General features: G+C 59.5%; 41 protein-coding genes (1 of these 41 running past the window's edge). 26 read left to right on the top strand and 15 right to left on the bottom strand.

Features of this window, described 5'->3' with window-relative positions; all coding sequences use genetic code 11:
- A protein-coding gene (locus R3C19_24125; GenBank protein MEZ6063447.1) for a CehA/McbA family metallohydrolase crosses the window boundary here: on the bottom strand, positions 1-1,326 show its 5' portion. It extends 300 nt beyond the left edge of the window; 1,326 of the gene's 1,626 nt are visible here — the first part of the coding sequence; it begins with the start codon at positions 1,324-1,326; its stop codon lies off the left edge, out of view.
- A gap of 49 nt (positions 1,327-1,375) precedes the next feature.
- Between R3C19_24125 and R3C19_24120 the strand changes: the two genes are divergently transcribed.
- The 11 genes from R3C19_24120 (at position 1,376) to R3C19_24070 (ending at position 14,706) form a co-directional block, all read left to right on the top strand.
- The gene (locus R3C19_24120; GenBank protein MEZ6063446.1) at positions 1,376-2,644 is read left to right on the top strand and encodes a glycosyltransferase; all 1,269 of its coding nucleotides are present in this window, start codon (positions 1,376-1,378) and stop codon (positions 2,642-2,644) included.
- A 263-nt stretch (positions 2,645-2,907) separates the two neighbouring features.
- Entirely contained in the window at positions 2,908-5,364 is a 2,457-nt protein-coding gene (locus tag R3C19_24115) for a chemotaxis protein CheA (protein MEZ6063445.1), read from the top strand.
- Between the two features lie 46 nt (positions 5,365-5,410).
- Positions 5,411-5,839, top strand: a complete 429-nt coding sequence (locus R3C19_24110) for a chemotaxis protein CheW (protein ID MEZ6063444.1) — start codon at positions 5,411-5,413, stop codon at positions 5,837-5,839.
- Positions 5,840-5,959: 120 nt separating this feature from the next.
- Complete coding sequence (locus R3C19_24105) at positions 5,960-8,923, top strand: methyl-accepting chemotaxis protein (protein ID MEZ6063443.1); 2,964 nt, start codon at positions 5,960-5,962, stop codon at positions 8,921-8,923.
- A 96-nt stretch (positions 8,924-9,019) separates the two neighbouring features.
- Positions 9,020-9,406 (top strand): response regulator, encoded by a 387-nt coding sequence (locus R3C19_24100; protein ID MEZ6063442.1) that lies wholly within the window; start codon positions 9,020-9,022, stop codon positions 9,404-9,406.
- A gap of 456 nt (positions 9,407-9,862) precedes the next feature.
- Complete coding sequence (locus R3C19_24095) at positions 9,863-10,948, top strand: chemotaxis response regulator protein-glutamate methylesterase (protein MEZ6063441.1); 1,086 nt, start codon at positions 9,863-9,865, stop codon at positions 10,946-10,948.
- 62 nt (positions 10,949-11,010) lie between these two features.
- Positions 11,011-11,835, top strand: a complete 825-nt coding sequence (locus R3C19_24090; GenBank protein ID MEZ6063440.1) for a protein-glutamate O-methyltransferase CheR — start codon at positions 11,011-11,013, stop codon at positions 11,833-11,835.
- A gap of 11 nt (positions 11,836-11,846) precedes the next feature.
- A complete protein-coding gene (locus tag R3C19_24085) occupies positions 11,847-12,299 on the top strand; it encodes a chemotaxis protein CheX (protein ID MEZ6063439.1) in 453 nt (150 codons plus the stop codon).
- Between the two features lie 66 nt (positions 12,300-12,365).
- Entirely contained in the window at positions 12,366-12,728 is a 363-nt protein-coding gene (locus R3C19_24080) for a response regulator (protein MEZ6063438.1), read from the top strand.
- A 51-nt stretch (positions 12,729-12,779) separates the two neighbouring features.
- Positions 12,780-13,256 (top strand): hypothetical protein, encoded by a 477-nt coding sequence (locus R3C19_24075; GenBank protein ID MEZ6063437.1) that lies wholly within the window; start codon positions 12,780-12,782, stop codon positions 13,254-13,256.
- Between the two features lie 601 nt (positions 13,257-13,857).
- A complete protein-coding gene (locus R3C19_24070; protein ID MEZ6063436.1) occupies positions 13,858-14,706 on the top strand; it encodes an HDOD domain-containing protein in 849 nt (282 codons plus the stop codon).
- A gap of 157 nt (positions 14,707-14,863) precedes the next feature.
- Here the strand turns inward: R3C19_24070 and R3C19_24065 are convergent, their stop codons facing one another.
- On the bottom strand, positions 14,864-15,871 hold the full coding sequence (locus R3C19_24065; protein ID MEZ6063435.1) for a methyl-accepting chemotaxis protein: 1,008 nt from the start codon (positions 15,869-15,871) through the stop codon (positions 14,864-14,866).
- Positions 15,872-16,294: 423 nt separating this feature from the next.
- On the opposite strand from R3C19_24065, the gene R3C19_24060 reads away from it, so the two are divergent.
- Complete coding sequence (locus R3C19_24060) at positions 16,295-16,942, top strand: hypothetical protein (GenBank protein ID MEZ6063434.1); 648 nt, start codon at positions 16,295-16,297, stop codon at positions 16,940-16,942.
- A gap of 239 nt (positions 16,943-17,181) precedes the next feature.
- On the opposite strand, the gene R3C19_24055 is transcribed toward R3C19_24060, so the two are convergent.
- From R3C19_24055 to R3C19_24045, 3 genes are all read right to left on the bottom strand, one after another.
- Positions 17,182-18,558 carry a PhoH family protein gene (locus R3C19_24055; protein ID MEZ6063433.1) on the bottom strand — a complete coding sequence of 459 codons (1,377 nt, stop codon included), beginning with the start codon at positions 18,556-18,558 and terminating at the stop codon, positions 17,182-17,184.
- Positions 18,559-18,749: 191 nt separating this feature from the next.
- On the bottom strand, positions 18,750-20,543 hold the full coding sequence (locus R3C19_24050; GenBank protein ID MEZ6063432.1) for an SLC13 family permease: 1,794 nt from the start codon (positions 20,541-20,543) through the stop codon (positions 18,750-18,752).
- A gap of 12 nt (positions 20,544-20,555) precedes the next feature.
- Complete coding sequence (locus tag R3C19_24045) at positions 20,556-21,560, bottom strand: 3'(2'),5'-bisphosphate nucleotidase (GenBank protein MEZ6063431.1); 1,005 nt, start codon at positions 21,558-21,560, stop codon at positions 20,556-20,558.
- 406 nt (positions 21,561-21,966) lie between these two features.
- Between R3C19_24045 and R3C19_24040 the strand changes: the two genes are divergently transcribed.
- The gene (locus R3C19_24040) at positions 21,967-22,380 is read left to right on the top strand and encodes a hypothetical protein (protein MEZ6063430.1); all 414 of its coding nucleotides are present in this window, start codon (positions 21,967-21,969) and stop codon (positions 22,378-22,380) included.
- Positions 22,381-22,402: 22 nt separating this feature from the next.
- Here the strand turns inward: R3C19_24040 and R3C19_24035 are convergent, their stop codons facing one another.
- Positions 22,403-23,116 carry a Crp/Fnr family transcriptional regulator gene (locus tag R3C19_24035; protein ID MEZ6063429.1) on the bottom strand — a complete coding sequence of 238 codons (714 nt, stop codon included), beginning with the start codon at positions 23,114-23,116 and terminating at the stop codon, positions 22,403-22,405.
- Positions 23,117-23,583: 467 nt separating this feature from the next.
- Positions 23,584-24,156, bottom strand: a complete 573-nt coding sequence (msrA, locus tag R3C19_24030) for a peptide-methionine (S)-S-oxide reductase MsrA (GenBank protein MEZ6063428.1) — start codon at positions 24,154-24,156, stop codon at positions 23,584-23,586.
- 356 nt (positions 24,157-24,512) lie between these two features.
- Here msrA and R3C19_24025 point away from each other — a divergent pair, with 356 nt between their 5' ends.
- The 3 genes from R3C19_24025 to R3C19_24015 all read left to right on the top strand — a co-directional run bounded on the left by R3C19_24025 (position 24,513) and on the right by R3C19_24015 (position 29,027).
- The gene (locus tag R3C19_24025) at positions 24,513-26,582 is read left to right on the top strand and encodes a peptidylprolyl isomerase (GenBank protein MEZ6063427.1); all 2,070 of its coding nucleotides are present in this window, start codon (positions 24,513-24,515) and stop codon (positions 26,580-26,582) included.
- Between the two features lie 170 nt (positions 26,583-26,752).
- Positions 26,753-27,526, top strand: coding sequence for a hypothetical protein (locus R3C19_24020; GenBank protein MEZ6063426.1), 774 nt, complete (start codon positions 26,753-26,755; stop codon positions 27,524-27,526).
- Between the two features lie 451 nt (positions 27,527-27,977).
- On the top strand, positions 27,978-29,027 hold the full coding sequence (locus tag R3C19_24015) for a class I fructose-bisphosphate aldolase (GenBank protein ID MEZ6063425.1): 1,050 nt from the start codon (positions 27,978-27,980) through the stop codon (positions 29,025-29,027).
- Positions 29,028-29,193: 166 nt separating this feature from the next.
- Here R3C19_24015 and R3C19_24010 read toward each other — a convergent pair whose 3' ends face one another.
- Both R3C19_24010 and R3C19_24005 read right to left on the bottom strand, forming a co-directional pair.
- On the bottom strand, positions 29,194-29,592 hold the full coding sequence (locus R3C19_24010; GenBank protein ID MEZ6063424.1) for a metal-sulfur cluster assembly factor: 399 nt from the start codon (positions 29,590-29,592) through the stop codon (positions 29,194-29,196).
- Between the two features lie 169 nt (positions 29,593-29,761).
- Entirely contained in the window at positions 29,762-30,067 is a 306-nt protein-coding gene (locus R3C19_24005) for a non-heme iron oxygenase ferredoxin subunit (GenBank protein ID MEZ6063423.1), read from the bottom strand.
- A gap of 471 nt (positions 30,068-30,538) precedes the next feature.
- Between R3C19_24005 and R3C19_24000 the strand changes: the two genes are divergently transcribed.
- From R3C19_24000 to R3C19_23985, 4 genes are all read left to right on the top strand, one after another.
- Positions 30,539-31,732: an HRDC domain-containing protein gene (locus R3C19_24000; GenBank protein ID MEZ6063422.1), complete on the top strand. Its 1,194-nt coding sequence runs from the start codon at positions 30,539-30,541 to the stop codon at positions 31,730-31,732.
- 315 nt (positions 31,733-32,047) lie between these two features.
- On the top strand, positions 32,048-32,953 hold the full coding sequence (locus R3C19_23995) for an ATP-binding cassette domain-containing protein (protein ID MEZ6063421.1): 906 nt from the start codon (positions 32,048-32,050) through the stop codon (positions 32,951-32,953).
- Positions 32,950-34,359 (top strand): ABC transporter permease, encoded by a 1,410-nt coding sequence (locus R3C19_23990; protein ID MEZ6063420.1) that lies wholly within the window; start codon positions 32,950-32,952, stop codon positions 34,357-34,359. The genes R3C19_23995 and R3C19_23990 overlap by 4 nt, the downstream gene beginning before the upstream one ends.
- A 61-nt stretch (positions 34,360-34,420) precedes the next feature.
- Complete coding sequence (locus tag R3C19_23985; protein MEZ6063419.1) at positions 34,421-36,352, top strand: ATP-binding cassette domain-containing protein; 1,932 nt, start codon at positions 34,421-34,423, stop codon at positions 36,350-36,352.
- A 52-nt stretch (positions 36,353-36,404) separates the two neighbouring features.
- Here the strand turns inward: R3C19_23985 and R3C19_23980 are convergent, their stop codons facing one another.
- The 4 genes from R3C19_23980 to R3C19_23965 form a co-directional block, all read right to left on the bottom strand.
- Positions 36,405-37,628: a tetratricopeptide repeat protein gene (locus tag R3C19_23980; GenBank protein MEZ6063418.1), complete on the bottom strand. Its 1,224-nt coding sequence runs from the start codon at positions 37,626-37,628 to the stop codon at positions 36,405-36,407.
- Between the two features lie 61 nt (positions 37,629-37,689).
- Positions 37,690-39,333, bottom strand: a complete 1,644-nt coding sequence (locus tag R3C19_23975; GenBank protein ID MEZ6063417.1) for an HTTM domain-containing protein — start codon at positions 39,331-39,333, stop codon at positions 37,690-37,692.
- Positions 39,315-39,938, bottom strand: coding sequence for a hypothetical protein (locus tag R3C19_23970; GenBank protein MEZ6063416.1), 624 nt, complete (start codon positions 39,936-39,938; stop codon positions 39,315-39,317). The genes R3C19_23975 and R3C19_23970 overlap by 19 nt, the downstream gene beginning before the upstream one ends.
- Before the next feature lie 107 nt (positions 39,939-40,045).
- A complete protein-coding gene (locus R3C19_23965; protein ID MEZ6063415.1) occupies positions 40,046-41,077 on the bottom strand; it encodes a TIGR03000 domain-containing protein in 1,032 nt (343 codons plus the stop codon).
- 324 nt (positions 41,078-41,401) lie between these two features.
- On the opposite strand from R3C19_23965, the gene R3C19_23960 reads away from it, so the two are divergent.
- The 4 genes from R3C19_23960 to R3C19_23945 all read left to right on the top strand — a co-directional run bounded on the left by R3C19_23960 (position 41,402) and on the right by R3C19_23945 (position 46,057).
- Positions 41,402-42,355, top strand: coding sequence for a DUF4259 domain-containing protein (locus tag R3C19_23960; GenBank protein MEZ6063414.1), 954 nt, complete (start codon positions 41,402-41,404; stop codon positions 42,353-42,355).
- A 65-nt stretch (positions 42,356-42,420) separates the two neighbouring features.
- Positions 42,421-42,735, top strand: coding sequence for a hypothetical protein (locus R3C19_23955; protein MEZ6063413.1), 315 nt, complete (start codon positions 42,421-42,423; stop codon positions 42,733-42,735).
- Positions 42,736-42,753: 18 nt separating this feature from the next.
- Positions 42,754-44,505, top strand: a complete 1,752-nt coding sequence (locus tag R3C19_23950) for a solute:sodium symporter family transporter (GenBank protein ID MEZ6063412.1) — start codon at positions 42,754-42,756, stop codon at positions 44,503-44,505.
- A 403-nt stretch (positions 44,506-44,908) separates the two neighbouring features.
- The gene (locus R3C19_23945) at positions 44,909-46,057 is read left to right on the top strand and encodes a lactonase family protein (protein MEZ6063411.1); all 1,149 of its coding nucleotides are present in this window, start codon (positions 44,909-44,911) and stop codon (positions 46,055-46,057) included.
- Between the two features lie 164 nt (positions 46,058-46,221).
- On the opposite strand, the gene R3C19_23940 is transcribed toward R3C19_23945, so the two are convergent.
- A complete protein-coding gene (locus R3C19_23940) occupies positions 46,222-47,331 on the bottom strand; it encodes a rhomboid family intramembrane serine protease (protein ID MEZ6063410.1) in 1,110 nt (369 codons plus the stop codon).
- Between the two features lie 411 nt (positions 47,332-47,742).
- Here R3C19_23940 and R3C19_23935 point away from each other — a divergent pair, with 411 nt between their 5' ends.
- Complete coding sequence (locus tag R3C19_23935; protein MEZ6063409.1) at positions 47,743-53,097, top strand: dockerin type I domain-containing protein; 5,355 nt, start codon at positions 47,743-47,745, stop codon at positions 53,095-53,097.
- A 22-nt stretch (positions 53,098-53,119) separates the two neighbouring features.
- Positions 53,120-55,558: a tetratricopeptide repeat protein gene (locus R3C19_23930; protein MEZ6063408.1), complete on the top strand. Its 2,439-nt coding sequence runs from the start codon at positions 53,120-53,122 to the stop codon at positions 55,556-55,558.
- Here the strand turns inward: R3C19_23930 and R3C19_23925 are convergent.
- Positions 55,529-57,490 (bottom strand): hypothetical protein, encoded by a 1,962-nt coding sequence (locus R3C19_23925; protein MEZ6063407.1) that lies wholly within the window; start codon positions 57,488-57,490, stop codon positions 55,529-55,531. The two genes, R3C19_23930 and R3C19_23925, sit on opposite strands and share 30 nt — an antisense overlap.
- Positions 57,491-57,671: the final 181 nt, after the last annotated feature.

The following is a 57,671-nucleotide window of genomic DNA, read 5'->3' as shown; positions in this document are numbered from 1 at the left end:
CTGAAATTCCATCTCGTCAGCGATAACCGGATCGCCGGACTCCTGCCGAAGATCGCGGGTCTCGACGACAGTTCCGTCATGAATGATCTGCAGTGCTTCCAGTGATTCGATCGACCGGACGGTGGCCGCAACAGACACGAGTTGTTTCGTCGACGAATCAATCGCCAGCGTCGAACCGACGTCTTCGCCGTTTGCCGTCAGTGTCAGCATCGGGCCTGACGTGGCAAACGTCCGACCGTTCTTGACCGCGTCCCAGAATTTCTCCGGCGTCAGCGGTCCTTCGATTTTCGCGTAGACGCGGTTGTAGCCTGTCGGTACCGGCATGACTCCGATCGCCGAACCGCCGGAGACTCCCAGTCGAAACCCGCAGTTCAGCAGCCGGTAGTACAGGCTGTTGGTGCGGTGAAACAGGCCGTCGCCGAGATGCGAGTTCGACTCGCCGGCAGCCAGCGGGCCGATCATGCCGAAGCCGCCCGTGATCGTTGCCAGGCGGTGATAGTGATTATGGCAGACCTGAACGGTGTCGAGCTGTCCCAGAGCCGCGCCGATGACGGTTTCGGCCCATGATGGCTTGTCGCAGTCGAAGACCGAATCCGGTGAATCCATTCTTGCGATACGGCACAGATCGGCGTCGGTCGGGAAGTATTCGCCAAACCGTGCCACTGAGACCGGACGATTCAGGTTGTACAGAAACGTGGCTCCGACGGACGCACCGGGCTCGGCATTGAAGTGGATGCGTTCGATCTCGATGTTGTTGCGGGTCACGACGTGCCGGCTGTCAATTGAAATCGGCCGACGAAATTCGTCGGAAGGCCATTCGGCATGCCATGCGTCCTCGGTGCCGCGCAGCCAGTACGTGAACGACGGAGTCAGGTGGACGTCGTCAGCCAGAGCCAGTTGTTTCAGAACGCGCAGATCGTCGTAGCCCAGATGCACGTGAAGGTCCGCCGAGTACCAGCCTGCGTCCGGCATATCGACCCAGCGTTCCAGGTGAATTGTTTGTTCGACGGCAGATCCTTCGCTGACTTCGACCTCAACGTCGATCGGCAGAAACTCCTTTCCCTTTTCGACGTGGATCACAGCCTTTCCGGCCGGCACGTCCATGGTGAACGTTCCGTCGCAACTGAAGCTGCGGTCGCGCGCGTAGGGCGTTGTGGTTTCGGGAGCGGCCGGCTGAAACAGGCGCTCACCGCCTGCGTCCACCCAGGCTCGCGCGGGGGTCACGTTGCCGCTGCCGTCTTCTATGCGAACCGTGATTCGTCCGCCGGCGAGGCACGAAGGCGCGGCAAGCGTCAGCGCGAGAAGTGCGAATGTCGCTGTTTTCATTTCCGTAACCCGTTTGTGGTGACCCGGTCCAGGGCATAGAACCCGGGGAATGAAGATTCTGATTCTGACAATCGGCAGTCGCGGAGACGTTCAGCCTTATGTCGCGCTGGGAATGCGTCTTCAGCAGCATCAGCACGATGTCACAATCGGCACGTGCGCGGAGTTCGAAAGCTTTATATCAGATCACGGTCTGAACTATGCCTTCATCAACAATGAACAGCTGGAGTTCATGCGTTCCGATGACGGGCGCATCGCGATGGAACACACGGGCAATCTGTGGGAAGCGATTCAGACCGGACGCAGGCTGCTTCCCAAAGTCGGTCCGATGCTGCGGCGTCAGATCGACGATGCCTGGAAGGCGACTCAGGAAGTTCAGCCGGATCTGATTCTGTTTCATCCGAAGGCGCTTGGATCGGCCGACTTCGCGGAACGGCTGCAGATACCGTGCATGTTCGCGTTCTACCTGCCAATCTATGTGCCGACCGGTGACTTTCCGGCGATGGGATTTCCCGGACTGCCGCTCGGTCGCTGGTACAACCGCATGACGGTGAAGCTCATCAACCGCGTCACGTGGCTGGCAACTCGAAAGCACATCAACGCCTGGCGAGTGGCGAACGGGATGGCGCGCCGAAGCGGCCGCGACTTTCTGAAGCGCGGCGACGGCGAAGTCATTCCGGCGATTCACGCGTTCAGCCCCAGCGTCATTCCGCAGCCCGACGACTGGCCGGAAACTGCGACAGTAACCGGCTACTGGTTCCTCGATCGGGCTGCTGACTGGCAGCCTTCGGCGGAGCTGGAGTCGTTTCTGTCGGCGGGATCACCTCCGGTGTATTTCGGATTCGGCAGCATCTTTGGCCGCGACCCGTCGCGCGTGACGCGCATGATTGTGGAAGCGGTCAGAGCCGCCGGCGTGCGAGCGATCGTGGCTCGCGGCTGGGGAGGACTGGATCCGAGCGGGATGGAATTACCGGACTCCATGCTTGCGATCGACGCGGCTCCGCATGACTGGCTGTTCGAAAGGTGCGCCGCCGTCGTCCACCACGGCGGATGCGGGACCACTGCTGCGGCGCTTCGATCCGGTCGTCCGCAGTTCATCTGCTCGTTTTTCGGCGACCAGCCGTTCTGGGGGAAAACGATGCAGTCACTGGGGGTTGCTCCCGCCCCGATTCCGCAAAGGCGGCTGACACCAGGAAAGTTGATTGCCGCGATCCGGCAGATCACGACCGACGCTGCGATGACCGCCCGCGCTGTGCAGCTGGGGCAGCAGATTCGCAGCGAAGACGGTGTCGGCAACGCGGTTCGCTTCATCGAACGCTGAGACGCATCCTTCCGTTTGCTTAACCGCCGCGCGATTGCCTCTGCGCGAAGGTTTCGAACCGGTTCGTTCCGCGCAATCGCTGCAATCCGTCCTGTGCGTTGGTCGCCCGCAACTTCTGTTGCGTTTCGACAACCGCTGCGGCAAGCCGGCGTCCGCGCATTCGATCGTGTCGGTGAATCCAGAGAAACTGCGGAGAGGTAACCGGTCAGCGTGACCTCTCCGATTAACGGTGCCCGGACACTGCCGCTGTGGAGAGGTGAACTGTGGAAGGCTTTGACGAAGTCATCAAGGAATTTCTGGTCGAGAGTTACGAATCGCTCGATCAGCTCGACCGCGACCTGGTGGCGCTGGAAGACGCGCCGGACGATCGTGACCGGCTGGCGAGCATCTTTCGAACGGTGCACACCATCAAAGGCACCTCCGGATTTCTGGCACTGCCGAAGCTGGAACGCGTCGCCCATGTGGGTGAAAACCTGTTGGTTCCTCTGCGCGACGGCGAGCTGCGGCTGACTGCGGAAATCGCTGACGGACTTCTGGGGATGGTCGACGCCATCCGAGAGATCCTGAGCCATATCGAAGCGGAGGGAGCCGAAGGTGATACCGACTTTGCACCGCTGACGGCAAAGCTGGAATCGCTGCTGAAATCCGGGACCGCTGCCGAAGCCGAACCGCCGCAGACCGCGACGGCCACGCTGACGGAACCGGAAGCCGACGACACCGGTTCGCTGACTGACGCGGAAGTGCTGGATGTCGTCAACGAACTTGCCGCACCGAAATCCACGTCGAAAGCCGCTCCGAAAAAGCGAGCCTCCCGCAGGAAAGCAACCGCAAAGAAAACCAGCCCGGCAAAGAAATCGGCCGGCAACAAGTCGAAGGCTGCTGAAGCGACCGACGAACCAGAACTCGCCACGGCGACCGCTGCGGAATCTGCACCGGCGGAAGAAGCCACGCCCGCGGCCGCTCGGACACCTGCCAGGAAACCAGTTTCGGCCTCTGTCGAATCCGCGGCACCTTCGTCCGGTGAATCGAACGGCCGTCAGTCGTCCGTTGCCGATTCCACGATCCGCATCGATGTGGAGCTGCTCGACCGGCTGATGAACCTTGTCGGCGAACTGGTCCTGGCCCGCAACCAGATTCTGCAGTTCAGTCAGTTGACGGATGACCCCGCGCTTTCGTCGGCGTCGCAGCGAGTCAATCTGATCACCACGGAGCTGCAGGAAGGCGTGATGAAGACCCGCATGCAGCCGATCCGCAACGCGTGGAGCAAGCTGCCGCGTGTCGTCCGGGACCTGTCCCACGCCTGCGGCAAGAACGTTCAGGTCAAGATGGAAGGTGCGGACACGGAGCTTGACAAAACCATTCTGGAAGCGATCAAGGATCCGCTGACACACATTGTCCGCAATTCGGTCGACCACGGCATCGAATCACCGGCAGACCGCGCTGCGGCAGGCAAGCCGGAAGAAGGAACACTACTGCTGCGTGCCTACCACGAAGGCGGTCAGGTCAACATCGAGATCATCGATGACGGCGGCGGAATCAACGTCGATCGAGTCCGTGCGAAGGCTGTGGACAAGGGACTGATCTCCGAAGAGCAGGCCGAGGCGATGGGCGACCGCGAGGCCGTGCAGCTCATTCTGCTGCCGGGATTCTCAACAGCCGCAAAAGTCACCAACGTCTCAGGCCGCGGTGTCGGCATGGACGTGGTCAAAACCAACGTGGAGCAAATCGGCGGCAGTCTTGACATTCAGAGCAAGTCGGGCCACGGAACGACGCTGCGAATCAAGATTCCGCTCACACTGGCGATCGTGCCGGCGCTGATCGTCCGCACCGGCGGAGACCAGTACGCCATTCCTCAGGTCAGTCTGCTGGAACTGGTCCGGCTTGACGGAGCCCGCGCCGCGCAGGAAATCGAGTTCATTCATGACGTCCCGGTGTATCGGCTTCGCGGCGATCTGTTGCCGCTGGTTTATCTGGATGAGCAGCTTGGGCTGACAAAGCACGCCGGTCGGGAGCATACCGCGGACGAGACCGTCAACATCGTTGTGCTGCAGGCGGAACACCGGCAGTTCGGTCTGGTGGTCGATTCCATTACCGACACCCAGGAAATTGTCGTCAAGCCGCTGGGGCAGCATCTGAAGGGAATCGCGGCCTACGCCGGATCGACGATCATGGGCGACGGTTCCGTCGCACTGATCCTGGATGTGATCGGACTGGCTCGCATCGGCAACGTGCTTTCGGAGCACCATGATCAGGCTCTGAAAGGTGCGAATGAGAAGGCTCGGTCCGAAGCGGCCGGCTCACAGCAGTCACTGCTTGTGGTGGATCCCGGAAACGGCACGCGTGTCGCCGTCCGGCTGTCGATGGTGGCCCGCCTGGAAGAATTCGCACCGTCGGACATCGAGCAGTCGGGCGGCAGCGAAGTCGTGCAGTATCGCGGTCGCATCATGCCGCTGCTGCGGCTGTCCGGAGGCGGCTTCGGCGCGACTTCGGCGGAGGACACCGGTCGTGTGCCGGTCGTTGTTTACACCACCGGTCTGCACAGCGTGGGCATTGTTGTGGGACGGATCATCGACATCGTGGAACAGACTCTGGATGACAGCCTGTCCAAAGCTTCGTCCGGCCAGCTTGTCGTGCAGGGTCGGGTGACGGAACTGGTCAACCTGGAATCCCTTGTCCGCCGCACATTTCCGGACTTCTTTGAACAGGACGCTGTTGCCTGAGGAACCCGAACACTGAGTTCACATATCGAGAACCCTGTCCATGAACATGACTGAATCCTATTGCACGTTCCACCTTGCTGACCTGTACCTGGGCATCGAAGTGTCCAAGGTCCACGAGGTGCTGCGTTACCAGCGCATGACACGAGTACCGCTGGTGCCGCCGGTGGTGCGCGGGCTGATGAATCTGCGAGGCCAGATCGTCACGGCGCTGGACCTGCGACAGCGGTTCGGTCTGCCGGCGGCGGATACCGAACAGCAGCCTCTGAATGTTGTCGTACGAAGCAGGGAAGGCGCCGTCAGTCTGCTGGTGGACCGGATCTCTGACGTCATTGAAACAGTGCCGCAGGACTTCGAACGGGCTCCGGAGACTCTCCGGGGTGTGCTGCGCGACTTCATTCGCGGGGCCTACAAACTGAAAGGTCAGTTGCTGCTGATTCTCGACACAGACCGCGTCATTGACGCTTCACCGCAGTAAACGACCGCCGAAGAAAGCCACTTTTGCCGTCGGCATCACATCGCTTTCCCTGTCTCAACCAACAATGTCTCAACCAACAGTCAGCCGTCGGCTGATCGCCAATTCTGAAAGGAACTGAAAATGAAACTCGAGAACGTGTCGTTTCGGACAACGCTGACTGCGATGTGCCTGGGGTTTGCCGTCCTTCCGCTCAGCATCATGAGCTACGTCAACTGGCGAGCCGCTGACAAGATGGCCGGAGACACGGCCAACGAATACCGGACAATCGCCGAAGGAATTGCCAACAAGATCGATCGCAATCTCTTCGAACGCTACGGCGATGTGCAGGCGTTCGGAGTCAACCCGGCCACCCGGAATCAGGACAACTGGGGCAATCCGAGCGAAGACAACCCGCTGGTTCGGGCCATGAATCAGTACGTTGACCTGTATGACGTTTACTATTTCACGCTTCTGGTCGACACCACCGGACGAGTGGTTGCTGTCAACAGTCGAGACAGCGACGGAAAACCGATCGATACGAAGCACCTGTACTCGCAGTCGTTCGCCGATGCGGATTGGTTCCGCAGGGCGATTCAGGGGAAATTCTACGAATCAGAAGACGGCAGCTTCACGGGAACCGTTGTCGAGCATCTGCACGTCGACGAGAACGTGAAGGCAGTCTATGCCGACGAAGGCCTGGCCCTGGGATTCACGGCACCGGTGCGTGACGAAAATGGCGAAGTTGTCGCCATCTGGAAAAACGTGACGAAGTTCAGCGTCGTCGAAGAAATCGTCTTCGCGTCTTATACCGAACTGAAACAGCGGGGCCGTGCATCGGCGGAACTGACGCTGCTGGATGACCAGGGCCGCGTCATCGTGGACTGCGATCCGTCGGTTCGCGGGACGGACAAGATCGTGCGGGATATGGACATCATCGCGAAGTTCAATCTGGTGGAGAAAGGCGTCGAGGCGGCGACACGGGTTGTCGACGGCGAAGCCGGAAGCCTCACGCGTTCGTACCATGCCCGCAAGGGAATCGACCAGACCGCCGGTTACGCTCCGCTGCGGGGAGCACTCGGATTTCCGGGAATGAAGTGGAATGTGCTGGTTCGTGTCGACTGCAGCGAGGCCCTGGCCACTGCAAACAGTCTGCGTACCGCGTCACGGTACACATTCCTGGCGACTCTGCTGGTGATCGGTGTGGCTGCCTGGCTGTACGCCCGTCGCGTCGGCAATGTCGTATCGGCCGCGACGGCATCGCTGGAAGCAGCGACCAAAGGCGATTACTCCAGGAAAGTTTCGACACACGTGAAGGGCGACTTTGGTCGGATGTCCCGCGCTCTGAACAAGATGCTGGATGAGCTGACTGCGTTTGTCGACAAAGCCGCCGACAACGACGGTCAGATCAGTGCCATCAACCGATCACAGGCCGTGATTGAGTTTGACCTGGACGGCACGATCCTCACCGCCAATGAGAACTTCCTGAAGACGGTCGGCTTCGAACTGGAAGAAATCCAGGGCCGCCATCATCGGATATTCGTCGAGGAATCGTACGCGGCCAGCTCTGATTACAAGAAGTTCTGGGCCGACCTCCGGAACGGAGAATTCAAGGCGGATGAGTTCAAGCGATTCGGCAAGGGTGGAAAGGAGATCTGGATTCAGGCCTCCTACAACCCGATCTTCGACGCGAACAACAAGCCGGTGAAGGTCGTGAAGTACGCTGCCGACATTACCGAGCAAAAGCAGGCAGCAGTGGAGAACGCGAAGGTTCGTGCGATGATGGATAACGCATCAGCTGCCATGATGTTTGCAGACAAGGGCAACGTCATCACGTTTGTGAACACCGCCGCCGTCCGACTGCTTGCGAAAGTGGAATCCCACATGCCGGTCAAGGCCGAGCAGATCATTGGACAGTCAATCGATGTGTTCCACAGGAAGCCGCAGCATCAACGGGATCTGATTGCAAACGCGAAGAACTTCCCGCATGAGGTCACGATACAGGTTGGTCCTGAATCGTTCGCGTTGCAGGCCAGCCGCATTACAGATCTGGAGGGCAAATTCGCAGGGACTCTGGTGAACTGGGAATGCGTGACTCAAAAGCTTGCCAGTGAAAAGGCCGTGCAGGACGGCATCGAGCGGGAACGGCAGCTTGCCGAAGAAATGCAGCAGAAGGTCGACCAGTTGCTCACGGTTGTCGCGGCTGCGGCAAAGGGTGACCTGACCGTCGAAATGCCTGCCAAGGGCAGTGACGCCGTGGGCCAGTTGGCAACGGGTGTCGAAAAACTGCTGACCGACCTGCGGCTCAGCATGAAGGACATTGCCGAAAACGCTCAAACGCTCAGTGCTGCGTCTTCGGAGTTGACCGTGACCGCGTCGGAAATGCAGCGGACGGCAGACAGCACGTCCATGCAGGCAACGACCGCCTCGGCGACTTCGGAACAGGTCAGTCATAACGTGCAGACGGTTGCCGCCGGTATCGAGCAGATGAACGCGTCGATTCGCGAAATCGCCCGCAGTGCAACGGAAGCAGCGTCGATCGCCCGCAAGGCTGTCGAGGTTGCCGATCGCACGAACTCGACGGTCACCAGCCTGGGTTCCAGCAGTGCCGAAATCGGCAAGGTTGTGAAAGTGATCAACTCGATCGCCGAACAGACCAACCTGCTGGCTCTGAACGCGACCATCGAAGCGGCACGGGCCGGGGAAGCCGGCAAGGGGTTCGCCGTCGTCGCCAACGAAGTCAAGGAACTGGCCAAGGAAACCGCCAAAGCCACGGAAGACATCAGCCGGCGGATTGAAGCCATCCAGGCGGACACCGAAGGATCTGTGATCGCGATTGGTGAGATCACCGAAATCATCAATGAGATCAGTTCGGTTTCCAGCACGATCGCTTCGGCCGTGGAAGAACAGACCGCCACGACTCAGGAAATCTCCCGCGGAGTGTCGGAAGCCAATACCGGCACGACGCAGATTTCTCAGATCATCAGCCAGGTGGCTGCGGCGGCAACCAGCACGAAGGAAGGAACCGCCAACACGCAGCAGGCGGGTGGTGAGCTGTCCGAACTTTCCACGTCCCTGCAGACGCTGGTGTCGAAATTCAGGATTTAAGTTGCGTACTTCGTCGATCCTGTCCGGGCCATGGCGCCCGGACAGGGTCCACCCTTACCTTGAAATGTCCCCTGGAGTTGTGCGGAAAGACAACTGATGAACGCTTTGATCATAGATGACTCGCGGGCGATGCGACGGATCCTGACCAAGATCGTGACTCCGCTGGGTTTCCGCGTCACGGAAGCGGAAGACGGCAAACAGGGTCTCGACCGACTTCTGGAAGCCGGCGCCTTCGAGGTCATCCTCGTCGACTGGAATATGCCGGTGATGAACGGACTGGAATTCGTAAAGGCGGTCCGGGCGGATGACACCTACCGCGATCAGAAGATCGTGATGGTGACCACCGAAACCGAACCCGCTCAGATGGCCCGCGCCCTGATGGCGGGCGTCGACGAATTTGTCATGAAGCCGTTCACCGCCGACAGTTTGGTGGAAAAGATGAAACTGATCGGAGTTCGGATGCAGGCGACTCAGGGTGTCTAGTGCCATGTCCATCGTGTCTTTGATGTGTGCCACTGGCTGTGCCAGTGTCCTCCACCTTTGAAAACACTGGCACAGCCAGTGGCACACGACCCATCGATTCATGCCTGACGAAGCACTGGCCGGACTTCAACTTTTGGTATGTCACTCCTGGTTCGCTCTCCACACTCTCCCCCGACGTCGGATGGCCGCCGGGGAATCGGCGTTCCGCTGATTTCTCGCGGACAGGGATGCCGGAGCCAACCACTTGTTGCGTGCGGCTCAGCCGGTCGGCCCTCACCCCGATTTTTCTGCTGAACGCAGAAAGATCTCCCTCTCCCGCTCGGCGGGCGAGGGGAAGATGTCTGATACCTGGAAAGAAATTGAACACGGTTTTGTGCAATCCGTACTTCTGTTCGTTCACTCGGTTCAATCATCTGGTTCCTGCCGGAAACCATTCACTTCAAAGTCTGTCGTCTCATGTCGGCTTCCATCAACGTCCTGATTGCTGATGACTCCGCGGTAATACGGCGGATGGTCGGTGAAGCGCTGTCAAACACTCCGGGCGTCAACGTCATTGCCGTGGCAAGGAACGGACGGCAGGCCGTTGAACTCAAGGAAGCAAAGCACCCTGACGTCGTGCTGCTTGACATTGAGATGCCGGAGATGGATGGCATCACGGCGCTGCGGGAGATCCGCAAGACGGATCGCCGCACGCCGGTGATCATGTTCAGCTCGCTGACGGCTCGCGGGGCCGAAGCCACACTTGAAGCGCTGTCGAAGGGAGCCAGCGACTACGTCACCAAGCCCGTCTGTTCCGGGTCAATTCAGGATTCGATCAAGTACGTCAGGGAACAGTTGGTGCCCGTCGTACTGCACTGGGGCCGGCGATTCTCCGAACAGCGCCCGAAGCTGGTGCCCGCGAGTCCCCCCGTGACGATTCCGGAAGTGCCGCGTTCCGCTCGAACCCCCGAGATCATTGCGATCGGCTCGTCCACCGGCGGCCCGAATGCTCTGGCGGATGTCCTTTCGCAGCTTCCGGGCGACCTGCGCGTGCCGATTGTGATCGTTCAACACATGCCGCCGCTGTTCACGAAGCTTCTGGCGGAACGCCTTGACCGAAGTTGCCCGCTGACGGTGCGGGAAGGCACGGACCGCACACCGATCCGGCCCGGCGAAGTCTGGATCGCTCCCGGCGACTTCCACATGACTGTGGCGGTCCGGGATGGCATCAGCCGCCTGGAACTCAACCAGGGCTCGAAGGAAAACTCCTGCCGTCCCGCGGTGGACGTGCTGTTTCGCTCTGTCGCCGAACAGTTCGGCGGGCGCAGCCTGGGCGTTGTGCTGACCGGAATGGGAAAGGACGGTGCCGAAGGCTGCCGGCTGCTGAAAAGCAAGGGGGCTCCCATCATCGTTCAGGACGAGGCGACCTGCGTCGTCTGGGGAATGCCGCGAGCCGTGCAGGAAGCCGGGCTGGCGGACAGTGTGCTGCCGCTTCCCGAGATTCCCGCTGCGATCTCACGTCTGACGCAGCGCAACCGACTTCCCGCACTGGCCGAACGCTGAACTCCCGACGATTACCTCTCACGACAGACACTGACTGACAGGACAACCTGAAGACAACTCCCATGACACTTTCAACGCCTGATATCGACTATCTGCGAGCCTCAATTCAAAAGAGGTCGGGGAACGTCATTTCGGCATCTCAAAGCTATCTGCTGGAAGCGCGACTCAAGCCGGTTGCCGAGTCCGCGGGTCTTCACGACGTTCACGCGCTGGTCGCGGAACTGCGGAAGAATCCGGGGAATCCGCTGCATCAGACCGTCACCGAGGCGATGACGATCAACGAAACCAGCTTCTTCCGCGACATGCAGCCATTTGACGCGCTGAAAGAAAATGTCCTGCCGCAACTGATCGAAGACCGCCGGTCCGAACGGTCGCTGTCGGTCTGGTCGGCCGCGAGCTCCAGCGGGCAGGAAGCGTACAGCATCGCCATGCTGATGAGAGCCAACTTTCCGCAGCTTGCGACATGGAAGGTGTCGATTCTGGGAACCGACCTGTCGGATGAAATGGTCCGCCGGACCACGGAAGGTGTCTACAGCCAGTTTGAAGTCAATCGCGGTCTGCCGGCATCGATGCTGGTAAAGAATTTTGATCGAGCGGGGCTGAACTGGCAGGTCAAGCCGGAACTGCGAAGTATGGTTCAGGCACGCAAGCTGAATCTTACGGATCCGTGGCCGACGACGGTCAAATACGACGTCGTCTTCATTCGCAACGTTCTGATCTACTTCGACGTTGAGACCAAGAAGCAGATTCTTCAGCGCGTCTACCAGGCAATGCGACCGGATGGATATCTCTTCCTCGGCGGTGGCGAAACACTGATTCAAATGGACGTTCCGTTTGAACGATTCTCAGCAGGCAAGACCGTGTGTTTTCGCCCGGTCGCAAGATAGGAAACTGATGAATGGCGATTGATACACCGACCATGCGCCACATTATCTCAAACGTGTTTGACGAAATGCTGGCGCTGCCGACACAGGAACTCGGTGCACCGGGCGACGAATTCAGCAATTCGCGTGTCGTGGCCTCGATTCGCATCTCAGGTGCGGCTGAGGAACTGATCATCGTTGAGGCACCGTCGGCGACGGCCAGCCTGATCGGCGAAACCATGTTTGATGCCGAACCCGGCACGCTTGCAGACGAAGAAATCCGGGACGCTGTCGGAGAAGTCGTCAACATGATCGGCGGCAACGTGAAGGGAATCCACGACGGCGACTCGCAGCTTTCACTGCCATGCGTCTCCGAAGAATGCGGCGCGGCGGATGACCAGTGGGACGGATGCGAACTGGCGGCAGTCTCCGTTTCGGGCCTTCCGCTGCTCGTCCGCTGGATGGACATGTGCCCGGCTGCCACGTAGTCGCCGGCGCGGGATTACGATCGAACCACTCAGACAAAGACTTACCATCACGAAAGAGGTCATCCAATGAAGGTACTTATCGTCGACGACAGCAAAGCCATGCGAATGATCGTCAAACGCACTCTGGGACAAACCGATGTCGGTAAATGCGACGTTGTTGAGGCAACCAACGGTCAGGAAGGTCTGGCAAAGGTCGGTTCCGACAAGCCCGATCTTGTGCTGTGCGACTGGAACATGCCGGAAATGTCAGGCATTGATTTCCTGAAGCAGCTTCGCGAATCCGGTTCCGAAGTTACGTTCGGGTTCATTACCTCCGAAAGTGGTCACGACATCCGTGAACTGGCGCTCGAATCCGGCGCGCAGTTCCTCGTGACGAAGCCATTCACCGCGCAGTCTCTGAACGCGGCTCTTATGCCCTGTCTTGCGTGAGCCGGCACTTCCGCCGCGATTCGCTCACTCAACCAAGAAAGACCTTCGACCATGACAACCATCACCATCAAGACTCCCACCGCGGAAAAAGTCACGGCCCTGGTACACGGGCTTCTGGGACTGGACGTCAAACCAGCGCCTTCTGAGGCCGGAGAAGTCTGCTCCATCGCGGAATACGTGGATCAGGACGGAACAGCCGTCGGCTACTGTGCCTGCGATCTCGCAAGCGCCTGCCGTCTTGCCGCCGCTCTCACACAGATTCCTGCCGGGCGAGTCGACGAAGCCATCAAAGACGGCGTGCTGCCCGAAAGCTTCGCCGAAAACCTGGATGAGATCTTCAACATCTGCGTCAACCTGGTTGTGCCGTCAGACGGAAGCCGCGTGGTACTCGGCCGCACGGCCCACGGACCGGCGTCCGAACATTTCGCGGAACTCAAAGCAGCCCACGATTCCGGTACCAGGAAGGATTTCGGATTCGAAGTCGCACGCTACGGAAGATGTCACTTTGACGTTTCCGGATGCCTCTGATTCCGATCGTCGTCGCCCATTCGGGACACGGCGTGATTTCGGACCTTCGATTCACGCCGCGCGGATCGACCCGTCGCCGCGCGCAGCAGGCACCGTCTTGCTGCGGGCTCCGTCGAGTCAGCCCAACCCGCGCCGCTGCTTCGGCGGGACGTGAACAATCTGTGTGCCTCAGTGAAATCTGTGGACAGCCCGTCGCGCGACAGCCTGCGCCCGAGGCTGCTGCGGACGGGTTCCGTCGGGCCGCCGGAACCGACTTCCGACGTCGGCGCGCTCGTGTGGATCACGTCGCCGCGCGCGTATTGCAACTCACGCGCTGGTGCAAAACCCGCAGTCAGGTCACGTGCCTTCCACAACTCCAGCAACAGATCAGGCGGCGCAAGCGGCAGGCATGGCTGCAGTTTCCTGGATTTCAGGGAGCACCTGACATCATCCCCACGAGTGAAATCCCTTTTCTCGTTCAATGTCATGTTCTCGAATTCCTACGGACGATCTATAATTCAGCGTTGGTGTTGACATGGGACTGGGGTAAGACCCGCCTTCGGATCCCTTGTCGACTTTATTCCAGTGGAATCTGTGTTGATGAGCAATCGGAGGGATTTCCATGGGAAGTGGGCCACTGCAACTTGATCACGAGTCACTTGTAAGAACTGCAAATGCGCTGCCGCCGCTTCCGCTGACGCTGACGCGGCTGATGGATCTGTTCGCTGACGAGCAATATGACCTGCGCGACGTTGTTCGCACGGTCAAACTTGATGCGACTCTGGTAGGACGACTGCTAAGGCTGGCAAACAGTGCGGCCTATGGTTCACGGCCGACCGCCTCGACAGAGGAGGCGATACTGCGAGTCGGGTCGGGTGCGGTCTTATCGATTGCCATGTCTGACAGCGTCCGACCAAAGAAGAACCCCGACTTGTCCGCATTCGACCTGACACCGGACAGCTATTGGCGGCACGCCGTCGCCTGCATGGCGTGTGGTCAGGAGCTTTCCAAACTGTTGTCGAACCGCCTTAGCGATGAACTTCTGCTGTCTGCCCTTCTGCACGATTTCGGCAAACTTGTGCTGTCGGAGTTTCTGACCGATGACCACAAGAAGGCACTCCATGATCGGTCGGTCGACATGCCATTTATCAACCGGGAAATGGCTGTGCTGAGCGTGAACCATGCCGAGGTTGGTGCTGTGGTGGCTCAGGCATGGAAACTGCCGGAATCCATTGCGCGTGCCGTTCAGTATCATCATACTCCGGACGATTGCGGTTCCGACCTGTGCTACGGCCTGTGCATCTCCAACTTTTTGGCATGGATGGTCGAGGGACAGCCGGAACGCTGGACGGCGGAAGGTGACGTTTTTCAGGCGGCCACCGATTCATTCTCGCTGCACCGGGATTCGCTGTCTGATGTTGTCCGCCACGCTCGCAAGCGGCTCGACGACACGCTGGAAGCTTTTGCATAGCTGGCCAGCGCCACGTTTCATGAAACATCAGTCCTGTTGCTGGCTGCATCAGCTGCAGGGCGCTGGCCGCGGTTGTGTTCGAAGAGAACCGGGGTTAGCGCCGTGCGGCTGGCAGGTAGATTCTCATCTGCCGCACGCCTTATTCCCGTGCAACTCCTTACCTTCCCCGGGAATGACTCTTCTCGGCCAGCATCTGGTCCAGTCGGTCGAACACCTGATCGCTGCCGGTTTCCATAGCATCGAGGGCAGTTGTCAGAGCGCTGGAATGTTCGCCAATGGCACCCGATTCCAGCAGATCGAAGACGCGACGTGTCGCCTGATGCACGGCTTCGTGCGGTGCTTCGAGTCTTCGAAAGGCTGAGGTTCCGGAGAACGACGATCGGCCGTCACCTTCGTAGTACCACTTGCCAAGCCGGCAGTTGCGGCAGTCCACGAATGCAAAGGTCGGCTTGCCGTCGATCACACTCAGGTAGGTATTGACCTTCCAGATCACGTGGTCGATCTTTGCGAGACTCATGAAGACCCGCTCGTTGGACGCCACGACACGCTCGGTGGCATCGGCATTTCTTTCGCTGGTTTCGTGGATGCGTTCATTCAGACCGCCCACGGTGCCGCGGATTCCGCAGCTTCGTTCATCCAGGTCACGAACCCGAACCGCCACGCGCTGCGAATTCGCCAGGATGGACTCCACGGACGCACCGATGTTGTCAACCGCTTCGCGCGTCTGCTGAGACAGCGCCTTCACTTCGTTGGCGACCACAGCGAATCCCTTGCCCGCGTCGCCGGCCCGGGCCGCTTCGATGGTGGCGTTCAGCGCCAGCAGGTTGGTCTGAGCGGCCACCTTCTGGATCAAAGCGACAAAGGAATGAATCCCCATCAGCTGCCGGTCGGTTTCTTCGACCAGTTCCCGCATCTCCGACACGGCGGCGCTCAGTTGGTCAACTTCCGACCGGATTGTTTCAGACTCGGTGGCCAGTTGGTTGCATTGTTCCTCAATCTGCCGGCAGTTATCGATGTTCTCGACATTGACCGCTACGGAATCGGCAAGGTTTGATTGAATGTTGACCAGTCCCGCCTTGAGCTGGACGTTTTCCTGCCGCAGAACCTGCGTCAACTGGTCGTCGGTGTCTCGTAGAAGGACGGGTGCTTCTTCTAAACTCAGCATCGGTGCATCATCCATCAGGTGGAACGGAAAAGCTGTCCAGACGGTAATCGTGCAATCGCGCGCGGGCTTGCGTGGTAACCCGACTGACGAAGCCCGGAGTCACGTTCTGCCGACGTGGCCGCTGCAAAATCGGAATCACTGGTGAAAACGTCGCGGTCGTCCCGGCCGATGCGGCGCGGCCGGGAGCCACTCGGGTAATTGTTCCGGCGGTCACGGCTGACGATTCGGCTGCGGGAGGACGCGGCCGGGATTGATTCCGGGAATCTGACTGCTGAACCCGGATTTCCGGCAACCGCAGGACATTTCTTCGGAAAATGAACGTCTTCGGGTTGCGGCGCCGACGTGACCTTCCGTTTGCGCTGCACGTGCCGGGCATCTTCGTCCGCCCGGCAGAACTTCTCCCGCATTCGAAAGGATCGAATCATGGGCGACAACCTCCGTCTGCGTCTGCCGACGCTGGAAGTCTGGGCTCACGAATCCGGTGCCGCGTTTTCTCATTCCGGACGGTCACTGACCGTTGCGGAAACCAGAATCGCACGGTTCGTGTTCCAGCAGTCCATTGATCTGGAACCCGTTCGAATCGTCAGAGCTGCGATCGCGGCTGCTCCCACGACACTGGGCAACAACATTCGCATTCAGGACGACATGTCCAACCGCGTGCTGGTGCATGAGCTGACGCACGTCTGGCAGTACCAGAACATGGGAACCAGCTCCATTTCGAACTCGGTCTGTCATCAGGTGGCCGCGACATTCAGCAGTGGCAGCCGGAACGCCGCGTACAATCCGACGGTGGTTGCCGGGCAGGCGTTTCGCGATTATTCGGCCGAACACCAGGCGGTGATCGTCGAACGCTGGTATGCCGATGCCGCCTATCGTGCCAACGCGGACTATCAGGCTCTGGTGGACGAAGTTCGTCGAGCCCGGCCGCTGCCTCAAAACGTGCGCCGCCGGCTGATCCTGGAGGAAGCGGCGTTTGGTTCCGGCATGGGCAACCAGAATCTGCTCGCTCCCAGTCAGCAGCAGTACTTCCTTCGCGGCCCGAACGTACCGCTGCTGCGGATCGAATTCTGACCGTCCTGCCAAGCCGCGGCAGATGAGAATACACCCTCCCGTTTCAACGGGAGGGTCGAAGTTTGATCGCCGTGCAGGCGACCAAACGAGGGGAGGGCGTCCGCGCAACGGGAGTTCCCCGTGCGACCCCCTCCCCGCGATCGAACGCCTGAACGGCATTCGATCGGCGACCCTCCCGTGGAAACGGGAGGGTGCAGAAATTGTCGCTCTGCATTGGTCAATTCTCATCTGCCCATCGCCTACAGCAGGCTGCTGGCGGCTTCGGACAGTTCGGAGCGGACGCCTTTTTCCAGCGTGACGTGAGCGTACAGATGCTGGCCCTTCATGCGGTTGATGACATACGTCAGGCCGTTCGAGGCTGAGTCCAGATACGGATGGTCGATCTGCTGAATATCGCCCGTCAGCACGATCTTCGTGCCTTCACCCGCGCGGGTAATGATGGTTTTGACTTCATGCGGAGTCAGGTTCTGAGCTTCATCAACAATGAAGAAAGTCTGCTGCAGGCTGCGTCCGCGAATGTAGGCCAGCGGAGTGATCTGCAGGCGTTCTTCCTCCATCATCTGACTGACCATGTCCCGGGATCCGGGGTTTTCGTGTTTGATGACCGACAAATTGTCGAACAGCGGCTGCATGTACGGTTCGATCTTGGCCTGGACGTCACCGGGCAGAAATCCGAGATCACGATTGCTGAGCGGCACAATCGGCCGTGCCAGCAGAATCTGGCGGTAGGCCGCCACGCGGTCCAGTGCCGCTGCCAGCGACAGCAGCGTCTTGCCCGTTCCCGCACGGCCGACCAGGGTAATCAGCTTGATGCGGTCGTCCGTCAGCGCCTGCAGCGCGAACGACTGTTCGGCGTTTCGCGGGCGGATTCCGAAGCAGGACGACTTTGTGATCCGGCAAAACTGAGACAGTTCCGAGTTGAATGACGCAAGCACGGAACGTGACCCGTTGCGCAGGATGAAGTTCTCGTTGCTGACCGGTGATTCCACAATGCAGACATCAGCGGCCGGGACACATCCTTCGTTTTGAAAAAGCTGGTCCAGAACTGCGGAAGGCACGTCATTGACGGTCCGCCGTCCCGTGTACAGCGCGTGCATGTCCTGCACACGATCACTGTTGTAGTCCTGCGAAATCATGCCGAACGCCTTGGCCTTCAGTCGCAGATTGGTGTCCTTGGTCACCAGGACAACTTCGCGTTCTTCCATCAGTTCCGACACCGCCAGCGCCGTATTCAGAATGCGGTGGTCAGCGCTGTCGTGAAGGAACGATTGACGCGTGCGGGCACTCTGCAGACTCATCAGCACGCGAATTCGCCCAAGTCCGTCGCCCAGCGGGGCTCCTTCGTCGGACATCACGTCGCCCGTCAGACTGTCGAGCTGCCGGAGGAACTGCCGCGCCTGAAAGTTCAGGTCTCCGTCGCCCTTCTTGAAGCGATCCAGTTCTTCCAGAACCGTGATCGGCAGAGCAATGTCGTTCTCTTCGAAATTAAAGATACACGCCGAATCGTGAAGAATGACGTTGGTATCGAGAACGAACAGTTTGACGTTGTTTTGGCTGGTCTTGGCTTCACAAGCCGGTTCGGCAAATGAACCGTGCATCCCTGCCTGGCTGATCATTCAAGGCATCCGCTGAATGAAGTCGCGACGGTGATCCAAACACGCCTGAGGCGAAAGTCTACGCCGATCCTGACCACGGGAGCAAGATCGACGTAGCGAGCGCTGCGACGGCAGTGTGGCCGACAATTATGCAGTTTTCGTGAAGAGTCCTGGCCGACGGCGACATTCGGACAGACGGCTTTTCGCGCCGGTCAGAAGGGCCAGACCTGTGGGACAATCATCAACGTGATGATCCCCACCAGAATACTAAGCGGCACTCCCAGCTTCAGATAGTCGGTCGACCGATATCCGCCGGGACCGTAAACCATCATGTTTGTCTGGTAACCATAGGGCGTCGCGAAGCTTCCGGCGGCCCCCATAATGACGGCGATCGCAAACGGAGAAATGCTGATCCCCATCGATTCCGCCGCTTCGCGAGCGATCTCCAGCACAAGCACCGCCGCGGCTTTGGCGGTAATCATGTTTGTCAGCGTCACAGACAGCACAAAGATGATCGCCAGCATTAACTGCGGGCTGTTACCGACCAATTTCAGCGTCTGATTAACAACAAAGTCTGACGCTCCGCTGGTTCTCATGGCATTGCCGATACCCAGTCCGGCGGCCATGACCAGCACAACGTTCCAGTCGATCGATCGTCTGGCGTCGCTGGTCCGCGAGCAGCGAAACAGGATCATCAGCAGTGCTGCGGGAAGAGAAGCCAGCAGAGCCGCGTCCTTGATGCCGTAGGAACTAAGCACCGACGCGGCGATGATGAAGCCCAGCATAATCAGCCGGGCAATCCAGGCTTTTTCGTGGCGGACCGGAGCGGAATTCTGGACTTCGCTGACAAGGTAGAAGTGCCGGGAATTGCGCTGCCGTTCGATGAAGTTCGGGTTTGATTCCAGCAGCAGAGTGTCGCCGGCCTGCAGCCGGATGTCGCCGATCTTTCCCGGCAAACGCGTACCATCGCGATTCACAGCGATGATGGCTGCGTTGTACTGCGACCGAAATCTGGACTCACGAATTGTCATTCTCAGGTACGGATAGCTGCCGGACACGACCGCTTCCACCAGACAGCGATGTGCTCGCGGACCATTCAGCTTGAACAACTGATCGGTTGCCGGTTTCAGCCCCGGAATCCGCTGCAGGTCCACCACGGATTCGACGACGCCGACAAACACCAGGTGATCGTTCGCTTCCAGCAGCGTGTCGGAACTGACGGCCGGAATCACGTGTCCGCCCCGGTCAATTTCCATCAGATACACGCCGGGAAGATGCCGCAGGCCGGCCTGTTCGATTGTCTTACCGACCAGCGGGCTGCCGGCGTCGACTTCCATTTCGACGGTGTATTCCCGCGGATCGTCCATCGAAGTGAATGCCGGTTTGCGTTCCGGAATCCACTTCGTGGCAAACGTGATGAACGCCAGGCCGGCGACCGCAGTCGGGACACCGACCCACGCCAGTTCGAACATTGTCAGGCGGCTTTCGGCGGGCAGTTCGCCGTTGATGACAATCGTCGTGCTGGTTCCGATCAGCGTACACATGCCTCCCAGGATCGCCGCGTAACTTAAAGGCAGGAACAGATGGCTGACGGAGATTCTGTGCTTGCGGGACCAGTCGCTGAGAATCGGCATCATCAGGGCGACAACAGGAGTATTGTTCAGCACGGAACTAAGCATGGCGGCCGGCACCATCGCACGCAATTGCGCGGACACGCGGCCTTTGGGAGTTCCCAGCAGCCTCATGCCGATCCACGCCAGTGCTCCCGTGCGCTGCAGTCCGTCAGCCACGACAAACAACACGGCGACGGTCATGACACCCGGATTCGCGAATCCCTTCAGCCCGTCTTCGACGCTGAGCCCGAACTTTACATCGAAGGCTCCATACACCAGCAGGGCCGCCAATCCGGCCAGCAGTGTGATGTCCGCGGAAAACCGCAGCACCATGATTCCCACGATCGATGCGGAAATGACGAACAGCGTCAGCGCGGTTGAGAGCCACTCCATAGCAGTCCCCGCTTATACGGCGTTCCCGGGAGCATTCTTCACGACGGCGATGACAACAGAATCGTGAAAGCGACCGTTTGTGACCAGCATGCCCTGATTGGCCGACAGAGTCGAACCGTGATTGAACTCAACATCGCGGCCCTGAATGTCGGTGACCCGTCCGCCGGCTTCTTCCACCACAATCACGCCGCCGGCGTGGTCCCAGATCTTTTCCTGATAGCCTCGGCGCGTCGGCAGACGCAGATAGATGTCGGCGTCTCCGCGGGCGACCGCCAGATACTTGCACTGGCTGTCAATCCGGAACGGTTCGTTCTGAATGCCCAGGTCCGAGGCAATCTGGCCTGACCAGTCATGAGAACTGTGCCCGGATTCCACCGATTCACAAAATCGAGCGTCGATGGGATTGACGGTCTGAGTCACCGCGATCGGTGCTGCGTCAGCGTGCGGATCATCCAGCGGCTGTTGAAAACTGCCCTGGCCGCGCACCGCCCATGCCAGCACTCCGCGAGGTCCCTCGGGATGCAGGGAATTCAGCGGCATGTTCGGACACCCCAGCACTCCCACCTGGATCTTCCCATCAACGACCAGCGACAGCGAAATCGCGTACTGGTCCTTTCGCAGAAAACCTTTTGTTCCGTCGATTGGATCCAGAGTCCAGAATCGCGGCCGGTACTCCTGCAGATCTCCGCGATCGATCCAGCCGCAGATTTCGTCACCCGTCGCGGGAACGCCGACCGCGCCGCATTCTTCGCAGATGCGGCTCAGGAAGGCACTGCCGGCATCGGTGCGCAGTTCTTCGGCACCTTCTTCCCCGATCACCGGATCATTCGGAAACGCCCACTGCAGCGTGCGGCAGATCAGAGCCTGGCTGGCGAAGTCCGCCACCGTGACGGGACTCTTGTCCTTCTTTTCCAGCGATTCTTCGGTGATGGAAGCCTGCACGGCTCGGCACACGGCGGCTGCCTGCCGGACCGCCTGCAACGCCGTTTCCAGTTCGGACGAATAGTCTTCGGACATCCTGATTCTTTCTGAGTGCCCGGCAGCGGGCGACAGATCACGATTCCTGAAACAGCGCGCAGCCGCCGTTTTCCGCGGAAATTGCGAACAAAACCGGCCGGATTGTCGTGTCACACAAGGGAACTGCAAGCATTGTCCTGAGGAAACCGGCTTGCGGCGCAGGACCGACACCCAAAGCGCATGCGCAATCCGCAGGTCGCGACGGCGGAGACGACTTGCACCGGTCGCACCGCCAGTCGCTCGTGTGATCGAAGCAATCCGCTTATGGGTCCATGCCAGCGGCGAGCATCCAGGCAGACCCGCAGCGGAATGTTGCTCGCACGCCGCGCGCGAAACCTGGCTGGCGTTAGCGGACCGTTCGTCTGGCAGCGAACCCGGCGACCGACGGCGTGTCCGATACTTCGCTATGAACTACGCCACTCAGGATCCAGAAACCCTCACGGACGCGCTGCCCGTGACCGCTGCGAAGCCGACATCCGCTGAGGATGTTCGAGTGGGCAGCTACGTCACCGTGCTGCGGTCCGCCTGCGAACTGCCGTCGTTTTTCTGGGGAGCAGACGTTGGCGCTTTTCCGCCGGAACTGCCGATTCGCTATCAGCACATCCCCTGCAACAGCGGGACTCCTCTGAAGGTGAAAGCGGTCTGTGTCCCCTTCGTGCTGGTCAGGGATCCGAATGGAAATCACCTGACGCTGGACCTGCGCCGCAGTGAAGTGGCAACCCTTTCGGACGACTACGCGAAGCTGACGTGGCAGAATCTGCGTCGCGGAAGGTACCGCGGCCTGCGCAAACTGAAGCGGAAGAAACGCGCGAAGAAATAGCGGCAGGAATTGCGGCGCGTTGTCAGACGGCAGCCGCCAGTCGCAGAGGACCGAAGTCGACCAGGCTGGTCATGTCTTCGACCCGTTTCAGAACAACGCGGCGGCGCTGGATTTCCACCATGCCTTCCTGCTGCAGTTCGCCAAGAGTAATCGTCACCGTCTCCCGCGTCGCGCCGATGACGCTGGCGAGATCCTGGTGAGAGATCTTCATCGCAATCAGCAGACCGTCGGGCTGGCGACGGCCGTACTTCTCGGCAAGTTCCAGCAACAGATGAATCAGCCGGTCACGACTGGAACGAAACAGCAGCGACTTCAGCCGGCGTTCAATGCGTCTGAGCCGAAATCCGAACAGCCGAGTCATCCCCAGCGAAATATCCGGATTTTCCGCCATCACGTGCTGCATGACGTGACGGGGCATCAGAACGACAAAGCACTTGTCCGCGGCTTCCGCGTATTCTTCGCGGCGGTGCTCGTCGAACACGGACAGTTCGCCGAAGAGTTCTCCCGGTTCGACAAAGCCCAGAATCGCCTGCTTGCCTTCGGGCGTCACGTGGTAAATTCGAACCCGACCGCGTGCCAGCAACAGGATTGAATCGCCCATGTCGCTGGGCAGATAGATGAACTCGCCGCGCTGAAATTCGCGGGCAAAGCAGGCTGCTTCAATTCCGCGAATCTGCTCCGGAGTCAGTTGGCGGAACAGCGGACAGTTTTTCAGATACCAGAACTTTTCATTCATTTCCGGTCGCCTGACGATGCTGCTCACGCACGCGGCATGAGACGCCTTCTCCGTAGCCGCTTTCCATGTTGCCGGATTTCTTCTGGCCGCGGCGGACACTGATGCTTTTCGCAACTCTTTGGCCTGCGGCCGATGAGAACAGACCCTCCCGTTTCAACGGGAGGGTCGAAGTTTGATAGCCGTGCAGGCGATCAAACGAGGGGAGGGCGTCCGCGCGACGGGAGTTCCCCGTGCATGGCCCTCCCCGCGATCGAACGCCTGAACGGCATTCTATCGGCGACCCTCCCGTTTCAACGGGAGGGTGAAGCGATTGTCGCTCTGCATTGGTGAACACTTATCTGCCGATCGCCTTACGGTCGCGAGCCTGAATACCTCGTTTTTCCCCGCCCGCGGCATATCTCTCCGACCATGGAATGGCTGCGACAGACAGGACAGCCTATCCAGCGGCGCGCCGGACACGACGTATCTCACCGGACTTCGGCCGGTTCCTTCTTCAGCATCGACTGATACCGCTTTTGGAACTTCGCAACTTTCGGCCCGACCACGATCTGGCAGTAGGGCTGGCCGCCGTTCTGATCGAAGTAGTTCTGGTGGTAGTCTTCGTCCGGATAGAACTTTTCGAATTCTTCGAGTTTCGTCACGATCGGCCGATCGAAGTCGCCGGACGCGTTCAGTGTCCGGATCATGTCCTGCGTCTGCTGCTTCTGTTCCTCGTCGTGGAAGAAAACAACCGACCGATACTGAGTTCCGACGTCGGCTCCCTGACGATTCAGCGTCGTCGGATCATGCGTGTGAAAGAACACGTCCAGAACCTGTTCGAAGGCGATTTCCTTCGGATCGTATTCAATCTGAATCACTTCCGCGTGACCGGTGGATCCGGTGCAGACCTGAGCATACGTCGGGTTGACCACGCTGCCTCCGCTGTAGCCCGACGTCACCTTCTTCACACCCTTCAGTCGGTCATAAACAGCTTCGGTACACCAGAAGCATCCGCCTCCGAAGGTTGCCAGTTTGGTTTTCGAATCATCCGTCTGGTACATCCCTGGATTCCTTACTCCGTAGGTCAGCGAGCAAAACAGACACGGCTCCGCTGCCTGAGTTTTACGCAGGCGGCATTGGAATTTCAAAACCGCCACAGAAATCGTCGGCGTCGCGGCGAAAGATTCGCGGTACCTCCCCGAACACGCGTTCTGCCGCGCCGACTCACATTGCCCCGAAACCGGAATGTGTGCAACAATCAGCGACGCCAAACCCGTCCCGCCGCGCTCAACGGAATCGCGCCCGGCGGCGTCTCGTTTCGGGCGGAACTGCCGCAGCCTGAGTTCGCCGGCGGAATTGTCATCCGGGCAGGGACAGGCATTAAGCACGAAGCCACGCACGAATCAAAGGATTGACCATGTCGCTGATTTCGCGAATCGCCGGAAGGGAATTCGGCCGCGGTCGTCGTCGATCCCGGCGACAACGGGCAGCCCGGCCATCGACGGCGGCGGATGTGCTGGAAGCTCGCGTGCTGCTGTCCGCGACAACAATCTCACCGCTGGAGAATGTTTCGCTGAAGTCTGACACGGACGTGAAGACGGTCAGCCTGAACAGCCATTTCGATGACCCGGCGATCGAAGGTTCCACGGTCCGCATCGAGACACCGCTGGGCAGCTTTATCATAGAAACGTACGACCGAGTGACACCTCTGACGGCGGCGAATTTTGTCAGCCTTGCCGGCGGCGGAAACTACACCGACATGTTCATCCACCGATCTGATCCCGGATTCGTGATTCAGGGCGGCGGGTACACGATGTCCCAGACGGAACAGGTCGGCAACGTCGCCAACAACGGCAACGTCGTCAATGAGTTTGACAACTGGTTCGATCCGGAACTCGGCGGACTGGAACCGGGGACTCCGCTGAACGTCCGCGGCACGGTGGCGATGGCCAAACAGGCGGGCGACCCGAACAGCGCCAATTCGCAGTGGTTCGTCAGTCTTGGTGACAATTCCTCGATACTGGATCCGCAAAACGGCGGGTTCACGGTGTTTGGTCACGTGCTGTTTGACGGCATGCAGACGGCGGACGCGATCGCCGCGCTGCAGATCGTCAACGCGGGTTCTCCGTTCAATGAGTTGCCTGTTCGGAATTACGAATCGGGCAGCATCCTTCGCCAGCATCTCGTGACGACCACCACAACCGTCGTCGACGAATTGACGTTTCAGGTCACAGGCAACACGAATCCGGACGTGGTTTCCGCCGTCGTGATCGATGGTCAGTTGCAAATCACCGGAGTGCCGGGGCAATCCGGAACGGCAACGATTACCGTCACTGCGACCGACCTGGACGGTCAGACCGCCGCCAGTTCGATGGATGTCGTCGTCCCGCTGTCGGCTTCCGTCACGGCGCCTGCCGGCAGTTCGTCGGACCTGCGACCGACGTTCACCTGGACATCCGCGGTTCAGGCGACGAAATACGAACTGTGGGTCAACCGCATTGGCGGACCGTCAGCGATCATCCATGAAACAAACATCAGCGGCACATCATTCACCACGACGGAAGATCTGCCGTTCGGCGAATACCGCGTCTGGGTTCGTCCGGGAAATGAAGCCGGCAACGGAATCTGGAGCGATCCGCAGGCATTCAGCCTGATTCTCGCACCTGTCACAGTGACGGCACCGTCAACATACAATGTCACTGTGCGGCGACCGGTCATCGAATGGACGGCTTCGGAAAACGCAGCTTCGTACGACCTCTGGGTCAGCCGCATCGGCAGCGGAGCCGGACAGGTGATTCGTGAACCATCGCTGACCGGCACGTCGTTTACTCCGACGCAGGATCTGAGCGACGGCATCTACCGTGTCTGGGTGCAGGCGAAAAGCGGTGCCGTAACATCGGTGTGGAGCACCGGCCTGACCTTCGAAATCGCCATCACGAAGGCTCCGACAATTACCGGTCCCGAAGGAATATCCACGACACCGCGTCCGCAGTTCACCTGGACCGGCGACGCGTCGGCAACCTACGAACTGTGGGTGAATCAAATCGGCGGTGCAGCGCGGGTGATACACGAAACTGCGATCACGGGAACATCGTTCACGCCGTCAACTGACCTTGTCAACGCTCCGTACAAGGCGTGGGCTCGCAAGCGACCGGCAACCGGAGATCCGGGAACATGGAGCGAGCCGTTCCAATTCACGGTCGGCGTGCCTCCGGGTTCAACACAGATATCTGATGTCACGGGCACGAACACCGCCCGCCCGACGTTCATCTGGTCAGCGGCAGCCGGCGCGGTGCGGTACGAACTGTGGGTCAACGATCTGACTCGCAATGTCGTTCGGGTCATCCACGAAACGTCCATCACCGCGCTGCAGCACACCGCCGGAAGCGACCTTGCGACCGGGCAATACCGAGCGTGGGTCCGGGCGGTCGCCGGCGGAAACGTGGCCGGAACATGGAGCAGCGCGTTCAACTTTACGCTTGTTTGAAGTTGACCGACTGTGTGCGTCGTCATGCGTGACGCAAGTCCCGTGACTCGCGTCACGATTGGAAATTGCACGGCTTCGTGTATTCTGCGGCCCGGCTCACACGGACAGCGTTATTGCCACGGACCGGCATTCGTCGCCCACTCGCTCGTTTCCTGGCAGGAGTCGTCCCGATGAAATTTCAAAGTCCTGTTGCTCTCACCACCGGCCGCATCGTGGCGGCATCCGTTGTCCTGGCAAGCCTCTGCAATGCACCGGCGTTCGCCGCGCCACAGGACGCCGCGAAGAAGGAAGCCGTTGATCCTTCGGGAACGTGGCACTGGGAACACGACGAAAACGGTGTCTCCGTCAAAGATGCCCTGACACTCAACTATGACCGCAAAGCCAACCAGCTTACCGGACGCTACAAGGGGAACATCGGTCCGATCAAAATTGAAAACGGCAGAATCGACGGTGACAAGCTGGAGTTCCGTTTTGATGTCGACCTGGAAGGCACCAAAATCGGGCTGAAGTTTGACGGCGTGATCAAGGGCGAAGAAGTCAACGGAACGGTCTCCATCGATGCCAGCGGTCAGACGGCTGAATTCCCCTGGACGGCAGCGCGATCACTCGAGCCCGAAGATGTCGCGGGGACGTGGTCGCTGAAGCTGGAAACACCTGACGGAAACACTCTGACCCCGACCGTCAAGTTCACCGTGACCGGTGACAGCATCAAGGGCGACTACACAGGGCTGAACGGACAGTTCCAGGCAGCCGCGAAAGATGTGACGGTCAAAGACGGCAAACTGATGTTCACAGTCAGCGGCGAACGCGACGGAAACACTCTGACGGCGAAATACACAGTGACTCCCAAAGGAGACTCGCTCTCCGGCAAGATCGCCTACGACATCAATGGCAACGCCGGTGAACTGGACGTGATCGGCACCAGAAAAACCGACGAAAAATAGTCCGCGACTTCTCGTCAGCGCCGCCGAGCCCTCAAGTTTCGCGCAGTACCCGTCACGCTCCGCGCGACGAACCGGCAAGGCGGCCTCCCAACCACCACACCCGCCACATCGGATCCAAATCGCCGTTCTCATAGACCGCGCTGCTCGCCGCCGCATCGCATTCCTCCCCGTGCGTGAGCCGCGCGACGTCATTGCGCAATCATCACCACGGATCCTCTGAAAGACGGCTCACCGAAATTTCGCCGTCCCGCGTAGGTCAGAAGTATGGTGTGGAAAACTGACGGCCGCCTGGACATTTTCGCGTGGTTGGCGTGCGAAATTGCGAAGGTTCAGGCAGACTTCGCTCGTTTGCGCCGACCTGTTGCTTGCGGTGACTCGTCGGCGCCACTGTTCCGTGAACCTCATTTCCGCGCGATGAGTTCGTCAATAACTTCAGCGCTGGAGTCCCTTCATGTCAAAGACCGTCGAATTACTTGGCAAGGAATCAGACTCGCTGCTCAATTATGTCTGCAAAGGAATCCCTGCCGAATCGCTGCACGTCCCGGGTCCCGATTCGGTTGACCGGCTGTTTATTCCGAGCGATCGAAACTGCCGGACGCTGGCGAGTCTGCAGCGGCTGCTGGGTCACGGCCGGCTGGCAGGGTCGGGATACGTTTCCATCCTGCCTGTTGACCAGGGAATCGAACATTCCGCCGGCGCGTCATTCAGCCCGAACCCGGCGTACTTCGATCCTGAGAACATAGTGAAGCTGGCCATTGAAGGCGGTTGCAACGGCGTTGCCTCCACCTTCGGCGTGCTGGGCAGCGTCGCCCGACGTTACGCTCACCGCATTCCGTTCATCGTCAAGATTAACCACAACGAACTGCTGACGTACCCGAGTCGCTTTGATCAGGTCATGTTCGGCAAAGTGCGGCAGGCTTATGACCTGGGAGCCGTCGCTGTAGGTGCGACGATCTACTTCGGATCCGATGAATCCAGCCGACAGATCGTGGAAGTTGCGGAAGCATTTCAGGAGGCCCACGAACTCGGGATGGCGACCATCCTGTGGTGCTATCTGAGAAACCCGGCGTTCAAGGCAGATCGGGACTACCACGTGGCGGCTGACCTGACCGGACAGGCCAACCACCTTGGCGTGACGATCCAGGCGGATATCGTCAAACAGAAGTTGCCGGAAAACAATGGAGGCTACACTGCGCTCAAGTTCGGCAAGACATCCCCGATTGTCTACGAGCAACTCACCACCGATCACCCGATTGATCTTTGTCGTTACCAGGTCGCAAATTGCTACATGGGTCGGGTCGGCCTGATTAACTCCGGCGGCGCATCAGCCGGAGCGGATGACCTTGCGCAGGCTGTCCGCACGGCTGTTATCAACAAACGAGCGGGCGGCATGGGACTGATCAGTGGCCGCAAGGCGTTTCAGCGACCGATGACAGAAGGGGCACAACTGCTGCAGGCAATTCAGGACGTGTACCTCGATCCGCAGGTGACGATCGCGTAGCTGCCCCGTCGCGTCATCCGGTACCGACGATTGAAAGCGACAGCCTCCGGGCATGCTGCCGCGCGTCACCGCAGTCGCTCCCGCTTCGGTCCGGGGAATGTCCGCGTGGTCGATACCGTCCGGCCCGCGTGTTGCGCCCACGCGACCAAGCGCTCAGCCCCGCGAATCAGAAGATGCCGAGTTGGTCGCGGGCTTCGTCGGTCATGCGTTCGGGAGTCCATGGCGGGGACATCGTCATCGTGATCCTGGCCTCGTTGACATCATGCAGGCGTTCCAGAGCCATCTTTGCCTGGCTGACGATCTGCGGTCCCGCGGGGCAGGCCGGGCTGGTGAGTGTCATTTCCACAGCCACCCTGCCGCTGTCTTCTGCGTCCTGTTCCACCGAGTAGACCAGTCCGAGATCAACGATGTTGACCATCAATTCCGGGTCGATGACCTGCTTCAGGGCCTCAATGTAGGTCGCTTCCGTCGACGGTGCGGTTTCCGGCGTTTCGGGGGCGACGGAAGATTCGGCCGTCGAATCGCCGGCGGGGGTCATGTGTTCATTCTGTGCATCAGTTGTCATCGGGGGCTCTTCCGGAAGGTTCACTGAAGGAAATGTGCGCGGCAGCGAGTTATCGTGCCGCCATTGTAGCCGGAATGACACGAACCGGCAGGTTCGCCGCTCGTCGATCAGCGAACCGAAGCTGCCTGTGCCGTAATCACGGGACGCTGGCCGGGGCGTCGAAAGTTTCTCAGCTGGGTCCGGCCCAGACGGCGCCGTCGCGGATTTCGGTCCGAAACGTGCGAATTGGTCTGGTGGCCGGCATGCACAGTGCCGCACCGGTTTTCAGGTCGAATCGTGCTCCGTGCCGCGGACAGACGATGGCGCAGTTTTGAATGTCGCCATTCGTCAGCGGCTGCCCGTCGTGAGAGCAGACGTCTTCGACCACGTAGTAGTCGTCACCCAGCCGAATAACCAGCGCCGGAGTTTCGTCGACTTCCACAGAACGACGCTGGCCGTCAGCCAGTTCTTCCGTCCCGATCACACGTTCCATCATCTGTTCATACTCCACAGACAGGACCGGCGCCGGCCCGGGGACGTCCGGGCGGACACAACAACGATCGTCCCCCGTTTTACACACGTCGCCGTTCCGCCGAAGGCTGCAAGGCCGGAATTCCCGCATTTTTCCGACGTCCGCCGGAAACCGGGAACCAACGACCGGAAATCAGGACAAACACAATCCGGAATCCCCGGCGCGGGCTTGCGAAGCAGGGATGGTGAACGCGAGAATCGCTCCCGCTGGTGTCAGCCAGTCCCGCACCGTCAACTCTGCCCCGTCATCCTCAGTTCCCTGCGGCCGCGTCAATTTGCTGTCAGAGCCGCGGCATACACGAATGCTTCGGTTTCCGCAGCCGCATTACTCTGTCCTGCTTCTGCCAGAAATCAGAAATCGGAAGCCGGCAGTCGTTCAGTGATTTCGAGGCAGAGCCTCAGTCATACTCTCCCGGCGAGCCTTCCGTCGACCACCATGAATTCAGCCGTCATTTCTCACCACAAAGATTTTGTCGATCTTTGCCACCACATTCAGGCGGCCGGGATTGTCGCCTTTGATACGGAGTTCGTTTCGGAAAGCACCTACCGACCTGCGCTGGGGCTGCTGCAGTTTGCCACGGAGGAACAATCCGCGGCGGTGGATCCGCTGTCGGTGGGCGACCTGTCGATGTGGTGGGAAATCATGGCGGACGACTCCACCACCGTGATCGTCCACGGCGGCCAGGCGGAGATTCGCTTCTGCCTGCAACTGATCGGGCGGCGTCCGAAGAAGCTGTTTGACATCCAGATGGCGGAAGGCTTTCGCAGCCGGAGCTACCCGCTGTCGTATTCGGCGATCGTCCAGCGCGTGCTGAATCGCCGCGTTGACGGCAGCCAGACTCGCACCGACTGGCTGCGTCGACCGCTGTCGGACGACCAGTTGCGGTACGCTCTGGAGGACGTCGAACACGTTCGGGCGATCTGGAAGCGGCAGGTCAACTGTCTGAAAAAGCAGGGGCGGCTGGCATGGGCCGAATCCGAATTCGAACGCCTGATCACCGACATTCATGCTGACGAACAAACGCCGCCGTGGGAACGCATTTCGGGAGCCCACAAGCTGTCTCGACGAGACCTTGCCGTTCTGCAGAGTCTGGCCCGCTGGCGTGAAGGCGAAGCGGCATCGCGAAATCGGCCGGTTCGACGGATCATGCGCGATGACCTGATGATTGACCTGGCGAAACGCAAGCCCAGAACCGGTCGCCAGGCTCTGGCCACCCGTGATCTCAATCGCCCCGAATACAAACGACAGATCGATACCATCGTTCAGATCATCCAGGAAGCCTGCAGCATTCCGGATGACGAACTTCCGTCGCGGCCGGAAGATCGTCGCCAGGAATCGTCGTCTGATGAGCAGGTGATTGGAAAACTGCTGTCGCTGTCGCTGTCAAATCGGTGCGCCGAACTGGACATCGCGCAGTCACTGGTTGCTAACAATCTCGATCTGAATGAACTCGTGCGCTATCACCGCTTCGGCATGAACGGACACGGGCTGCCCCGGATTCTGGACGGCTGGCGGGCTGAAGTCTGCGGCCAGCTTCTGATCGATGTGCTGGATGGAAAAGTCGGGTTTCGGGTCGCTCCGCCCGGCAGCAGCACGCCGCTGGTGTTTGAAGACCTCAAGCCGGAATGAAACAAAGCGAGGAAGCATCGCAGTCGTGTCTCCCGTCGGGCGGTTCGACGGGGGGAACAGCGGTGCCGCGCGGGCGGGTCGGCAAACGTCGCGAATCCCGCAATTTGATGCAAATTGCGAATGCCGGCCTGCGAATGATGTTTCGGGGTGTCCGGACTGCCTCCCGGCCGTCACCTCGGAATTCACTCAATCGCGGTGATCCGGCCGGTGTCAGTCACCGTTCCTGAAAGTGCCTTACACGAAGCGGCACCAAACGGAACCGGCCCGCACGATCGCTCCCCGCAGGAAAAAATCAGTTTCGGAGATCAACCATCGATGTCGGAGTGTGCTGTCAGGTTGTCCGGAGTCACCAAGCGGTTTGGCAATGTGACCGCCGTGGATTCTCTGGACCTGAACGTTCTGCAGGGTTCCATCCACGGCTTCATCGGTCCGAATGGATCGGGAAAGACGACGACAATTCGCATGATCCTGCGGATCTTTGACCCGGACGACGGTCGTCTGGAAGTGCTGGGGCAGGAATCCGGGACCTGTGCCGACGACCGTATCGGCTATCTTCCGGAGGAACGCGGTCTCTATCGCCGGATGAAGGTGCGCGACCTGCTGACGTATTACGCTCGCCTGAAGGGTCACTATGACTGCCAGACCGACATCACGAACTGGCTGGAGAAACTGGGAGCCGCCGACTGGGGAAGCCGCAGAATTGACGGTCTCTCAAAAGGCATGTCGCAGAAGGTGCAGTTCATGGCCGCCGTCGTCGCCAGGCCCCGGCTGTTGATTCTGGATGAGCCGTTCAGCGGCCTGGATCCTGTCAACCTGGAAGTCCTGCGGAACGCGATTCTGGAACTTCGCAGTCAGGGCACCACGATCATCTTTTCGACTCACGACATGGACGTCGCGGAACGCCTGTGCGACACCGTGTTCATGATCTGCGAAGGCCGAAAAGTGCTGGACGGATCGATCGACGAGATTCAGCGGCAGTATCCCGCCGATCAGATCAAGGTGCGGCTTGCTGAAGGCCAGACGATTCCCGACAGGCTGCCGGCTGTGGAATCAGCAGAAAAGGAAGGTGCCCACACGATTCTGACACTTTCCGACCCTTGTCGAACCAATGACGTCCTGAATGCTCTGGTCAGCTGCGCTCAGGTCGAACACTTCGAACTGCTGCGACCGTCGCTGCACAACATTTTCGTCCGAATTGCTCAGACCGGCGGAACTCCATGAAGAAGATCCTCACGATTGCCCGCCGCGAATACCAGGCGATGGTCGGCACCAAGGCTTTCATCATCGGACTGGCCATGATGCCGGTGCTGATGGCGGGAGGAATGTTTATTCCCGGACTGCTGAAGGGCCTGCAGAAGTCGGAAGTACGCCGGATCGCAGTCATTGACCATACCGGCGAACTCTTCGACGCGCTGAATGCGGCGGCCGATCAGAAGAACCTGGTTACTCAGATTCTGCAGGGCACTGCAACGGGTGATGCCACTGCCGACGTTTCCGATCATGATCGTGAAGAAAAGGCTGCCAAAGAACAATTCGGCCTGGACGACATCAATACCTACCTGCTGGAACCGTTTCCCGCCGCGGACTTTGGAGACGAACAGCGCCTGCAACTTTCCGACGACGTTCGCTCGGGACGATTGCACGCATTCGTTGAGATTCCTGGTGACCTGACGAAGCCTCCCGCAGTGGATCTCAGCGAGCCGAAGTCGCTGCAGCTTCCCGAATCGAAATACTACTCCGAAGACGCGGCGCTGTCCGACGTCAAACGCTGGATACAAACAACGATCAATCAGATCATCAGAACACGGCGCCTGACGGAGTCCGGAATTTCACCGCAGACGATCGTGGAACTCGAACGCCAGGCTCCCGTGGCGGCTGCCGGACTGTTCGCCAGAGACGACAGCGGCAGCATCGTCAGCGAAGCGAAGCCGGATGAACTGACCAGCCTGTTTCTGCCGATGGGCGTCATGATGCTGATGTTCATGATCCTGATGATGTCCGCTCAGCCGATGCTGGAAAGTGTTCTGGAAGAAAAGACGCTGCGAATCACCGAAGTACTGCTGGGATCAGCCAACGCGCGGCAACTGATGACCGGAAAACTGCTGGGCAATGTCGGTGGTTCGCTGACCGTCTTTTCGCTTTACGGCTTCGGAGCCTACGCGCTGGCGAACTACAAGGGCTACGCCGACAACATTCCGTTTCACGTCGTTCCCTGGTTTGTGATTTATCAGGTTCTGGCCGTGCTGTTTTTCAGTTCGATCTTCATGGCAATCGGAGCCTCCGTGAGTCAGCTTAAGGAAGCACAGGGCCTGCTGATGCCCGTCTGGATGATGCTGGTGCTGCCGATGATGGTTTGGTTCAACGTCGTCCGCGAACCGAACGGAACTCTGGCACTGGCGCTGTCCTTCTTTCCCCCTTCAACTCCCATGATGATGGTGTTACGGCTGGCGACAGGTGCCAACGTTCCGTTCTGGCAGATCGCGGTCAGCATTCTGATCATGCTGGTCAGCACCGCCGTGATCGTCACCGCCGCCAGCCGCATTTATCGAGCCGGAATTCTGTGGCAGGGCAAGACGCCAAAACTCTGGGAAATGGCTGCCTGGATCGTCCGGAATCCGGCGAAATGAAGCCGCGTGGCGCGTTCAGAACCCCTTCACGGAGATGCGGGGGGCGGCTACAGTCCGCCGCATGCCAATCCTGAGTCTCAAAAACGTCACGTTTTCGTATTCGCATCCGGCGCTGCTGGATGATGTCACGCTGCATATCGATCGCGGTGAACGGATCGGGCTGGTGGGACGCAACGGAGCGGGCAAGTCCACACTGCTAAAAATTCTGGCGGGGCGTCTCCGGCCCGATGACGGTTCGATCGACCTGGAACAGGACACCGTCATCGCCGAATTGACGCAGGATGTCCCTGTCGTCGAGCAGCAGTCCGCGTTCGAAGTCGCCGCCGGCGGGTTTGCTGACCTGAGCGACGCGGTGATCGAATACCGGCGGCTGAACACTGTGATGCATCGCGGCGAGTCGCTGTCGGCAGAGCAGCAGGACATTTACGAAGCGGCCAGTCATCGTCTGGCGGATGCCGATTTATGGTCCGCCGGAGATCAGCTTGAGAACCTGCTGATGGAAATGCAGCTGCCGTCTGATGCGTCGTTTGCTGAACTGTCCGCCGGAATGAAGCGCCGCGTGCTGCTGGCGCGGGCGATGATTCGTCGGCCGGATATTCTGCTGCTGGACGAACCGACCAACCATCTGGACATTGATTCGATTCTCTGGCTTCAGGACTACCTGAGTCGTTTCGACGGGACGCTGATCTTTGTCACGCACGACCGTGTCTTCCTGCAGGAACTGGCGAGGAGGATTATCGAAGTCGATCGCGGGCGGCTGTTCGACTGGACGTGCGATTATCAGACATTTCTGAAGCGCCGCGACGATCTGCTGGCCGCGGAAGCCATTGAGCAGGCTCACTTTGAACGTAAGCTTGCCGAAGAAGAACGCTGGATTCGACAGGGCATCAAGGCCCGCCGAACGCGCAATGAAGGCCGCGTGCGAGCTTTGAAAAAGATGCGGCAGGAACACGCCGAACGGCGAAAACAGATCGGTACGGCAAAGCTGCAGCTTCAGCAGGCGGAGAAGTCCGGTCAACTGGTCGCGAAGCTCGAAAACGTTACGCACGGCTTCGGCGGCGACCCGCTGATCCGCGATTTCACTACCACGCTGATGCGCGGCGATAAGGTCGGCATCATCGGCCCGAATGGAATCGGAAAGTCGACACTGCTGAAGATTCTGCTGGGAGAACTCAAACCCGACAGCGGCTATGTTCGGCTGGGAACGAATCTGTCCGTGGCCTACTTCGATCAGCTTCGCGGCCAGCTTGATCCGGCAAAGACCGCTCGCGAAAACATCAGTGACGGCACCGATCATCTGCTGATCGACGGCAACAAGCGACATGTGATGGGCTACCTTCAGGATTTTCTGTTCTCACCCGATCGAGCCCACACGCGGGTCGAGTTCCTTTCCGGAGGAGAACGCAATCGCCTGCTGCTGGCGAAGCTGCTTTCCAAACCCGCAAACGTTCTGGTGCTGGACGAACCGACCAATGATCTGGACGTCGAAACTCTGGAACTGCTGGAAGAAACGCTGCCTCAGTTTCAGGGAACGCTGCTGCTGGTCAGCCACGATCGGGCGTTTCTGAACAACATTGTGACCAGCACGATCGTGTTCGAAGGCAGCGGCGTCGTGACGGAATATGACGGCGGCTACGACGACTGGCTGCGTCAAAAGGAAGCACAATCCGAAGCGTCGGCAACCACTTTGCCGAAAAAACAGCCGGCGAACGCGGCCGCTGCACCAGCCGCGAAGGCGACTTCAGCCGGCGCTTCGACCACGACCACAAAGCCGAAGAAGCTCAGCTATCGGGATCAGCGCGAACTGGATGAACTTCCCGAACGTATCGACGCGCTGGAAGCTCGCCAGGCCGAACTGCACGCGCTAATGGCGGATCCGTCGCTGTACAGAGAATCCGGCGATCGAATCGCAGCCACGAAACAGGAACTGGAAACTGTGACGTCGGAACTGGCTGAGTGCTTTAAGCGCTGGGAAGAACTGATGTCGCTGTAGCGGACGAGGCTGCGAATTCCGATCGCCGCTGCGAACGGCGCGGCCTGTCGTGTCAGTCGCCTTCCGTGACCGGCAGCGACCATTCCACGGGACTCATCGCCGTCAGGTCGGGCTTCCAGTCTTCCAGAGTCCGGACCAGTTCAAACGCCGGGTTCGCCGACGTGTCATCCGACGCGGACGCGGGCCGAACAACGATCAAAGTGGTGCGGATATCACGCGCTTCCATGATGCTCTGAAGCTGTTCGATTGGAAACCGGACGTCGTGGCCTCCTTCGCGGGAATTCACAATCCGCACGACGTAGGCCGCCGACATCTCTTCGTCGCTGTCTCGCAGATCCCATGGAAATCCGGAGTCGGCAATTTCGCGGTGTTGCGTTTTCGTCAGCCAGTTGCGGACAAATTCGACGGCATGCCGACGGGGATCAACGTCCGGCGTCGTGTGCTTTGCGATGGCAGTGAACTCTGTCGGCGGCGGAGCGATATCCGTGGAAATCTGCGCCGGTTCGAACGTACTGATGTCGGCGCCAAGTTCCTCCGCTTTGGCAAGCGCGACGGTTACGTCCTGGGAACGTTCCAGATGACTGAGCGCTTTGGCCCTGCTGAGCCATGCGGCAGCCAGATTCGGGGTCAATTCGATCGCGCGGTCAAAGTCGTCCAGGGCTCGCTGCCACTGCAGCCGATCCAGATAGGCATTTCCGCGAAAGTGATAGGTTTCCGCGATCGTGCCGTTCAGCCGAATGGACGCGTCATAGTCAGTGATGGCTTCGTCAAACTGACCCAGATCGTGCTTCGCAAGTCCTCGATTGCGCCACGCCAGAAAGTCGTCCGGCTGCAATGCGATGGCGTTGTCACAATCGTCAACGGCTTTTGCGAACTGCTTCAGACTTGCGAACACGGCTGCTCGGTTATTGAAGGCTCGTGCCATTTCAGGGTCGAGCTGAATGGCCGTCGAATACGCCTCAACGGCATCTTCAAACTGCTCCATTCCCGCGTAGGCGACTCCCAGATCGTACCAGGTCACGGCCGCTTTCGGATCGAGTTCCAGCGCCTTCCTGTAGGCCGCGACGGCTTCCGGCAGTTCGCCGTTGCGTTCATGCCGGTAGGCGACTTCAACGAATTCCGACCAACTGTCAATTCGCTCCGCGCAGCCGCAGCACAGCAGCAGCGTCAGAAGCATGGCCGAAGCCGCGACTGGTTGATTCAGTTGCAATCGTGTCGGTGTCACGTGGAAGAACTCCGGAAGGAATCGAACCGGGCTGCCGATCAGCTGCCACACTGCGGTTTAGCTTTCTTCGGTCATGATGCTGCCAGTGAAGGCGAGAATCGTCGGTACGGCGTCAGGAATGCCCTGCCGACGGAAGCAGCATTGCCTGTTTTTGTGATGTCGCGAGCACAGCCTGAATCTCGCGGCGAAGCCTGCCCAGACTGACGTCGCCGGTCAGTACGTGGCAACCGGGAACGTGAACCTGGCCATTGAGCCGTCGCGACTGCTGATTTGTCAGCACGAGAAAAATCGGCCGGTGACCTGCTTCCAAATTCAGCCGATACGGGAGCTTCGCAATCGAACTGTCCGGCAGATCGCGTCCCATAATGATCACGGCATCTGGTTCTGACGCTTCGCACAACAGCCGGGCTTCGCGGGACCTTTCTGAGGAAAGACACTTGAACCCGTGATCCAGAAAGTATTGCAGACAGGCGAGTCGCCGGCTTCGCTGTCCATCGACGTAGATCAGTGTCGGGGCGTGCTCCGGCTGAAACACGACTTCGTCCGCCGCCGAGTCCTGCTCAGCGTCATCGGCCAGCAACTCAATCGACAGGACGGCCGGCGCGAACTTCGACGCTGGCAATGGTGAGCCGCCAGGTTCGAACGGCGCAGGAACCGACGCCGCCGGTGGCGCCACGAGCCCCAGCAGTTGTTCGGAAGTCGGCAACCTTTCGACAAGCCGGGAGACCCAGTGCTTCGGCCAGAAGGCGATGTGTCCGAAAATCATGATCAGGCCGAACGTCCACATCCCCATCATGCCGCCGATGCCGATGTGCAGCAGGAAACCGATCAGCAACACGATCGGACGTACGGGGCGCACCCAGACCAGCGCGGCAAACGAAACTTCCCACACAATGGTGCCGTGAGTCAGCAATTCACCGATCCACGGATACCACGCGATCCATGTCATATCGAACGACTGGTACTCCAGGTTGGCAAACGCCAGCCAGACGGCTTCACCGTTCCACCACGCCGGGCCCTGCAGCTTGGACAAACCGGCAAACGTATAGATGACGCAGAAATGAATCTGGATCAGCCGTATGGCCAGATTTGACGCGCTGCTTGACGGGATCGGCGGGGCAACGAATGCGGCGCCCTGACTCGCGGCCCGGCGTGTTGCTCGCCACACAGACAGCAGCCGGTCCGCGGACAGCATCGCTCCGCTGGGGCCAATGCACAGATACAGGCACAGAATGGCATTCAGCTGATCCAGACCGAAATTCGCCAGTAGTGCCCGATGGCAGTACGAAATCGTGATGACCAGAGACAGCACCGATGTGACTCGCGTCGCCAGTCCGATCCAGAACATCGCCAGAATCACAAGGCACACCGAATGCACGGCCAACAGGTATCGGTCAGGCACATACGACAGGAACGAAGGCATCAGGCTTCCTTCCTGAACAACTTTCAGCAGCTCCGGACTGTGCCATCCCGCCGACCCGAAAAACGCTGACAGATTCAGACCCCAGACGATGTGCGTGTACAGCAGCATTCCGCCTGCCAGCCAGCGGAGAAGGCACAGCACGGTCGGATCGCTCGGCGAATACCAGAACCGGTTCCATGCGCCGGCCACGGTCGCGCCGGCCGACATGACTCGTGACAGAAGCGGCCGACTCGCCGCGTCCTGGTGGACGTCTCCGGGCACATGGGCTGGTGCCTTGCCGCCGGCTTCCTCCGGACCGGGGTCGCCGGAAAGCGTCACTGCAGTTCGTCCCATCGGAACATTCCCAGAGGCTGTTCTTCGTAAAGATCTCCGTCCTCCAGGGTTCCTCCGGCACGAACTCGTTCCATCGTCGGCAGGTCATGTCGGACGAGTGAAACGGAAACGGATACGGCGCTGTGTTCGCGGCACAGATTGCGGGCGTAGCTGCGAATGACCTGCTGTTGAAGTTCCGGGTCCGCGTTTCCCAGGAATTCCGACAGCATGAAGTGTCGGTGGTAAAGCAGCCTGGGCTGGATTTCAGGATTGGGGAACACCCCGGACTTTGTCGAACCATCAGCCATCGTCGCGGTCCAGGAAACCAGATGGCTGCTTCCCGGCTGAGGAGCGAAATAGTGGAAGCCATGATTCAGATAGCAGGCCTGCAGGTACGGGCTGAAAATCTCCCACACTTTCCGCGCTGACTGTGACGAAGGACCAACCGTCGCGGGAGCGGCGATGATGGCGGTTAGGTGGATCACCAGCCAGGTGTTCAAAGCAAGTCGGCCAATGCGACGAAGCGTGTGTCGCGAAGCCCGTCGATCCTCAGCCATTGACGCCACGACTTCGCCGAAAACAGCTTTCGGCGCGCCGGGCGGCAGGTGATGGCCGTTGGTTTCCATAGATAGGGATCTCTGCCGGTCTCTGCCGGCATCCATTTGCCGCAGACAAAAAAAAGGAGGGGCAGCGAACCGCCCCTCCTGAACAAATATCTCAACCGTGATCGAATCTACCGCATCGCAACGGCCACCAGTTCGCCGTCGGTTTCCGATTCGGAAATCACAACGCTGATCTGCTGTCCGCCGCGAAGCTGATGCGTCGTTTCGCTCGTCAATGTTTCTCCGTTGCGCACAACGTCGACACGGACCGGATACGAGTACTCCCGCGATGGATCCGGAATCGGGATGCGGAAATGGCGTTCGCGTCCGGTGATCGTCATCTTTTTGCCAACAAGATACACAACGGCATCTTCCGGCACCTGAACGACCAGCATCGCAATGCTGAGGTCCTTCTGCGGCGCCTGTGATGACGGGACTGCCGGCGTTGCGGAAGCGGGCTGAGCCTGACGGGTGGCGATGGTTGGTGACGCAACCTGCGACGCCGCGTACGTCGACTGACCTGACGACATTGAACTTACGCTGACGTATCCGCCTCCGGAACCAGCGCCGTTCGAAGAATATCCACCCGAACCGCTGCCGACGGAACTGTATCCGCCACTTGAACTGTATCCGCCACTTGAACTGTAGCCGCCGCTCGAACTGTAACCGCCGGACGAATAGCTTCCCGACGAATAGCCGCCCGAGGAACCGCCGGAACCGTAGCCGCCCGAAGAACCGGTCGAACCGCCGGAACCATAGCTCGCGTAGCTTCCTCCCGAAGACCCGCTGGAACCATAGCTTCCTGATGAGCCGGATGATCCGCTGCTGCCGCGCGATCGGCGAGCCTCCCGCCGCGCTTCTCGCTGAGCGACGCGAGTCGCTCGCGAACCGGATGAGCCGCTTGAACCTGAAGAGCCACTGGAACCGTAGCTGCTGTAGACTCCACCGGAAGAACCACTGGAGCCATAAGAGCCGCTGGAGCCGTTCGACCCGTAGGAACCACTGGAGCCACTCGAACCGTAGGACCCGCTGGAGCCATAGGAACCGCTGCTTCCCCGACCACGATTCCTCCCGGCTTCGGCGTGTTCCGGAACCAATATGGCAGCCGTGGCCAGTGCCAGCGCCGTCAGCCCGATCCGCCCGCAAACAACGTTTCTTCGCATCCTGTACTCCTTGGTTTCGTCTGGAGATGATCTTTCAGCGCGGTACCGACGGGATGGCAAGCCACTGCCGAATCGCACAGCAGACCAATTTACAAAATGGGGTAAATGTGTCAAATCAGTTACATAAGAAGAATGCACGCAATAAAGCCCGCTGGGTGAATGCGGGGTGCTGCCACGATTGTGCGATTTCGGTTCATCGCATGACGAGCGAAGTTCGCTAATCGCCGTTACCATTTCCTTCCCTGAAATTCACAGGCTCACAAGCTCGTCGCCGCGGGCGGTCGATTCGACTTGACCGGTGACACAACAGCAAAGGAGGGAAGAATGGGAGCATGGGGAGAGGCCGTCTTTGAGAGCGATTCCGCAGAAGAATGGGCCGAGCGACTGACGTCGCAGAATCGAACGACCTTCGTCCTGAGCGCGCTTCGTGGTATCGCCAAGGTTCGTGCGGCGGCAGTGTTGGAGGCGGATCAGTGTGCCTGCGCGCTTGCGGCGGCCGAAGTCATCGCCGCAGCGCAGGGTCATCCGAGCCGGGAGCTGCCTGCGGAAATCCGCGAATGGCTGGCCGAACGCAGATTTGTTCCCCGCGACGACGATGTCCGGCTGGCCCGCGATGCTGTCGCACGAATTGCGGCGAACTCGGAACTCCGAACACTCTGGGACAACGACAGGAGCTGGAAAACGGGTGTCCGAAAACTTCTTGAGCGAATCGAACGGTCGCCCAGGCGGCAAAAACTCCCGGCGCGGAAGCCAGCGGCTGCACAGAAGGAGAAGCAGAAGCAACAGAAGTCGTCGTCCACGAGCACGGCAGGACTCGTCAAATTGTCAGACGTAAGGAAGATCGTGAAACAGCGACGCGGCGGGATCGCCGTGATCAAGGGCGAAGTTAAGTTCATCGGAATGGAGAAGGTGCTCTTCAAAGACCTTGTCGCCCTGGCCGCGTGCCCGGAATGCCAGACCCTGAAGGAGCTCTCCATCGAAGGTTCGGGGATTACCGATCGCGGGATGGAGCATGTTGGACAACTGAAGAATCTCCGCGATCTGGAAATTCGAGGCCCGAAGGTCACTGACGCAGGCGTCGCGTACCTGCAGTCGCTGCCGAATCTGGATTCACTGTCGCTTCGTCGGACGCAAATCACGGATGCCGGACTGAAATTCCTGGCGAACCTGAAAAGTCTGCGTTCGCTCAGCGTGGATCATTCAAAAGTCTCCGCCGCAGGGCTGAAAAAAATCGGTCGCCAACTGGGATGCCATGTGTTCTCTGACGTCCTGAAATGACGCCCGCCGTGAGACGCCGGATGATTTCGCGGTCGGTAACAGCCTCATCGGCGGGCATGCCACCTATGGCTGAAGAGAACGTAACGGCGGTACGACGGACATCTGTGTCTGTCGCATTCGACGATTTCCCGGCCACGATGCACGTGGTGGCGTTCATGGATGATTCCGTCAGCTCACTCGAGTTCTCCTGTACCCTGGTCACGTCAGAGGCTTTGGTCGCGGCGAGCGTGACGAAATCAGCCGCACCTCTGAGATTTTCCCATCGCCGCCGGATACAATCGCGGCTCAATATCGGATTGCACATATTCGAAATGCACTTCTTCATTGTTCATGCTTTCCCGCGCGCCGTGTCAACTCTGCCTGCATGGTTGTGCGAATGAACGTCAGGACACGGCACGATGACGACAGCCCTTTCGTTTGTTTTTTTTACGGCACTCGTCGCCGTTGTTGCGTGGTGGAAGACTCACAACGACGACCAGGAAACGTCCGCCGGCTACTTTCTGGCCGGTCGCAGCCTGTCGTGGATCGTTGTCGGCGGTTCGCTGCTGCTGACGAACCTGTCCACCGAGCAACTGGTGGGACTGAACGGCGGCGCCTACAAGAACGGCATGATCGTCATGGCGTGGGAAGTGTGGTCCGCTCTGGCAATCGTAGCGATGGCGGTCATCTTTCTGCCGCGGTATCTCAAGAGCGGGATCACCACGATTCCGCAATACCTGGAGCTGCGGTTCAGCTCGACAACGCGGCAGTTGACGTCGATCATCTTCCTGGCGTCGATCGTCCTGAATGTGCTGCCGTTCGTGCTGATGAGCGGCGCGAAATTCATGATTACCGTCTTCGACGTTCCCTCGCTGACAGGAACGGACAACGTTGACTTCAACATGGCTCTGGTCAGCACTCTGCTGGCGGTTGTCGGCGGCTGCTACGCGATCTTCGGCGGACTGAAAGCCGTCGCCGTGTCAGACACCGTCAACGGAATCGGCCTGATTGTCGGCGGGTTGCTGATTCCGTTTCTGGGACTGTCGTACATCGGCGACGGAAACATCGGAGCGGGCCTTTCGGCACTCATTCGACAGCACCCGCAGCGGTTGTCGTCGATCGGCGATACGGCATCCGATATTCCGTGGCCGACGCTGCTGACGGGCATGACGATGATCGTCACTTACTATTGGTGCACGAATCAGGGCATCGTTCAGCGAACGCTGGCGTCGAAGAATCTTGCCGAAGGCCAGAAGGGCGTCCTGTTCGCTGCGCTGATGAAACTTGCCGGACCGTTATATCTGGTTCTGCCTGGGATCATCGCCTGGCACATCGTCAGCAGCGGCCAGGCGGCCGCGCCCGCGAACAACGACGAAGCGTACGGATTTCTGGTGAATCTGGTGCTGCCGAAATGGGCCGTCGGATTCTTTGCCGCCACGATCTTCGGAGCGATCCTGAGTTCGTTCAACAGCTTTCTGAACAGTGGCAGCACTCTGTTCAGCCTCGACCTCTACAAGGGATTTCTGAACCGCGATGCCTCGGAAAAGCAGCAGGTGAAAGTCGGCAAGCTGATCGGTGTTGTCATGATTCCCGTGACGGTCGGTCTGGCCGTGTTCTTCAACCGACTGGCATCCGTCGACGGTTTGTTCAATCTGATGAAGAACATCGCCGCGGTCTTGAATATCCCGCTGCTGGCGATTGTGGTCATGGGAATCATCAGCCGAACGGCGCCTGCAAGAGCAGCCAACATTGCGCTCGCGGCGGGAATGCTGTTCCAGGGCTTCTTCGGTGTTGCGATGGATAACGTCATCGGGATTCGGTCCGGCGACGCTGTCCACGGTTTGCAGATGCACTGGCTGCATCTGGCTGCCGTCAACTTTGTATTTCTGCTGATCCTGATGGCGATCATCACGAAGCTGTCGCCGCGATCCGAGCCCTTTGAACAGCAATACACCGAAGACGTCGACATCACTCCGTGGACGCTTGCGAAGCCTGCCGGCGCGGCTCTGGTGATTCTGATCGCCGCGATGTATGCCGGCATGTGGGCCAGGTTCGGCGTGACACCCGGCGAACAGCTCACCGCCGAATACGAACGAATGCACCCGTCGGCCGCCGCGACGGTTGTGGTTCCCGCAGCCACCGTCGGGGCATCAGAATCGTCCGCCGAGTAGCGCCGCAGCGCCGAACGGTTGGTCCGAGACGTCTGGTTTCCAGCCGACACCTTAGGCCTGCGGCAGATGAGTACCCTCCCGTTTCAACGGGAGCGTCGGTTTGATCGCCGTGCAGGCGATCAAACGAGGAGAAATCGCAACCGGGAGTTCCCCGTGCATGGCCCTCCCGCGATCGAACGCCTGAACGACATTCGATCGGCGACCCTCCCGTTGAAACGGGAGGGTGAAGCGATTGTCGCTCTGCATTGGTAAATTCTCATCCGTCGATCGCCTTGCTTTCGATTCGGCACGCCGCGCGGTCTCCGGTTACGCTGTCTCACCAGGCTGCGCCTTCGTGGAATTCGCCGGCGATGTCGATACACTCGCGGCATGAGCCAACATCACTCATGAGAAAGGCGTTTCCATGACATATCGAATTGCGTTGCTGCTGGTGCTGGGGTTCTTCGCTGCCATTTCTGTTCCGTCTGCCGACGCCGCGGAACACCGCATTTACATCGGGACGTATACCGAGCCGGACAGCATCAGCGACGGCATCTATACGTGTCTGTTCAATGACGAAACCGGATCCCTGTCAGCTCCCGAACTCGCCGTGAAGGCTGACAACCCGTCGTTTCTGGCGATTCATCCCAATGGCCGGGTTCTGTTTGCCGTCAACGAACTGAACGAGTTTCGAGGCGAAAAATCGGGAGCCGTGAGCGCGTTTCGGATCGATCCGCAGTCGGGAAAGCTGACGTTTATCAATCAGCAGTCGACGTCCGGCGGAGCACCCTGCCACTGCAACATTGACGGAACCGGGAAGTTTCTGCTTGTCGCCAACTATGTCGGCGGCAACGTGGCCGTGTTCCCCATCGAGGAAGACGGAGCGTTGGGGGAACATTCCTGCGTGATCAATCACGAAGGCAGCAGCGTCAACGCCCGCCGACAGGAAGCTCCGCACGCCCATTCCATCAACCTTTCCAGCGACAATCGCTTTGCCTACGTGGCAGATCTGGGGATCGATCGCATCATGATCTATCGCTTCGATGCAAAGTCGGGAGTCCTGGAAGCGAATTCACCTGCATTCGCTGAAGTCGCAGCCGGCGGCGGACCGCGTCACTTCGCGATCCACCCGTCGGGAGAATTTGCCTACACAAACAATGAGATCACATCATCCGCGACCGCCTTCACCAGAGACACGGAAAGCGGTGGTCTGACTCCCGTCCAAACGCTGTCGACTCTGCCCGACCAGCACGAAGGCGGCAACAGCACGGCCGAATGCCTGGTGGACCCATCGGGCCGATTCCTGTACGTCAGCAATCGCGGCAACGATTCGATTGCCGTATTTGCCATCGATCAACAGAGCGGCAAACTGTCGACGGTGGAAATTGAACCGACGCAGGGCCAGGCACCCCGGAATTTTTTCATCATGCCGGACGGACACTGGCTGCTTGCGGAAAACCAGAGCAGCGATTCCGTTGTCGTGTTTTCGGTGAACCAGCAATTTGGAACGCTGACGGCGACCGACCATCGCATCAAAGTCGGCCGGCCGGTCTGCATCCGGATATTGAATTAGCAGCGCCAGATTTTCGATCGCGGAAGCTGTCATCGCCGCACAGGCAGGCTGACGATGTATTCTCACAGTCGGCCCGAGCACTGCGTCTACCGCTATGAGCCGCCAGCCGGAATTTGCGAGGCCGGAAGTCGCAACAGAAAAACGCGCCGTGGCGCCGCAGTTTTTTACGAGTCCTGGCTTCGATGGCCGCGAAGGCGCTTGCTTTCTTCTTCCAGAACCGACAGATCTTCGTCGGTCAGCGAGTCGCGCCCTTCCCGGGAAATTTTCTCAAGCAAACGGTCGAGGGCCTCCGAAACGCGGTGTTCGTTCGCGAGCGAAGGATCGTCGCGTAGTTCACTTTCGCATTCGGGCGAAGCGTACAGGCGCAGCCCCGGATTGCGGCGCATGAACTTTCGCCATCGAATGCGGCCGATTTTCTCCACCAGTGGCAGCAGCCGCAGGCGCTTCTTCCAATACACGTACCCGAACGCCAGCCCTCCCAGATGGGCCGCATGCGCAACTCCCGAGTATGACGGTTCGCCTGACAATTCCAGAAGGACTGGATGCAGGTCGTATGCAACATACAGCAGCACCAGCCACCGGACCTGAATCGGAAACAGCCACCAAACGCAAATCGTCGCTGAAGGAAAGTGACCGGCGTACAGCATCAACACAGCCATCACTGCACCGGACGCACCGATCGCCGGCACGGACTCTCCGGTATACAGGTCAAGCGCCACATACGTCAGACTCGAAACGACAGCGGCTGCCAAATAAAACCACAGGAACTCACGCGAACCATACATCTGCTCCAGAACAATACCGAACCAGATCAGTCCCAGCATGTTGAACAGAATGTGAAAGATGCTATGGCGATCGTGACAGAATGCACACGTCAACAGACGCCAGATCTGCCCCCGCATGACCTTGTTCGCATCCAGTTCGCACCACTGCTGCACAACGGAACTGACCGGTCGATAGCCGTATGCGGATTCCAGAAGTGCCTGCTCGTACAGCCTGCGGGCTTCCTGACGAAGCTCTTCCCTGGAAGATTCGGTGATGTCCGGAGACGCAGTTCCATTCGCTTCTGTCCAGGTTTCGACGAACGACTCTTCGTCCTCGCCCCACTTCTGAACCGGCCATTCGATCGGAGCCCGACGCACGATCAGAAGCTGCGCGATGAAAATGCCGATGCACAGAAAGACGATCGAGCGGCAGGTCGGCGGCCAGCCCGTCGGACCGCTTCCCCAGCCACTGCGGTACGTTCGGCAGTAATCACGTTCAGCCAACCCCATCCACATTCTCCCGGAAACGGCCATTATCTGCACATCGGTCGCTCAATGTGATGGAAGGCTATTGCCGCCGAATCTGACTGTCCAGACGTGACCGACTTAGCGGGCATCTGCGGGAAGAGGAAAGAGCCAAAGTCGTCGAAAAACGCTGTCTAAGCGCAGATCGAGATCTTCGGTGCCGTTATGATCGCATCGGCCGAGTATGGTCGCGATGCCTGTCGCACCTTCGGCTTGAGCTGGTGTGTCCTGAGTCAGGCATCATTTCGCACCGGCCGCCCGGCGGTTCGCTGCCGGCGTCGTGGCTCTCTCTTGCTCTTGATTCCGCAACTTTGATGTTCGCTTGCGGCGCGGGAACCAGTGTCGTCGATATCCGTCCGTTCTGTCTGCCTGCTGAATGATTGACGAGGAAAGACGATGCCCGGATTTCTGAGTGAGTGGCTGCGCAATGAGCGGCAGACGATCGCGTCAAACCGAACAGGTTCATGCAGAACACGCGGACGTCGGTGCAGAAGATCGGTTGCTGCGGAATGCCTTGAAGAACGTCTGCTGCTGGCCGCCGTTCGGCTGGATGATCCGCAGATTCCCGTCGGTGATGTCTATCAGGACACATCATTCAACGCGTCGCCTTCGCATCAGGTGAGTTCCGATGGCCAATATGCCGTTTACCTGGCTGACGCGACTACGGATCACCTGCTGGAGCTGTTCAGTGTGCATCTGGGAACGGGGACCGTTACGCAGCTCAACAGTTCGCTGGTAATCGGGGGCGACATTCAGAGTTTTCAGATCAGTCCGGACAGCAGCCGTGTCGTGTACCTTGCTGACCAGACGACAGACAACGTCACGGAATTGTTCTCGGTTCCGATCGGCGGCGGCCCCGTGACGCGGCTGAATGGTCCGCTGGTCTCCGGTGGCGGCGTCATTGGAGACGTTTCGATCGCGGCCGACAGCAGCCGCGTCGTGTATCGTGCAGAGCAGGCGACAGCAAATGTGATCGATCTGCACAGCGTGCCTCTGACCGGAGGACCGTCCGTGCGACTGAACGGCCCGCTGGGTACTGACGGCGACGTCTATGGGTTTCAGGTCAGTCCGGACTCGTCGCGAGTTGTGTATCTGGCAGACGAAACAACGGACAACGTGGTCGAGTTGTTCAGTGCACCGATCGCGTCAGGCGGCGGTTCGATCACGGTCAGTGATCCTCTGGGAGCCACAGCAGGTATCTTCGGCGATTTTCAAATCAGTCCGGACAGTAGTCGCGTTGTGTATCGGGCTGACCTGAACGTGGACAATCAAATTGAACTGTTTAGTGCATCCATCACGGCAACGGGAACGGAGACGCAGCTTAGCGGATCACTTGTGGACCCCAACAGTGACGTTGATAGTTTCCAAATCAGTCCCGACAGCAGCCGCGTGATCTACTTTGCCGACCAGGACACGGTTTTTCAGAACGAGGTGTATTCGGTGCCGCTGAGTGGAGGCGCCCTCGTGAAGCTGAATGCGGTGTTGCCGACGGGTGGTTTCATCTCCGAAGCGCAGATCAGCCCGGACAGTACCCGTGTTGTCTATCGTGGCGATGCAACGACGGACAACGTGATCGAGCTGTACAGCGTGCCTCTTGCGGGCGGACTCAGTCCAGTGACTCTCAACGGACCACTCGTGGCGGGTGGCGACGTGACTTCATTTCGGTTCAGTCCGGACAGCAGCCGAGTGGTCTACAACGCTGACGAGGTTCTGGACAATCAGATAGAGCTGTTTTCCGTACCACTTTCCGGCGGAGCATCCACAAAACTGAACGGCCCCCTGGCATCCACGTTCAGCGACATCAATTCCTACGACGTCAGCGCCGACAGCAGTTCCGTTGTTTATCTGGCCGAACAGGACGTTTCGTTCCAGTTGGAAGTCTACGTCGTGCCGCTGATCGGTGGATCGACAGTAAAGCTGAACGGTCTGCTGTCTTCCAGTGGCGATGTCAACAGTTTTGTCATTAGCCCGGACAACAGCCGCGTCGTTTACAACGCGGACGAACTGACGGCATCCACGGATGAACTATTCAGTGTGCCACTCACCGGAGGAACGTCCACGCGAATCAGTGGTCCGCTGATGGCGTTCGGAAACGATGTCACCAGTTTCCAGCTCATGCCGGACGGCCTGTCGGCCGTCTATCTGGCCGACCAATCCACGTCGGGTGCGGACGAGCTATACATTGTCACTCTGGCCAACGGAGCCGTGACGAAGCTTAATGCGCCGCTGGTCAACTTTGGAGACGTCATCAGCTACCAGGTTTCACCAAACGGGAACCATGTCGTTTATGCCGCGGATCAGGATACGGATAATGTGTTCGAGCTGTACAGCGCATCCATCAGCGACGGCACCGTGACAAAGCTCAGCGGGCCGATGACCACCAGTGGAGACATCATTGACTTCAGAATCTCCCCCACCGGGACATCTGTTGTCTACAGAGCCGACCAGGACACAGACAACGTCATTGAACTCTACGGCGTTGCCGTTTTCGGTGGCGCAGTTTCAAAGCTCAACGGACCGCTCGTCAGCAATGGCAACGTTAGTGCCTACGAACTGGGTTCAAGCCGGGTGGTCTATCGAGCCGACCAGGACATCGACGGTGCGGAAGAACTGTTCTCCGTGCAGTACAGCGGAGCTTCACTCATTAAGCTGAATCCGGCGCTGCCCGCCGGTCGCACGGTCACCGACTTCGCGCTGAGCAACAGTCAGAACCGCGTTGTCTACATGTCGGACGAACACGTGGACGAGGAGTATGAACTTCGATCGGTCAGCATCTTCAGCGGCGGCTTTTCGACACAGTTGAGCGGGGCGATGGTGACCGACGGCGACGTTTTGAGCTTTCAGATCTCTCCGGACGGCAGCCGGGCCGTCTACCGTGCTGATGAAGCGACGAACGGTCTCATCGAGATCTTCAGCGTTCCGGTAACAACACCCAATGGTCGCGTGACGCTGAACGGAACACTGGCCAGCGGAGCCGACGTCGACGGGTTTCAGATCTCGCCGAACAGCACGCGCGTCGTCTACCGGGCGGATGAGACAATCTTCAACCAGCTTGAACTTTACAGTGTCCCCATTGAAGGCGGGACGTCCGTCCGTCTGACGCCATTGCCATCCTTCGGCGATATCTTTTCTGAAGATGCGTACGCCTTCACACCGGACTCTGCTCAGGTGGTCTATCTTGCGGCACAGGACGCGCAGTCCGTAACGGAACTTTACGCCGTACCGGTTGACGGTGGACCGACTCACAAACTGAATGCGGCCCTGCCGATAAGCGGCGACGTGGCCGAATTTGTCGTCAGCCCGGACAGCCAGTCGGTCACGTACCGAGCCGGTGGAGACACGGCGTTCGTTCTGGAGTTGTACCAGGTACCACTTTCCGGCGGGCCGGTCAGAAAGCTGAACAACCCGCTGCACTCCAACGCTGATGTATCCGCGTCGTTTGCTGTCACCTCCGACAGTGCTCGAGTTGTGTTTCTCGCTCCGGATGATGTGTTGTTCCAGAATGCGCTCTTCACGACCGCACAGGCCGATTTTTCGCTTGATCTGCCCAATGGCAACGGAGACGACAGCATCCTCATTCGGGCGAATGGATTCCTGCTCGAAGTCGTTGACGCAAACGCAGGGTACGAACTGCTCCTGAAACAGCCGTTTGACGGTTCAGAAACGCTCACCATCAACGGGACAAATGACGAGAACGACTACCTGACTATTGACTACATGTCCGGCGGCTTCTTCTCGCTGCCCGGCGGAATCACCTTCAACGGCGGCACAGGAACAGGAAGCGATCAGTTCGTGCTGAACGGCGACGGGCTGACTCAGGCGCAGTTTGTCTCCAGCGGACCGACAATCGCCGACGCCACAGTCGTCGCAACGAACGGCGGTCCGACAAACAGTTCCAGCTTCACAGGTGTCGAACGGTTGTACGTCTTCGGTGTCACAAATATGTCTGCCAGCGGTCCGATGAATGTCGGTACCCGTGAACTGTGGATCGACGCGCTGACCTTCACCGACCTGGGGCCGATAACGACGGTCGCCGGCGGCTATATCATCGCTGATGCCGGACTGCACCTGCAGTCTTCGGAATTGCTTTCCGGCAGCGGGACCGTCGCCGCCGCGATATCGTCGGACCAGGGTTCCACGATCAATGTCACGGGCAATCTTACGCTCGGCGACGCCGGCGATTTCGACGGCGTCAATCTCTCAGGGCGACTGAACATCGGACCGAACACTATCACGCTTCACGACGCTCACAAGGCGGTCCTCGGTTCGCAGACAACGCTCGGCAGCCCGCTCGGATTGGGCACGCTGAATTCCGCAAATGGAATCGAACTGCCGGATACGCGGACGTTTTCCGGTCGCGGCACGATCAACACGGTCAGCGGTGAATTCGAAAACCAGGGTTTCGTGCAGGGCAGCGGCCCCGGCCTGACGTTCAATCATCTGGTTGCCGGTGCCGGTGACTTCGGCGGAACGATCACGTTCAACGGCGGCACCGATTTCGGCAACAGTCCGGCGAAGATTGATGCCGGCAACATCACGTTCGGCCCGTCGAATGCGAACATCGTGGAGTTGGGAGGCCTCGTCGCCGGCAGCGAATTCGATCAGGTGAACGCAAGTGGTACGGTGAATTTGAACGGCGTTTTGGACGTTGTCTTTCTGGACCTTGGCAACGGTTACGTTCCCGCGGCCGGCCAGTCATTCGACATCATCAACGCGGCATCGGTGACCGGAACGTTCACCACCGAAAACTTGCCATCACTACCCGTCGGCCTGGAGTGGAACGTCCTCTACGAAGCGGACGGTGTCACACTGGAAATCAACGCGACAGCAGCTCCGTTCCAGGTGTCGGAGATCCAGGTGGGGTCTTCGAGGTGGAGTCAGAGTTTTCGGGACTTTGCCGATCTGGCGGCCGCAGGAACCGGACTGGGCTGGTCGGTTCCGACGGGTTCGGTCGCTCAGACGACGCCACTGCCGTGGGCGAATATCAATCGGCTGATCGTTTCGTTCACCGACGACATCGATCAGTCCACCGTGGTCGCCGGCAGCAACGTCATTCTGCACGGCGTGAATTCGTCGCCGGTCATCAGCAACATCAGTTACATCGGCACCAGCCAGATGGTAATCGAGCTGCTGAATCCGCTGCCGGTCGACGCGCTGCGGCTGGAAATTCAGGACACCGTGCTGAGCACTTCCGGAGAACCGCTGGACGGTGACTTCGTGAACAATGTTGACATCCTGAACTCCGGCGGCCCGGCTCCCGTGGGCGATCCTCTGAATGATTTCAACTTTCACCTGGTGACGAATCCGGGAGACGCCAATCGAAGCGGACTGGTCAACATCAGCGATGCGGTGATCGTGTTTCAGAACTTTCTGGCTCAGCCCGGCCAGGCCGGTTATTCGATCTTCGCCGACATGAACGGCGACGCTATCCTGAACATCAGCGACGCGGTAATCGTATTCCAGAGATTCCTGGCCATGCCACCGACGTCATTCCCCGGACTGTTCGGCCCCGGCAGCGGTTCCGGCTCCGGCTCGTCAGGAGCGTACCCGCCGTCACCGATAACGCCGGCGGCACCGGTCGTTCAATCGTCGATGAGCTCCGGAACCGGCAGCGGTTACGCCAGTTCGTCAACCACAACGCAGCCTTCGGCGAGCAACCCGCAGCAACCGCCGACGACTCCGCCCACCCACGATCTGGACGCACTGGATGAAGTCCTGTCCGATCCGGTTGGTGACTTGCTGCGGCTGTAATTGAGTGCCCAATTCCGGTTCGATGCCATTGTCACCACAGGATTCCGGCCGTCTGAAGTCAGCCGAATGCAGCCCTGCTGTCATTCCGATTCTGGGGATGCACCGCAGCGGAACATCGATGGTGGCTCGGGCGCTGAATCTGATGGGCCTGGAACTCGGCCAGCCGCTGCTGGAAGCAACGCCGGACAACCCGCACGGCTACTGGGAAAACACGTTCTTCGTTCAGGTCAACGCGGAACTTCTTCAGACGCTTCGCTGTGATCCCGATGGCTTCGCACCGCCTGAACAGTTGCTGCAGCTTCCGAAACTGTGCGAACGCGTTGTCGTTGAGGATCATCGCCGGGAACACATTCGCCAGTTCATCCGCGACGGTTTTTCGTCCTCCGTCTGGGGTTGGAAAGATCCTCGAACGGTCCTGACTTTCGGCGTCTGGCAGCGACTGCTGACGGAGCTCGGCTATTCCGATATTCGGCCTGTCGTCGTCGTGCGGCATCCGGAACCCGCAATGCGATCGCTGATCCGGCGCGCTGAACGGGGCACGGCCGGTGTTCGCATCCAGAACGGCGAACTGGCGGTCATGGCCGGCAACCTGTGGCAGGCATACAACCGAATCCTGTGGGACTACTGTGTCCGGAACGACTGGCTGATCTGCACGTACGAGTCACTGACCTGCGCGAACGCCGCTGTTTTGCAATTGAAGCGTCTCGCTCGCTACTGTGGTCTCGACGAAGCACGCGCCGATCTGGCCGCGGAATCGATTCGGCACACAGGCGGCGGCGCGGGTTCTTTCGGCGCCGTCGACGGTCGCCTGGTCGAACTCTACGAACGATTTGGTCAGCGGACCGCACCGGGGGATTCCAGTGTTATTGGTTGCAGTGATCCGGACGAAGCTCGCCTGCTGCGCCGTGCGGAGGATCTGAAGCGAAACGGCCGGATCGATGCCGCCGTCGAACTGCTGGAGAAAGCTCTGAACCTGCGGCCACAGTACCGGGCGGCCCGGTTTCTGCTGGGCTATACACTGATGGAGACCGGTCACATCACACGGTCGGCCGAACATTCGAACCGGCTGATCGAAGCGAATCCGAACGATGCCGCAGGGCACGGGCTGAGAGCCTTCGGGCTGACTCAGCAGGCCCGGATCGAAGATTCCATCACCGCGTTTCGTGAATGCCTGAGATGTCTGCCGTCGAACAACGTGGCCTTGTCGAACCTGCTGTTTTCGGCGCTGTACGGAGACCACCACGACGCCGACGCGGTGACGCAACTGCATATCGAAGCGTCGCGCGAGATCGAACGAAACGTGCAGACCACAACAGTCACGGAGCGGCTTCCACCACTGAAGCAGCCGGGTGCCGGGTCTCCCCCACTGCGAATCGGCTACCTTTCCGGCGACTTGAAGAAGCATCCGGTCGGCTATTTTCTGCGGTCCATCCTGGAGCATCACGACCGACGTCAGGTGACCGCGTGCTGCTACCACACCAGCCCGGCGGCCGACGACCTGACGGCCATTCTGAAAGCAGCGTCAGATGAATGGTGTGACGCGCACACAATGTCCGACGAACAACTGACCGGACGGATTCGGCTCGACAACATCGATGTGCTGGTCGATCTGTCGGGACATTCCGCCGGCAACCGCGCCGGTGTGATCGTGCGCCGGGCGGCTCCCGTGCAGGTCATGTATCTGGGGTATCCCTGCACATCCGGCTTCACACAGATGGACTATGTGTTGTCTGACAGCCATCTCAGTCCGGCCCGGTTCGAGAACCTATACACGGAACGCGTGCAGCGGTTGGATCACTGCTTCCTGTGTTTTCATCCGCATCCAGATGCGCCGGAAGTTGCTCCGCCACCGTGTGAAGCAAACGGCTTCATCACCTTCGGTTCGTTCAACAACCTGCCGAAGATCAGCCCCACCACCATTCGCCTGTGGTCCGATGTGCTGAAGGCAGTACCGAATTCCAGGTTGGCCATCAAGGCCCTTTCATTTGTTGATGAAGGGACCCGCGAACTGTTTGCCGGACAGTTTGAACAACACGGCATCACCCGCAGCCGAATCGATTTGCTGCCACCCACAGTTCCGCTGGCGAAGTTTCTGCACGAGTACCGCCGCATCGACATCGGCCTGGACCCTTTGCCCTACAACGGCGGCACGACCACTTGCGAAGCCCTGTGGATGGGAGTCCCCGTCATCACGCTGCCCGGCCGACACTTTTTCGAACGTATGGGACTGAGCATCCTGAAGAATTTGGGTTGCGAGGAATGGATCGCCGAGTCTGCGGAAGATTTCGTCCGTCGCGCTGCGGATGTTGCCGGTCGGCCGGAACAGCTTCGGCGCGATCGACGGGCGCTGCGAGATCGGATCCGTGACTCGCCGTTGTGCGACGGAACGTTGTTCACCCAGGGACTGGAACGTGCGTATTGCTCGATGGCGTCATTCGGAGGCGGGATCGTCGACCAGTGATCGTCCGATTTGTCGCTGCTTCGCGGCCTCGTCGAGGGCTCCTGTCTGTTCCAGCACTTTCGTCAGGGCGAACCGATAGTCGAGCACTCCCGGTGCCAGTTCGACTGCCCGGCGAAACGCGTGCAGTGCAGCATCGTCATTGTGAAGCTGGTCTTCCAGAGTTCCCAGCAGGAACCAGTGCAGCGGGCTGCGGGAATTCGAAGTGATAAACCGAAGCTGTTCGGCTGCTTCCGAAAAACTGCCGCTGCGAAACTGCAGTTCGGCCAGAATGTCGGTCAGTTCCAGACGTCCCTCCAGCGTCAGGTCGTCCAACTGCAGCCCCTGTACGGCGAGTTCGATGCCCTTGTCCGCTCGGTTGGAATCGCGTGCGATTCCCGCGAGAGCCGTCAGCAGTTCGGCGTCGCGCATGCCGCTGGCGTAGGCTCGCCCGAGCAGTTCCTTCGCCAGGTCCATTCGCGGCATTTGTTCGTCGGATTTGCCCGCCATTCGAACCAGCTTCAGCTGCGCCAGACCCAGGGCACGGTCCCGATCCGCGGAGGGAAGATGGCTCAGCGACTGCAGCGAATCGAGCAGCAGCGACGGCGTCGGTTCCGGAGTTTCCGCCGGTTTCGCTTCGTCATGAATTCCGATGCGATGATGCGTCAGCGCGACGTGTGTGACCTCCGTGTCACCTCGCGGCATGTGACATCCGGCGCAGTTGTCCTGATTTTTGGATTCGCGAATATCCAGCGGCATGCGGCAGGGCTGCTGCTGATGACATTCCAGACACACGGATCGGTGGTGAGCCGTCCGGCCGGCGTCATCGCGGCTTCCGTGAGGTTCGTGGCAGGAGATGCAGGTCAGAGTCTTCGACTTCTGATAGCACTGACTTCGACGCAACTGTTCCACATGCCCCGCGATTCGAAGATCGTTGTCCGGCTGCCGCTTTCGAAACTCCAGTCGGTACTCGCTTAGCGGCAGCCCCGGCCGGAAGTCCTCAGGCCGGCGGCCTCGGATGGTCGCCTGCACTTCGCCGTTCAGGTGGCATTGAGCACACACGTCTTCGGACAGTTCCCGCGGCAGACGATTAGGATTCACAATCGTCAGATCGTCGCGGGATTCGTCGAAGTCACCGGCCGCTCGCTGTGCCGCGTGCAGTTCGCCGGGACCGTGGCAGCGCTCACACCCGATCGACATCTCGACGATCCGGTATCGCAGCCCGCTGTGTTCCGGCTTTTCGCTGTGTTCCAGCTTTTCGACGTGGCCGGAATGACAATACAGACAGCCGCTGCGAATGACGCGGCCGAAGCCGGCCTGGTCGGCGGAGTCATAGCCCGGCGACAAATCCCAGTGCTCACTCGCGGCAAACCAGGTCACCGGGGATTCCATCAGAAAACCATCGTCTTCGGTCAGGTACGACCGCGCGACGTGGCCCGATCCGATTTGATAGGCGATGGCGTGAGCCTGCAGTTCCGGACCCGGCCCATCCGCCTTCAGGACGGATTCGCGGTGCCACATCGTGTCGCCGTCGTACTCCACCCGGTAACTGCGGCGCGACAGCGGATGGTTCACGGTGGATTCCGGAGGCTGACCCGCCTTCGTCACGCGCGCCAGCGACTGACTGTGCTGCGTCGTCAGAAACGACTCGTGCTGCTGTTCGTGGCATTCGCGGCACGCGTCGCTTCCGATGTAACGAACGCCGGATTTCGTGTTCAGGTACGGACTTTCCGTACGCGGCAGCTTCGCGGATACGCCAGCACGGATTCGGTCGGTCGGCGACTGCGGGTTCGGGGCGGCGACCGGCGTGTGAAGTCGTCCGGAACGAACCGCGACCGCGATCGCGATGACCGCCGCGACTGCCAGCAACACCGCAAAAGGAAACCAGGAACGCCGTCCGTTCGGCCGTTCATGCTGAGAACCGTCGGTTTCCGAAGTGTCAGAAGATTGAACCATGCGGCAATCGTACTCAATCGTTGCAGCCCGCAGGCAGGCATTTGCGGTTGATTTCCAGGACGTCGTTCCGAAGCTTCGCGGATCAACCGTGCAGGGTCAACAATTGTCTGACTCCGGAAATCGCGGTGCGACCGGACGAACGTGCTGCTTTAGGCCTGCGGCAGATCAGAACATACCCTCC

Source organism: Planctomycetaceae bacterium, assembly GCA_041398785.1.
Taxonomy (GTDB): Bacteria; Planctomycetota; Planctomycetia; order Planctomycetales; family Planctomycetaceae; genus JAWKUA01.
The sequence above is the reverse complement of the archived record's forward strand: the minus strand, read 5'-3'. Positions and strand labels throughout refer to the sequence as shown.

What these genes read in the sequence shown, in the direction of transcription:
- R3C19_24120 (MEZ6063446.1), top strand. Translation starts at nt 1,376, where the DNA reads ATGAAGATTCTGATTCTGACAATCGGCAGTCGCGGAGACGTTCAGCCT.
- R3C19_24110 (MEZ6063444.1), top strand. Translation starts at nt 5,411, where the DNA reads ATGACTGAATCCTATTGCACGTTCCACCTTGCTGACCTGTACCTGGGC.
- R3C19_24105 (MEZ6063443.1), top strand. Translation starts at nt 5,960, where the DNA reads ATGAAACTCGAGAACGTGTCGTTTCGGACAACGCTGACTGCGATGTGC.
- R3C19_24100 (MEZ6063442.1), top strand. Translation starts at nt 9,020, where the DNA reads ATGAACGCTTTGATCATAGATGACTCGCGGGCGATGCGACGGATCCTG.
- R3C19_24095 (MEZ6063441.1), top strand. Translation starts at nt 9,863, where the DNA reads ATGTCGGCTTCCATCAACGTCCTGATTGCTGATGACTCCGCGGTAATA.
- R3C19_24090 (MEZ6063440.1), top strand. Translation starts at nt 11,011, where the DNA reads ATGACACTTTCAACGCCTGATATCGACTATCTGCGAGCCTCAATTCAA.
- R3C19_24085 (MEZ6063439.1), top strand. Translation starts at nt 11,847, where the DNA reads ATGGCGATTGATACACCGACCATGCGCCACATTATCTCAAACGTGTTT.
- R3C19_24080 (MEZ6063438.1), top strand. Translation starts at nt 12,366, where the DNA reads ATGAAGGTACTTATCGTCGACGACAGCAAAGCCATGCGAATGATCGTC.
- R3C19_24075 (MEZ6063437.1), top strand. Translation starts at nt 12,780, where the DNA reads ATGACAACCATCACCATCAAGACTCCCACCGCGGAAAAAGTCACGGCC.
- R3C19_24070 (MEZ6063436.1), top strand. Translation starts at nt 13,858, where the DNA reads ATGGGAAGTGGGCCACTGCAACTTGATCACGAGTCACTTGTAAGAACT.
- R3C19_24065 (MEZ6063435.1), bottom strand. Translation starts at nt 15,871, where the DNA reads ATGCTGAGTTTAGAAGAAGCACCCGTCCTTCTACGAGACACCGACGAC.
- R3C19_24060 (MEZ6063434.1), top strand. Translation starts at nt 16,295, where the DNA reads ATGGGCGACAACCTCCGTCTGCGTCTGCCGACGCTGGAAGTCTGGGCT.
- R3C19_24055 (MEZ6063433.1), bottom strand. Translation starts at nt 18,558, where the DNA reads ATGATCAGCCAGGCAGGGATGCACGGTTCATTTGCCGAACCGGCTTGT.
- R3C19_24050 (MEZ6063432.1), bottom strand. Translation starts at nt 20,543, where the DNA reads ATGGAGTGGCTCTCAACCGCGCTGACGCTGTTCGTCATTTCCGCATCG.
- R3C19_24045 (MEZ6063431.1), bottom strand. Translation starts at nt 21,560, where the DNA reads ATGTCCGAAGACTATTCGTCCGAACTGGAAACGGCGTTGCAGGCGGTC.
- R3C19_24040 (MEZ6063430.1), top strand. Translation starts at nt 21,967, where the DNA reads ATGAACTACGCCACTCAGGATCCAGAAACCCTCACGGACGCGCTGCCC.
- R3C19_24035 (MEZ6063429.1), bottom strand. Translation starts at nt 23,116, where the DNA reads ATGAATGAAAAGTTCTGGTATCTGAAAAACTGTCCGCTGTTCCGCCAA.
- msrA (MEZ6063428.1), bottom strand. Translation starts at nt 24,156, where the DNA reads ATGTACCAGACGGATGATTCGAAAACCAAACTGGCAACCTTCGGAGGC.
- R3C19_24025 (MEZ6063427.1), top strand. Translation starts at nt 24,513, where the DNA reads ATGTCGCTGATTTCGCGAATCGCCGGAAGGGAATTCGGCCGCGGTCGT.
- R3C19_24020 (MEZ6063426.1), top strand. Translation starts at nt 26,753, where the DNA reads ATGAAATTTCAAAGTCCTGTTGCTCTCACCACCGGCCGCATCGTGGCG.
- R3C19_24015 (MEZ6063425.1), top strand. Translation starts at nt 27,978, where the DNA reads ATGTCAAAGACCGTCGAATTACTTGGCAAGGAATCAGACTCGCTGCTC.
- R3C19_24010 (MEZ6063424.1), bottom strand. Translation starts at nt 29,592, where the DNA reads ATGACAACTGATGCACAGAATGAACACATGACCCCCGCCGGCGATTCG.
- R3C19_24005 (MEZ6063423.1), bottom strand. Translation starts at nt 30,067, where the DNA reads ATGATGGAACGTGTGATCGGGACGGAAGAACTGGCTGACGGCCAGCGT.
- R3C19_24000 (MEZ6063422.1), top strand. Translation starts at nt 30,539, where the DNA reads ATGAATTCAGCCGTCATTTCTCACCACAAAGATTTTGTCGATCTTTGC.
- R3C19_23995 (MEZ6063421.1), top strand. Translation starts at nt 32,048, where the DNA reads ATGTCGGAGTGTGCTGTCAGGTTGTCCGGAGTCACCAAGCGGTTTGGC.
- R3C19_23990 (MEZ6063420.1), top strand. Translation starts at nt 32,950, where the DNA reads ATGAAGAAGATCCTCACGATTGCCCGCCGCGAATACCAGGCGATGGTC.
- R3C19_23985 (MEZ6063419.1), top strand. Translation starts at nt 34,421, where the DNA reads ATGCCAATCCTGAGTCTCAAAAACGTCACGTTTTCGTATTCGCATCCG.
- R3C19_23975 (MEZ6063417.1), bottom strand. Translation starts at nt 39,333, where the DNA reads ATGGGACGAACTGCAGTGACGCTTTCCGGCGACCCCGGTCCGGAGGAA.
- R3C19_23970 (MEZ6063416.1), bottom strand. Translation starts at nt 39,938, where the DNA reads ATGGAAACCAACGGCCATCACCTGCCGCCCGGCGCGCCGAAAGCTGTT.
- R3C19_23965 (MEZ6063415.1), bottom strand. Translation starts at nt 41,077, where the DNA reads ATGCGAAGAAACGTTGTTTGCGGGCGGATCGGGCTGACGGCGCTGGCA.
- R3C19_23960 (MEZ6063414.1), top strand. Translation starts at nt 41,402, where the DNA reads ATGGGAGCATGGGGAGAGGCCGTCTTTGAGAGCGATTCCGCAGAAGAA.
- R3C19_23955 (MEZ6063413.1), top strand. Translation starts at nt 42,421, where the DNA reads ATGGCTGAAGAGAACGTAACGGCGGTACGACGGACATCTGTGTCTGTC.
- R3C19_23950 (MEZ6063412.1), top strand. Translation starts at nt 42,754, where the DNA reads ATGACGACAGCCCTTTCGTTTGTTTTTTTTACGGCACTCGTCGCCGTT.
- R3C19_23945 (MEZ6063411.1), top strand. Translation starts at nt 44,909, where the DNA reads ATGACATATCGAATTGCGTTGCTGCTGGTGCTGGGGTTCTTCGCTGCC.
- R3C19_23940 (MEZ6063410.1), bottom strand. Translation starts at nt 47,331, where the DNA reads ATGGGGTTGGCTGAACGTGATTACTGCCGAACGTACCGCAGTGGCTGG.
- R3C19_23935 (MEZ6063409.1), top strand. Translation starts at nt 47,743, where the DNA reads ATGCCCGGATTTCTGAGTGAGTGGCTGCGCAATGAGCGGCAGACGATC.
- R3C19_23930 (MEZ6063408.1), top strand. Translation starts at nt 53,120, where the DNA reads ATGCCATTGTCACCACAGGATTCCGGCCGTCTGAAGTCAGCCGAATGC.
- R3C19_23925 (MEZ6063407.1), bottom strand. Translation starts at nt 57,490, where the DNA reads ATGGTTCAATCTTCTGACACTTCGGAAACCGACGGTTCTCAGCATGAA.